The 57,430-nt window shown below is 60.0% G+C and carries 53 protein-coding genes (2 of these 53 only partly in view); 28 read left to right on the top strand and 25 right to left on the bottom strand.

The genetic code is table 11. The features are described 5' to 3' along the window. The 3 genes from AC1ROR_RS10120 to AC1ROR_RS10110 all read right to left on the bottom strand — a co-directional run. Positions 1–476, bottom strand: the 5' portion of a protein-coding gene (locus AC1ROR_RS10120; protein ID WP_498589329.1) for a 4-(cytidine 5'-diphospho)-2-C-methyl-D-erythritol kinase. 409 nt of this gene lie to the left of the window's left edge; only the first 476 of its 885 coding nucleotides appear in the window; the start codon lies at positions 474–476; its stop codon lies off the left edge, out of view. Positions 477–482: 6 nt separating this feature from the next. Continuing rightward, a complete protein-coding gene (locus AC1ROR_RS10115) occupies positions 483–2,330 on the bottom strand; it encodes a tetratricopeptide repeat protein (protein WP_498589591.1) in 1,848 nt (615 codons plus the stop codon). 193 nt (positions 2,331–2,523) lie between these two features. Then, positions 2,524–3,540: a polyprenyl synthetase family protein gene (locus tag AC1ROR_RS10110; RefSeq protein WP_035219036.1), complete on the bottom strand. Its 1,017-nt coding sequence runs from the start codon at positions 3,538–3,540 to the stop codon at positions 2,524–2,526. Between the two features lie 111 nt (positions 3,541–3,651). Here AC1ROR_RS10110 and AC1ROR_RS10105 point away from each other — a divergent pair, with 111 nt between their 5' ends. The 11 genes from AC1ROR_RS10105 (at position 3,652) to AC1ROR_RS10055 (ending at position 14,591) form a co-directional block, all read left to right on the top strand. Further along, positions 3,652–3,882 (top strand): putative signal transducing protein, encoded by a 231-nt coding sequence (locus AC1ROR_RS10105; protein ID WP_004432735.1) that lies wholly within the window; start codon positions 3,652–3,654, stop codon positions 3,880–3,882. A 6-nt stretch (positions 3,883–3,888) separates the two neighbouring features. Then, complete coding sequence (locus tag AC1ROR_RS10100) at positions 3,889–4,689, top strand: tRNA1(Val) (adenine(37)-N6)-methyltransferase (protein ID WP_498589328.1); 801 nt, start codon at positions 3,889–3,891, stop codon at positions 4,687–4,689. Between the two features lie 90 nt (positions 4,690–4,779). After that, positions 4,780–5,646 (top strand): S49 family peptidase, encoded by an 867-nt coding sequence (locus tag AC1ROR_RS10095; protein WP_498589327.1) that lies wholly within the window; start codon positions 4,780–4,782, stop codon positions 5,644–5,646. A 20-nt stretch (positions 5,647–5,666) separates the two neighbouring features. Next, positions 5,667–5,861: an NfeD family protein gene (locus tag AC1ROR_RS10090; RefSeq protein WP_020813606.1), complete on the top strand. Its 195-nt coding sequence runs from the start codon at positions 5,667–5,669 to the stop codon at positions 5,859–5,861. A gap of 100 nt (positions 5,862–5,961) precedes the next feature. After that, entirely contained in the window at positions 5,962–6,924 is a 963-nt protein-coding gene (locus tag AC1ROR_RS10085) for a glycine--tRNA ligase subunit alpha (protein WP_035218800.1), read from the top strand. 52 nt (positions 6,925–6,976) lie between these two features. After that, positions 6,977–7,417, top strand: a complete 441-nt coding sequence (locus AC1ROR_RS10080; RefSeq protein ID WP_142172985.1) for a hypothetical protein — start codon at positions 6,977–6,979, stop codon at positions 7,415–7,417. A 123-nt stretch (positions 7,418–7,540) separates the two neighbouring features. Continuing rightward, entirely contained in the window at positions 7,541–8,092 is a 552-nt protein-coding gene (locus tag AC1ROR_RS10075) for a LemA family protein (protein WP_082183756.1), read from the top strand. Positions 8,093–8,179: 87 nt separating this feature from the next. Continuing rightward, positions 8,180–9,457 carry a 3-phosphoshikimate 1-carboxyvinyltransferase gene (locus tag AC1ROR_RS10070; protein WP_080833544.1) on the top strand — a complete coding sequence of 426 codons (1,278 nt, stop codon included), beginning with the start codon at positions 8,180–8,182 and terminating at the stop codon, positions 9,455–9,457. Between the two features lie 216 nt (positions 9,458–9,673). After that, on the top strand, positions 9,674–11,614 hold the full coding sequence (locus tag AC1ROR_RS10065) for a DUF2207 domain-containing protein (protein ID WP_498589326.1): 1,941 nt from the start codon (positions 9,674–9,676) through the stop codon (positions 11,612–11,614). A 98-nt stretch (positions 11,615–11,712) separates the two neighbouring features. Next, positions 11,713–13,866, top strand: coding sequence for a glycine--tRNA ligase subunit beta (glyS, locus tag AC1ROR_RS10060; protein WP_498589325.1), 2,154 nt, complete (start codon positions 11,713–11,715; stop codon positions 13,864–13,866). 230 nt (positions 13,867–14,096) lie between these two features. Beyond that, positions 14,097–14,591: a 2-thiouracil desulfurase family protein gene (locus AC1ROR_RS10055; protein ID WP_498589324.1), complete on the top strand. Its 495-nt coding sequence runs from the start codon at positions 14,097–14,099 to the stop codon at positions 14,589–14,591. A 222-nt stretch (positions 14,592–14,813) separates the two neighbouring features. Here AC1ROR_RS10055 and AC1ROR_RS10050 read toward each other — a convergent pair whose 3' ends face one another. The 3 genes from AC1ROR_RS10050 to purD form a co-directional block, all read right to left on the bottom strand. Continuing rightward, entirely contained in the window at positions 14,814–16,637 is a 1,824-nt protein-coding gene (locus AC1ROR_RS10050; RefSeq protein ID WP_498589323.1) for a methyl-accepting chemotaxis protein, read from the bottom strand. Between the two features lie 329 nt (positions 16,638–16,966). After that, entirely contained in the window at positions 16,967–17,476 is a 510-nt protein-coding gene (locus AC1ROR_RS10045; RefSeq protein WP_498589322.1) for a plant virulence effector HPE1-like domain-containing protein, read from the bottom strand. A 157-nt stretch (positions 17,477–17,633) separates the two neighbouring features. Beyond that, entirely contained in the window at positions 17,634–18,905 is a 1,272-nt protein-coding gene (gene purD / locus AC1ROR_RS10040; RefSeq protein ID WP_498589321.1) for a phosphoribosylamine--glycine ligase, read from the bottom strand. A 213-nt stretch (positions 18,906–19,118) separates the two neighbouring features. On the opposite strand from purD, the gene AC1ROR_RS10035 reads away from it, so the two are divergent. From AC1ROR_RS10035 to ubiA, 4 genes are all read left to right on the top strand, one after another. Continuing rightward, positions 19,119–21,443, top strand: coding sequence for a Tex family protein (locus tag AC1ROR_RS10035; RefSeq protein WP_498589320.1), 2,325 nt, complete (start codon positions 19,119–19,121; stop codon positions 21,441–21,443). Positions 21,444–21,611: 168 nt separating this feature from the next. Continuing rightward, entirely contained in the window at positions 21,612–22,868 is a 1,257-nt protein-coding gene (locus tag AC1ROR_RS10030; RefSeq protein ID WP_080833556.1) for a cyclopropane fatty acid synthase, read from the top strand. A gap of 281 nt (positions 22,869–23,149) precedes the next feature. Continuing rightward, positions 23,150–23,950 carry a MipA/OmpV family protein gene (locus tag AC1ROR_RS10025; RefSeq protein WP_498589319.1) on the top strand — a complete coding sequence of 267 codons (801 nt, stop codon included), beginning with the start codon at positions 23,150–23,152 and terminating at the stop codon, positions 23,948–23,950. A 219-nt stretch (positions 23,951–24,169) separates the two neighbouring features. Next, the gene (gene ubiA, locus AC1ROR_RS10020; RefSeq protein ID WP_498589318.1) at positions 24,170–25,123 is read left to right on the top strand and encodes a 4-hydroxybenzoate octaprenyltransferase; all 954 of its coding nucleotides are present in this window, start codon (positions 24,170–24,172) and stop codon (positions 25,121–25,123) included. A 78-nt stretch (positions 25,124–25,201) separates the two neighbouring features. Here ubiA and AC1ROR_RS10015 read toward each other — a convergent pair whose 3' ends face one another. Beyond that, on the bottom strand, positions 25,202–25,768 hold the full coding sequence (locus AC1ROR_RS10015; RefSeq protein WP_035218780.1) for a DUF6101 family protein: 567 nt from the start codon (positions 25,766–25,768) through the stop codon (positions 25,202–25,204). Between the two features lie 366 nt (positions 25,769–26,134). Here AC1ROR_RS10015 and AC1ROR_RS10010 point away from each other — a divergent pair, with 366 nt between their 5' ends. Beyond that, positions 26,135–28,573 carry a DUF1217 domain-containing protein gene (locus tag AC1ROR_RS10010; protein WP_498589317.1) on the top strand — a complete coding sequence of 813 codons (2,439 nt, stop codon included), beginning with the start codon at positions 26,135–26,137 and terminating at the stop codon, positions 28,571–28,573. Between the two features lie 227 nt (positions 28,574–28,800). On the opposite strand, the gene AC1ROR_RS10005 is transcribed toward AC1ROR_RS10010, so the two are convergent. Beyond that, positions 28,801–29,751 carry a LysR substrate-binding domain-containing protein gene (locus AC1ROR_RS10005; protein ID WP_035218774.1) on the bottom strand — a complete coding sequence of 317 codons (951 nt, stop codon included), beginning with the start codon at positions 29,749–29,751 and terminating at the stop codon, positions 28,801–28,803. A gap of 205 nt (positions 29,752–29,956) precedes the next feature. Here AC1ROR_RS10005 and AC1ROR_RS10000 point away from each other — a divergent pair, with 205 nt between their 5' ends. Beyond that, positions 29,957–30,250: a YjiS-like domain-containing protein gene (locus AC1ROR_RS10000; RefSeq protein WP_498589316.1), complete on the top strand. Its 294-nt coding sequence runs from the start codon at positions 29,957–29,959 to the stop codon at positions 30,248–30,250. A 265-nt stretch (positions 30,251–30,515) separates the two neighbouring features. On the opposite strand, the gene AC1ROR_RS09995 is transcribed toward AC1ROR_RS10000, so the two are convergent. Next, complete coding sequence (locus tag AC1ROR_RS09995) at positions 30,516–31,097, bottom strand: transglutaminase-like cysteine peptidase (protein ID WP_051795899.1); 582 nt, start codon at positions 31,095–31,097, stop codon at positions 30,516–30,518. 750 nt (positions 31,098–31,847) lie between these two features. Between AC1ROR_RS09995 and AC1ROR_RS09990 the strand changes: the two genes are divergently transcribed. Beyond that, positions 31,848–32,423, top strand: coding sequence for a hypothetical protein (locus tag AC1ROR_RS09990; RefSeq protein ID WP_498589315.1), 576 nt, complete (start codon positions 31,848–31,850; stop codon positions 32,421–32,423). A gap of 304 nt (positions 32,424–32,727) precedes the next feature. Here AC1ROR_RS09990 and AC1ROR_RS09985 read toward each other — a convergent pair whose 3' ends face one another. The 7 genes from AC1ROR_RS09985 to AC1ROR_RS09955 form a co-directional block, all read right to left on the bottom strand. Next, positions 32,728–34,101, bottom strand: coding sequence for a glutamate--cysteine ligase (locus AC1ROR_RS09985; RefSeq protein ID WP_035218769.1), 1,374 nt, complete (start codon positions 34,099–34,101; stop codon positions 32,728–32,730). Positions 34,102–34,274: 173 nt separating this feature from the next. Then, positions 34,275–35,012: a 16S rRNA (uracil(1498)-N(3))-methyltransferase gene (locus AC1ROR_RS09980; protein ID WP_498589314.1), complete on the bottom strand. Its 738-nt coding sequence runs from the start codon at positions 35,010–35,012 to the stop codon at positions 34,275–34,277. Between the two features lie 20 nt (positions 35,013–35,032). After that, positions 35,033–36,541: an inorganic phosphate transporter gene (locus AC1ROR_RS09975; RefSeq protein WP_498589313.1), complete on the bottom strand. Its 1,509-nt coding sequence runs from the start codon at positions 36,539–36,541 to the stop codon at positions 35,033–35,035. Positions 36,542–36,702: 161 nt separating this feature from the next. Next, entirely contained in the window at positions 36,703–37,143 is a 441-nt protein-coding gene (locus AC1ROR_RS09970; RefSeq protein WP_035218764.1) for an NUDIX hydrolase, read from the bottom strand. A 262-nt stretch (positions 37,144–37,405) separates the two neighbouring features. Continuing rightward, positions 37,406–38,176 (bottom strand): HAD-IIB family hydrolase, encoded by a 771-nt coding sequence (locus tag AC1ROR_RS09965; RefSeq protein WP_035218762.1) that lies wholly within the window; start codon positions 38,174–38,176, stop codon positions 37,406–37,408. After that, a complete protein-coding gene (locus AC1ROR_RS09960; protein WP_498589312.1) occupies positions 38,173–39,519 on the bottom strand; it encodes a glycosyltransferase family 4 protein in 1,347 nt (448 codons plus the stop codon). The genes AC1ROR_RS09965 and AC1ROR_RS09960 overlap by 4 nt, the downstream gene beginning before the upstream one ends. 103 nt (positions 39,520–39,622) lie before the next feature. Continuing rightward, entirely contained in the window at positions 39,623–40,396 is a 774-nt protein-coding gene (locus tag AC1ROR_RS09955) for a FadR/GntR family transcriptional regulator (protein ID WP_498589311.1), read from the bottom strand. Between the two features lie 310 nt (positions 40,397–40,706). Here AC1ROR_RS09955 and AC1ROR_RS09950 point away from each other — a divergent pair, with 310 nt between their 5' ends. Then, positions 40,707–41,981: a DUF3422 family protein gene (locus AC1ROR_RS09950; RefSeq protein WP_498589310.1), complete on the top strand. Its 1,275-nt coding sequence runs from the start codon at positions 40,707–40,709 to the stop codon at positions 41,979–41,981. Between the two features lie 60 nt (positions 41,982–42,041). Here the strand turns inward: AC1ROR_RS09950 and AC1ROR_RS09945 are convergent, their stop codons facing one another. Continuing rightward, positions 42,042–42,941 (bottom strand): LysR family transcriptional regulator, encoded by a 900-nt coding sequence (locus AC1ROR_RS09945; protein ID WP_498589309.1) that lies wholly within the window; start codon positions 42,939–42,941, stop codon positions 42,042–42,044. A gap of 112 nt (positions 42,942–43,053) precedes the next feature. Between AC1ROR_RS09945 and AC1ROR_RS09940 the strand changes: the two genes are divergently transcribed. From AC1ROR_RS09940 to glcF, 3 genes are all read left to right on the top strand, one after another. After that, positions 43,054–44,487 carry an FAD-binding oxidoreductase gene (locus tag AC1ROR_RS09940; RefSeq protein ID WP_035218750.1) on the top strand — a complete coding sequence of 478 codons (1,434 nt, stop codon included), beginning with the start codon at positions 43,054–43,056 and terminating at the stop codon, positions 44,485–44,487. Positions 44,488–44,707: 220 nt separating this feature from the next. Beyond that, positions 44,708–45,910, top strand: coding sequence for an FAD-binding protein (locus AC1ROR_RS09935; protein WP_498589308.1), 1,203 nt, complete (start codon positions 44,708–44,710; stop codon positions 45,908–45,910). A gap of 3 nt (positions 45,911–45,913) precedes the next feature. Then, a complete protein-coding gene (glcF, locus tag AC1ROR_RS09930; RefSeq protein WP_498589307.1) occupies positions 45,914–47,215 on the top strand; it encodes a glycolate oxidase subunit GlcF in 1,302 nt (433 codons plus the stop codon). A 245-nt stretch (positions 47,216–47,460) separates the two neighbouring features. Here glcF and AC1ROR_RS09925 read toward each other — a convergent pair whose 3' ends face one another. After that, positions 47,461–48,120, bottom strand: a complete 660-nt coding sequence (locus tag AC1ROR_RS09925) for an outer membrane beta-barrel protein (protein ID WP_080833576.1) — start codon at positions 48,118–48,120, stop codon at positions 47,461–47,463. A 263-nt stretch (positions 48,121–48,383) separates the two neighbouring features. Next, on the bottom strand, positions 48,384–49,157 hold the full coding sequence (locus tag AC1ROR_RS09920; protein ID WP_498589306.1) for a L,D-transpeptidase: 774 nt from the start codon (positions 49,155–49,157) through the stop codon (positions 48,384–48,386). A 238-nt stretch (positions 49,158–49,395) separates the two neighbouring features. On the opposite strand from AC1ROR_RS09920, the gene AC1ROR_RS09915 reads away from it, so the two are divergent. Together AC1ROR_RS09915 and AC1ROR_RS09910 are read left to right on the top strand one after the other, a co-directional pair. Next, a complete protein-coding gene (locus AC1ROR_RS09915; RefSeq protein WP_035218739.1) occupies positions 49,396–50,025 on the top strand; it encodes a DNA-3-methyladenine glycosylase I in 630 nt (209 codons plus the stop codon). Then, complete coding sequence (locus tag AC1ROR_RS09910) at positions 50,022–50,465, top strand: hypothetical protein (RefSeq protein WP_080833580.1); 444 nt, start codon at positions 50,022–50,024, stop codon at positions 50,463–50,465. The genes AC1ROR_RS09915 and AC1ROR_RS09910 overlap by 4 nt, the downstream gene beginning before the upstream one ends. A gap of 12 nt (positions 50,466–50,477) precedes the next feature. Here AC1ROR_RS09910 and AC1ROR_RS09905 read toward each other — a convergent pair whose 3' ends face one another. Beyond that, a complete protein-coding gene (locus tag AC1ROR_RS09905) occupies positions 50,478–51,521 on the bottom strand; it encodes a YeiH family protein (RefSeq protein WP_498589305.1) in 1,044 nt (347 codons plus the stop codon). 81 nt (positions 51,522–51,602) lie between these two features. Here AC1ROR_RS09905 and AC1ROR_RS09900 point away from each other — a divergent pair, with 81 nt between their 5' ends. Next, on the top strand, positions 51,603–52,520 hold the full coding sequence (locus AC1ROR_RS09900) for a LysR substrate-binding domain-containing protein (RefSeq protein ID WP_498589304.1): 918 nt from the start codon (positions 51,603–51,605) through the stop codon (positions 52,518–52,520). A 231-nt stretch (positions 52,521–52,751) separates the two neighbouring features. On the opposite strand, the gene copM is transcribed toward AC1ROR_RS09900, so the two are convergent. From copM to relB, 5 genes are read right to left on the bottom strand one after another with little or no spacing between them, the layout of a single operon-like run. Beyond that, the gene (copM, locus tag AC1ROR_RS09895; RefSeq protein WP_080833584.1) at positions 52,752–53,126 is read right to left on the bottom strand and encodes a CopM family metallochaperone; all 375 of its coding nucleotides are present in this window, start codon (positions 53,124–53,126) and stop codon (positions 52,752–52,754) included. Positions 53,127–53,184: 58 nt separating this feature from the next. After that, positions 53,185–53,583 (bottom strand): hypothetical protein, encoded by a 399-nt coding sequence (locus tag AC1ROR_RS09890; RefSeq protein WP_498589303.1) that lies wholly within the window; start codon positions 53,581–53,583, stop codon positions 53,185–53,187. 41 nt (positions 53,584–53,624) lie between these two features. Continuing rightward, the gene (locus AC1ROR_RS09885; protein ID WP_498589302.1) at positions 53,625–54,389 is read right to left on the bottom strand and encodes a hypothetical protein; all 765 of its coding nucleotides are present in this window, start codon (positions 54,387–54,389) and stop codon (positions 53,625–53,627) included. 18 nt (positions 54,390–54,407) lie between these two features. Continuing rightward, on the bottom strand, positions 54,408–54,665 hold the full coding sequence (locus tag AC1ROR_RS09880; protein ID WP_498589301.1) for a type II toxin-antitoxin system RelE family toxin: 258 nt from the start codon (positions 54,663–54,665) through the stop codon (positions 54,408–54,410). Beyond that, positions 54,649–54,876: a type II toxin-antitoxin system RelB family antitoxin gene (gene relB / locus AC1ROR_RS09875; protein WP_498589300.1), complete on the bottom strand. Its 228-nt coding sequence runs from the start codon at positions 54,874–54,876 to the stop codon at positions 54,649–54,651. The genes AC1ROR_RS09880 and relB overlap by 17 nt, the downstream gene beginning before the upstream one ends. 156 nt (positions 54,877–55,032) lie before the next feature. Between relB and hisS the strand changes: the two genes are divergently transcribed. The 3 genes in view from hisS to AC1ROR_RS09860 are tightly spaced (at most 16 nt apart) and all read left to right on the top strand, a layout consistent with a single transcriptional unit that may run on beyond the window. Continuing rightward, positions 55,033–56,556 (top strand): histidine--tRNA ligase, encoded by a 1,524-nt coding sequence (hisS, locus tag AC1ROR_RS09870; RefSeq protein WP_035218712.1) that lies wholly within the window; start codon positions 55,033–55,035, stop codon positions 56,554–56,556. Positions 56,557–56,560: 4 nt separating this feature from the next. Further along, positions 56,561–56,929 carry a VOC family protein gene (locus AC1ROR_RS09865; RefSeq protein WP_080833593.1) on the top strand — a complete coding sequence of 123 codons (369 nt, stop codon included), beginning with the start codon at positions 56,561–56,563 and terminating at the stop codon, positions 56,927–56,929. Between the two features lie 16 nt (positions 56,930–56,945). After that, positions 56,946–57,430, top strand: partial view of an ATP phosphoribosyltransferase regulatory subunit gene (locus tag AC1ROR_RS09860; protein WP_498589299.1) — the 5' end (the start) only. 643 nt of this gene lie beyond the right edge of the window; only the first 485 of its 1,128 coding nucleotides appear in the window; it begins with the start codon at positions 56,946–56,948; the stop codon falls past the right edge of the window.

Raw genomic sequence — 57,430 nt, 5'->3', positions numbered from 1 at the left:
CTTTCAAGGCACATTGGCACATCCGCACCAAGTGTAAGCGCGAGGGAGGCGAGCCTTTGCGGATCGATGCCGGCATGCCAGTGCCGCAACAGCCCCCGCAGCGTCGCCGCTGCATCCGCCGAGCCGCCGCCGATACCGGAAGCCACCGGCAGGTTCTTTTCGAGATGAATGGCGACCGGGCGGGCCGGCTGGCCCCTTGACACGAGAGCGTCGCGCAGCAGGTCTCGGGCGCGGGTGACGAGATTGTCGCCACCATCGCCAGCGCGCAAAAGATCGCCGAAGGGACCGGAGATGGAGAAACTGTCGGCATCGGCGTCGCGAATGCGAATGACGTCGCCGGCTGCCGTAAATGTCACCAGCGTTTCGAGCAGATGGTAACCATCCGCCCGCTGGCCGGTCACATGCAGCGCCAGATTGATCTTGGCCGGGGCCGCCTCGATTGTCTCGATGGCCCCGGAAACATCATGCACGCGCATGCCGCGTCAGGATTTCTTGTCCGGAGTGGCGGCCGGTGCCGGAGCCGGAGGAGCAGGCGGGGGCGGCGCCACTTCCTTCTTGGCGGTGTTTTCGGCATCCTTTTCCAGGGGCGGCAGGCCGTTGGCGATCTTTTCGTTCACCTTGGCCTTGTCCACATCGTCGCTGTCGCTGATCAAGGCGCGATTCCACTGATAGACCGCCTCGATTTTGCGGCCGACGCGCCAGTAGGCATCACCGAGATGGTCGTTGATCGTCGGATCGCCGGCCTTGAGTTCGATGGCCCGCTCCAGCTCGGTCACGGCCTCATCGAAAGCACCGAGGCGATAATGCGCCCAGCCAAGCGAATCGACGATATAGCCGTCATTCGGGCGGAGCTCGACGGCGCGGCTGATCATCTTCATGCCGTCGTCGAGATTGATGCCCTTGTCCACCCAGGAATAACCGAGATAGTTCAGCACCTGCGGCTGCTCGGGGTTCAATTCCAATGCCCGCTTGAAATTCGGTTCGGCCTTGTCCCATTCCTTCAGCCGCTCATAGGCGATGCCGCGCTGGAAGAACACCGACCAGTCGGATTTCTGCGGCACGGCACCGATCACCTCGATGGCCTTGTCGTAGTTTTCGGCCATGGCGCGGTAATCCTTGGCGTCCGAAAGCACGCTGCCATAAGCGAGATAGGAACGGACGTCCTTCGGATCGGATTCAAGCAGGGACTGGAGATGCTTGCGCGCCTCGTCCACCTTGCCCGTCTGCGCAAGCGTCAGTCCGAGCTGCAGCTCGGAAATGCGATACATCGGCGAATCCTTCGGCACCTCGCGGTAGAAAGCGATGGCGCGGTCAGGCTGTTTCAGCGCTTCGGAGAGACCGCCGAGAAGGATGAGCGTATCCGGGCTCTTCGGATCGAGCGCGCGCGATGTCTGCAAATAAAGCGTGACGATTTCTTCCGCACCTTCGCGGTTCAAGGCACCGGCGATGGAGAACATGACGCTGGCCGCGCCCTCCACGGCATTGGTAATCTGCTGCTCCGGCTTGTCACCACTCTCGATGGCCTGGCGAAGCGCCTTCAGCGGCGCGTAATTCGGCGCGAAAGTATCGCCGACCGCAATCGCGTCCAGCGCCTTCTGCTTGTTGCCGGCGGAAGCTTCGAGCCGGGCAAGCGCCATCACGGCGCGCATATAGGTGTCGGAGGCGGTTGCCCCGCCTTCGCGATCCGTCACCGCCTCGTTGAGGCTCTTGCGGGCAGCTTCATTGTTGCCGGAAACAAGGGCGATGGCCGCCGCATTGTATTTCTGGAAAATCGAGATCCAGCCCGGGCCCTTCATGTTGTTGACCAGCGCCAGCGCTTCCTTCGGCTTGCCGGAGCCGGCACGCGCCCATGCGGTCAAAAGCGTATTGACCATGCGGTCGAGATCGTTGGGACCCGTGTATTTCAGGATCTTCTCGGCCTTGGCGAAGTCCTTGTCCTTGATGGCGTCGAGACCGCGCACGATGGTCGTCACGCGCTCGACGGAGGTGTCATCCTTCATCGAATCGGCGATCTTGGCGCCGGCCTCGAAATTGCCGCTCAGGAGTTCGGCGATCATCAGCCGCTGGCGGATTTCCGTATTGGCCGGATCGAATTCCAGCGCCTTCTTGTAAAGCGAAATCGCGGTCGGATAGTCCTGGTCGACATCGGCATTGCGCCCGGCGAGGAACGCGCCGGAGAAGGTGTTCACCTTGCCGGGATCGAACGTGACGGCCTTGTCTTCCGGTTTCGCCTTCGTTTCCGCAAAGCCGGGGCTGGCACCCGCGCCGATTGCGAGAGCGGCGGCAAGAGCCGCGCTGCAGAGAAGACGGAGTGCTGGTTTACGCCGCATGAGGGAACCTTTGCCTTTGTGCAGATGCACGGAAAAATCAGTTTCCATTGTTTGGTCACCATAGAATGGCTTTTTTGAAGCAACCCCGCAAGAAATTATGGCCCACGCCACAATCACGCCTTGCGGAGAAGCTGGCCCCCAGACATCAGGCGGGATGGTCTTGTCCATCCGCCGTTTGCCCGGGCCTTGGGCGTCAGTTCAGACGCTCGATGCAGAAGTCGATCACTTCCAGAAGCGCATTTTTCCATGGGCTCTGCGGCAGGGGTGCCAGCGCGTCGCGGGCGATGGTGCCGTAATGCGTGGCGCGGCCGATTGTATCGCCGAGGCCATTATATTTGGTGATCAGGCCCAGCGCCTTTTCAAGGTTCTCGTCGCTGCTTTCACCCTTCTCAATGGCGTTGCGCCAGAAGGCGCGCTCATCCTGGGTGCCGCGGCGATAGGACAGGATGACCGGCAGGGTGATCTTGCCCTCACGGAAATCATCACCGGTATTCTTGCCGAGATCGGCGGACTTGCCGCCGTAGTCCAGCACGTCGTCGACCAGCTGGAAGGCGAGGCCGAGATTCATGCCGTAGGATTTCAGCGCGCTGCGGGTCGCCTTGTCGGTCTTCGCAACGATCGGGCCGACTTCCGCCGCCGCTGCAAAAAGGGCGGCCGTCTTGGCGCGAATCACCTGCAGATAATCATCCTCGGTCGTTTCCATGTTCTTGGCGACCGAAAGCTGCAGCACCTCGCCCTCGGCGATGACCGAGGCGGCGGTGGACAGCACGTCGAGAGCATCGAGAGAGCCGACATCCACCATCATGCGGAAGGCCTGGCCGAGCAGGAAGTCACCGACGAGAACGCTCGCCTGGTTGCCCCAGATGGTGCGGGCGGTGGATTTGCCGCGGCGCAGATCGCTCTCATCCACCACGTCGTCATGCAGAAGCGTCGCCGTGTGCATGAATTCCACGCTGGTGGCGAGCTTGATGTGGTGGTCGCCCTCATAACCGAACATCGAGGCCGAAGCGAGCGTCAGCATCGGACGCAGGCGCTTGCCGCCTGACGAGATGAGATGGTTGGCCACCTCAGGTATCATCTGGACATCGGAACCCGCCTTGGAAAGGATAAGCTGGTTCACCCGTTCCATGTCGGGGCGGGTCAGGTCGACAAGCGGCTTGACGGATGCGAGTTTGTTTTTGCTTTCTTCAAGCGGTATGACGACGCCCAAGGGACAGGACTCCAGTTCGAATTTGAATTCGACAATAAAAACTGACGCCTTGCGCGGCAAGGGGCGAATTGCCGCTAGCCATTCAAAAAGATGGGAATTTAAGGTCTATCCATGCGTGAACTGATCCGTACCAACGATGCCGTGCTGCTGTCCTTCGCCGAAAGCCTGATGAAGGACGCCGGTATCCATTGCCTTGTCGCCGATCAGGCGATGAGCATTCTGGAAGGTTCGCTCGGTCTTCTGCCTCGCCGGTTTCTGGTTGAAGAGGATCGTGCCGATCAGGCCCGCCGCATCCTCATCGATGCCGGGCTGGGCGACGAGCTGCGCAACGAAGAGGCTTGAGCGGCAGTGGGCGGCGGCATTTCCGAAACGATCGACGCCTTTCACCGGGGCCGGTTTCACATCATCCAGCCCAAGGGCAGGGGCCATCGCGCCGGTATGGACGCCATGCTTCTCGCCTCGCTGGTGGCGGATGAGCGCGCCTGCCGGGTCGCCGATCTCGGTGCGGGCGCGGGTGCGGCGGGCTTTGCTGTTGCTGCCCGGCTCGAAAAGGCTGAAGTGACACTCTACGAGCGCTCGCCGGAAATGGCGGAATTTGCCCGCCGCAGTCTCGCATTGCCGGAAAATGCCGCCTTTTCCGCCCGCGTCAGCTTATGTCAGGCGGATGTGACCCTGCGTGCCAAGGCGCGCGTCGAAGCTGGGTTGCCGGACGCCTATTTCCACCACGTCATCATGAACCCGCCCTATAATGATGCGGGCGATCGCCGCACGCCGGATGCGTTGAAGGCTGAGGCTCACGCCATGACGGAGGGTCTGTTCGAGGACTGGATCAGGACGGCTGGTGCGATCATGGTTCCGGGCGGGCAGCTTTCCCTGATTTCAAGGCCGCAATCGGTGGCGGACATCATTGCCGCCTGCGGTGCCCGTTTCGGCGGCATGGAGATCACCCTCATCCATCCGCGCCCCGGCGAGGATGCGGTGCGTATGCTCGTCACCGCCATCAAGGGCTCGCGGGCGAGATTATCGTTCCGGGCGCCGCTCATCATGCATGAGACCGGCAGCCACGCCTTCACACCCCTCGTGGACGACCTGAACAATGGCCGCGCCGCCTATCGCCGTAATGTAAAGGCAATCAGGCCGGGCCTATAAAATCGCGGTTCCGCCGGGCCTAAACCATTGCGTTTTCCCGGGCGATACATACATGCCTGACGAACAGGCAATTGCTGCGAGGATTGAGTTGTGGGTTTTCTGAAGTATCTGGTACCGAAACGCTTTCGCAAAAAAGAACTCGTCATCCCGGTGGTGCGCATGCATGGCGCCATCATGGCGGGTGGTAACCAGTTTCGCCCCGCTCTCAATCTTGCCTCCTATGCGCCGCTGCTTGAAAAAGCCTTTGCCATCAAGGACGCGCCGGCCGTTGCCATTTCGCTCAACTCTCCCGGCGGCTCGCCGGTGCAGGCGCGGATGATCTATAATCGCATCCGTCAGCTTGCCGAGGAAAAGGAAAAGAATGTCCTGATCTTCGTGGAAGACGTGGCTGCCTCCGGCGGCTACATGATCGCGCTTGCCGGCGACGAGATCATCGCCGACCCCACCTCCATCGTCGGTTCTATCGGCGTCGTCTCAGGTGGCTTCGGGTTCCCGGAAATGCTGCGGAAGATCGGCGTGGAGCGCCGCGTTTATACGGCCGGCGAGAACAAGGCGATCCTCGATCCCTTTCAGCCGGAAAAGGAAGGCGACATCGAATATCTGAAGTCGCTCCAGGTCGAAATCCACAATGTTTTCATCGATATGGTCAAGATGCGTCGCGGCTCGAAACTGAAGGACGATGAGACGCTCTTCTCCGGCCTGTTCTGGACCGGCATGCGCGGTCTCGACCTCGGCCTGATCGACGGGCTGGGCGACATGAGGGAGATTTTGCGCCGCCGCTTCGGCGAAAAGGTCAAGCTTCAGCTCGTCAGCGGCGGACGCTCGCTGTTTGGCAAAAAAGTGCCAGGCGTAAATGCGGCGCTCGACCTCAACGCCGAAAGGCTGGCTGCAGGCGCCGTCTCGGGGCTTGCGGAGGTCGCCGAAGAAAAGGCATTGTGGTCGCGTTTCGGTCTATGATGTCGCAGGAATAGGGCCTTATGGCGCAGCTGATTACAATTCTTCTTCTGGTGGTGGGATCCGTCATCCTTTACCGCCGCTTTGTCCGCGATGCGGAAAAGCTTTCGGCGAAATCGAAACAGCGCGAAAAGGAACGCGAAACCGGCGCCATCGGCACCCTGATCAAGGATCCGGAAACCGGCGAATACCGGGTGAAGCGCGAGGATGAGACGTAAGGCTGCGTCTCCACGCATAAAACCTTGACCCCCACGCCATGCCGTGGCACGTGTCCGCATCCGAAGTAAGTCAATGCTTACTTGTCCTCCTAACGCCGCGATGACTGCAATGACCGATATTCCCGACCATATGAACCCGAAGCGTTCCTTTCAGGCGCTGATCCTGACGCTGCACAATTACTGGGCCGACAAGGGCTGCGCGGTGCTGCAGCCCTACGATATGGAAGTGGGCGCGGGCACGTTTCATCCGGCGACGACGCTGCGTGCGCTTGGACCGAAGCCGTGGAAGGCCGCTTATGTGCAGCCTTCTCGCCGCCCGTCCGATGGCCGTTACGGCGAAAACCCCAACCGCCTGCAGCATTATTACCAGTATCAGGTCATCCTGAAGCCCAACCCTTCCAACCTTCAAGAACTCTATCTCGGTTCGCTGAAGGCGATCGGCCTCGATCCGCTGCTGCACGACGTGCGCTTCGTCGAAGACGACTGGGAAAGCCCGACACTCGGCGCCTGGGGTCTCGGCTGGGAATGCTGGTGCGACGGCATGGAAGTGTCGCAGTTCACCTATTTCCAGCAGGTCTGCGGCATCGAATGCTCGCCGGTTGCGGGCGAGTTGACCTATGGTCTGGAGCGTCTCGCCATGTATGTTCAGGGCGTCGACAATGTCTACGACTTGAACTTCAACGGCCGCGAAGGCGAAGAGAAGATTTCCTATGGCGACGTCTTCCTGCAGGCCGAGCAGGAATATTCCCGCCATAATTTCGAATTTGCCGACACCGCCATGCTGCATCGCCATTTCATCGACGCCGAAAAGGAATGCCAGGCGCTTCTCGCCGCCGGTGCGCCCGGTGATAACGACAATCAGCGCCTGCACAAATGCGTGTTCCCGGCCTATGACCAGTGCATCAAGGCCAGCCACGTTTTCAACCTTCTGGATGCGCGCGGTGTGATATCGGTGACGGAACGCCAGAGCTACATCCTGCGCGTGCGCACGCTGGCGAAAGCCTGCGGCGAGGCCTTCCTGCTGACGGATGCGGGCGGGCTGAACTGGAACAGGGCCGCCTGATTTTTAGCGGTAAGCTCTTGTCCTGAATTTTTGATAATTTGAAGGGCCGTTCTTGACGGCCTTTTATTTTGTGTGGATTGGTACGCTGAATATAGTGATGGGTTTAACCGTGAATAATATTAGAAATTTCTGTTTTTTATTTGTGCTTACACTCGGATGCATTCTCGGCAATAGTGCGGCTGCGGAAACGACAGACTGGATGAGCGGCAAGGATGCCTTCGCCCGCGCCGACAAGCTGCGTTCCTTCGGAATGATCGTCACCCGCATGGATTGCAAGGATAGCGGCCAGCGAACGCTTGATGTGGGTAGCGCGCTTGTCCGCATGCACTATACGCGTAATACGCAAATGCTTGATTGGGAAATAGATGGCTGGAACCATCTGGGTGAAAACAAGAACTATTGGGCTGAACGCGGCTACAGACTTGCCTCGCATACTCTTTTCGTAAGGAAGACATCTGGCCTGAGATTATATTGCACCGTCTTTTATAAATAACGGGTGCTTGCTTCCCCTGCAGCGTGTCCGTTCCGGCAAAAACGGACAGAATGAGCGAAGCCCCATGACTTTGCGGTAATGAGCGGCTATCGTTGCGCGCAACGAAGCTGGGAATCGCAATTCATGTTCATCACGCTGGCAATCATCGCGGCAATCGCGCTTTATGTCGTCTTCATCTATAACGGCCTCGTCAAGGCGCGGCAGATGAAGGAAGAGGCGTGGTCGGGCATCGACGTGCAGCTGAAGCGCCGCGCCGATCTCATTCCCAACCTCATCGAGACCGTGAAGGGTTACGCGGCGCATGAAAAGAGCACCTTCGAGGAGGTGATCGCCATGCGTAACCGGGCGCAGGCCGTGCCGGCGGGCGATGTCGAAGGTCGCGCCCAGGCGGAAGGGCTGCTATCGCAGGCGCTCGGTAAACTCTTCGCGCTTGCCGAAGCCTATCCCGATCTCAAGGCCAATACGAACTTTCTGGAATTGCAGCGGTCGCTGGAAACCATCGAAGGCGAAATCCAGATGTCGCGCCGTTATTACAATGGCGCCGCCCGCGATCTCAACGTCAAGGTGGAAAGCTTCCCCTCCAATCTGGTCGCAGGCCAGTTCGGTTTTGCCAAGGCGCCCTATTTCGAGATCGAGAACCCGGCCGACCGCGCCGTGCCGACAGTGAAATTCTAAGCGCACTGTTCCGCCGGCGGCTTAAGACCTCCCGTTCAAATTCCGATAATCCGGCTCTTCGCCGCATTCTTTGACAAGACGACAATCATGATCGAACTGACCATCACCCCGCCCGACCACCCGCTTTCCGGCAAGGTCGAGCCGCCCGGCTCCAAATCCATCACCAACCGTGCGCTTCTCTTGGCTGGTCTTGCCAGGGGCAAAAGCCGGTTGACCGGCGCACTGAAAAGCGACGACACGCTTTATATGGCCGAAGCCCTGCGCGAGATGGGCGTCAAGGTAACCGAGCCTGATGCCACCACCTTCGTGGTGGAAGGCACAGGTGTATTGCAGCAGCCGGAAAAGCCGCTTTTCCTCGGCAATGCCGGCACCGCCACGCGCTTCCTCACCGCTGCTGCCGCACTTGTGGATGGCGCCGTCATCATCGATGGCGACGAGCACATGCGTAAACGCCCGATCATGCCGCTGGTGGAGGCCCTGCGCTCCCTCGGCGTCGAGGCGGAAGCGCCGACCGGCTGCCCACCCGTCACCGTCTGCGGCAAGGGCACAGGGTTCCCGAAGGGCAGCGTCACCATCGACGCCAATCTTTCCAGCCAATATGTGTCGGCGCTTCTGATGGCGGCCGCCTGCGGCGATAAGCCTGTCGATATCATCCTCAAGGGCGAGGAAATCGGCGCCAAGGGCTATATCGATCTCACCACCTCGGCCATGGAAGCTTTTGGAGCGAAGGTGGAGCGGGTGAGCAACGCCATCTGGCGCGTGCATCCGACGGGTTACACGGCGACCGATTTCCACATCGAGCCGGATGCCTCCGCCGCCACCTATCTCTGGGGTGCCGAGCTTCTGACCGGCGGCGCGATCGATATCGGCACGCCGGCCGATAAATTCACCCAGCCGGATGCCAAGGCCTATGAGGTCATGGCGAAGTTTCCGCATCTGCCCGCCGAAATCGACGGCTCGCAGATGCAGGACGCCATTCCGACCATCGCGGTTCTCGCCGCCTTCAACGAGACGCCGGTGCGTTTCGTCGGCATCGCCAATCTGCGCGTCAAGGAATGCGACCGTATCCGCGCCGTGTCGCTCGGCCTCAACGAAATCCGTAACGGTCTGGCGCATGAGGAGGGCGACGACCTGATCGTGCATTCCGACCCGGCTCTTGCGGGCCAGACGGTCAAGGCCTCCATCGATACTTTTGCCGACCACCGCATCGCCATGAGCTTTGCGCTGGCGGCGCTGAAGATCGGTGGAATCGCTATCCAGAACCCTGCCTGCGTGGGCAAGACCTACCCGGCTTACTGGAAAGAGCTCGCCTCGCTCGGCGTCGAGTACACGGAAAAGGAAAGCGCTGCCGAGCCGCAGCATTAGAAGAACGGTATTGGTTTTCCGTCATTCCGGCCTTGAGCCGGAATCCAGCGCGATCAAGTCCTTGATCGCGAAAGACTCTTCAAGCCGCGCAGACGCGCGGCTGCTGGATACCGGGTCATTCTCGGACTTGATCCGGGGACCGGTATGACGGAATGACCGTGCTGCGCATCATCACTTGAAACCGGAAACGCTCCATTCTCTTAAGGAGAACCGCCCGTGAAGACCATCGCCGCAAGACTTCTCGCGTTGTTCGTCTTCCTGGGCGCGGCCTTCCCGGCCTTCGCGGAGGAATTCATCCGCTCCTACCATTCCGTTGTCGAGGTGGCGGCGGATGGCAAGCTGACGGTGACCGAAACCATCACCGCCCGCGCCGAAGGGCAGAACATCAAACGCGGCATCTTCCGCGATTTCCCGCTTTATGCGCTGGATGCGAATAACCGTCGCACCAAGGTGGATTTCAACGTCGTTTCGGTGGAACGCGATGGCGCGCCGGAAAACTGGCGCACCGAGAATATCGATGGTGGCATCCGCATCTATACCGGCAGCGCCGACCGTTTTCTGCCGACCGGCGAGCATATCTTCCAGATCACCTACACCACCGCCCGGCAGATCCGCTATTTCAGCGATTATGACGAGCTGACCTGGAATGTCACCGGCAATGGCTGGCAATTCCCCATGGGCGAGATTTCCGCCACCATCACGCTGCCGCAGGGCGTCAGGGCCACCGACACCGCCGTCTTCACCGGTCCGCTTGGCGCGAAAGGCAAGGATGCGCGCATTCTGAACGAAGGCAACGAGGTGTTCTTCGCCTCCACCCGCCCCTTCACAATGGGCGAGGGCATGACGGTCGCCGTCAAGCTGCCCAAGGGCGCGATTGCCGCACCTGACACTTCGCAGGAAGCGGGCTGGTGGCTGCGGGATAATCTCGCCATTCTGCTTTCGGGCGGCGGGCTTTTTGTCGTGCTGCTTTATTATCTGCGGGCGTGGTTCGCGGTGGGCCGCGATCCGGCGAAGGGCGTGGTCGTGCCGCGCTGGGATGCACCCGAGGGGCTTTCGCCGGCTCTGGTCAACTACGTCGATAATAGGGGCTTTTCCGGTGCCGGCTGGACGGCGCTCTCCGCCTCGGCCCTTGATCTGGCGGTGAAGGGTTATGTCGTTCTGGAGGATTTGAAGAACGCCATCGTCATTCGCCGCACGGAAAAGGCGACCGCCGCCGATCTGCCGACCGGCCAGAAAACGCTGCTGTCCTCCATCGGCGGCCCTGGCGAGACGCTGACCATCGACAAGGCCCATGGTGCGGAGGTCGAAAAGGTCGGAACACAGTTTCGCGCAGCGATAGAGAAAGAACATCGCGGCAAATATTACCGCAGCAATGCCGGCTACATCGTTTTCGGTATCTTCCTCAGCATCGCCCTCATCGTCGCGACGTTGATCTTCGGCGATCTGGATGAAAGCGCCATTGCCGCCGTGCTGGTCTTCGGCTTTTTCGCCTTCTTCTTCAGCATCCTGTCGATCGGCATCGGCCGTCAGTTTTCGCGCGGCGCACCGCTGCGCAAGCGGATCGGCGGCATCGTCATGCTGGCCTTTGCCGGTTTCGTGGCCTTTTCCGCCATTGGCGGCATCGCCACGCAAATTCTGCTGGATGTGACGCATGATACCAAGTCGCTGGCGCTGGCCGCCATTGGTGGCATCGTGCTCACCAATGCGCTGTTCCTGTTCCTGATGGGCGCGCCGACGCCGCTTGGCCGCAAACTGATGGATGGCATTGAGGGCCTCAGAACCTATCTGACGCTGGCGGAAAAAGACCGGATGAACATGGCAGGCGCCCCCGCCATGTCGCCGCAGCATTTCGAGACATTGCTGCCCTATGCCGTGGCGCTCGGCGTCGAAAAACCGTGGAGCCGCACCTTCGAGACCTGGCTCGCGACAGCTGCCGCCGGTGCCGCCGTAGCAAGTTATGCGCCCGGTTGGTATTTGGGCAGCAATTACGGCAGCTTCGGCGACAGGATCGGCGGCTTTTCCACCTCCATGGCGAGCACCATCGCCTCCACCATCCCACAACCCGTCAGTTCGTCCAATTCCAGCTTTTCGGGCGGTGGCGGTGGCGGCGGTTTTTCGGGCTCCGGCGGTGGCGGCGGTGGTGGTGGCGGCTGGTAACGCCCGCCGGCGGTAATTTAACCGATAGCTGGTGACTTTTGCCGCTGGTCTTGCTAAGTCCGCGACACTCTTTTGCAACAGATTAAAGTCCTTATCCCATGCCCGATCTTCTGCTTGAACTTCGCTCCGAGGAAATCCCCGCCCGCATGCAGCGCAAGGCGGCGGGCGATCTGAAGAAACTCGTCACCGATGCCTTGGTGGAGAGAGGGCTGACCTATGAGGGCGCGCGCGAGTATTGGACGCCGCGCCGCCTGACACTGGATATTCGCGGCCTCAACGCCCGCTCCGCCGATGTGCGTGAGGAAAAGAAGGGCCCGCGCACCGACGCCAATGAAAAGGCCATCGAGGGCTTTCTGCGCGGCGCCGGCCTCAACGATATTTCGGAAGCGCAGGTCGTTTCCGATCCGAAGAAGGGCGATTTCTACATCGCCATCATCAACAAGCCCGGCCGTCCGGCGGAAGAGATTATCGCCGAGGTGATGCCCGGCATCATCCGTTCCTTCCCCTGGCCGAAATCCATGCGCTCCGGCCCGGCCTCCATGCCAAAGGGATCGAGCTATGCCGGCATCGAAGGCAAGGGCTCGGAAAGCCTGCGCTGGGTGCGGCCGCTGCAATCCATCGTCTGCCTGTTCGGCCCCGAACATGACGAGACGCAGGTCATTCCTTTCGTTATTGATGGCATCGTCGCCGGTAACGTCACCTATGGCCATCGTTTCCATGCGCCGGGCCCGATTACCGTACGCCGTTTCGAGGATTATGTCTCGAGCCTCGAAAAGGCGAAGGTCATTCTCGATGCCGAGCGCCGCAAGGATATCATCCTGCACGACGCCAAGGATCTGGCTTTCGCCAACGGTCTCGAACTGGTGGAAGATGAAGGCCTGCTGGAAGAAGTGTCTGGCCTCGTCGAATGGCCGCAAGTGCTGATGGGCACCTTCGAGGAAGATTACCTGCAAATCCCTGCGGAAATCATTCGCCTCACCATCAAGACCAACCAGAAGTGTTTCGTCACCCGCAGTCAGGGTGCGGAAGAAGGTCTTTCCAACCGTTTCATCCTGATCTCGAACATCGAGGCGAGCGATGGCGGCAAGGAAATCATCCATGGTAACGGCAAGGTCGTGCGCGCCCGTCTGTCGGATGCCCGCCATTTCTGGAACCGCGACCAGGGCGATCTGCCCGATCTCGAAACGCTGAAAGATTCGGCTGCGAAATTCGGCCTCGATCTCAACAAGCCTCTCGACCAGCGCATGGCGAAGCTCGATGCACTGAACGTCACCTTCCATGCCAAGCTCGGTACACAGGGTGAGCGCGTGGCGCGTATTCGCGAACTGGCGAAGGCGCTGGCCCCGGTTGTCGGCGCCGATGCCGATCTGGTGGACCGCGCCGTGGTGCTGGCCAAGGCCGATTTGCGCACCGAAGCCGTCGGTGAATTCCCTGAGCTTCAGGGCCTGATGGGCCGCAAATATGCGGCGCTGCAGGGCGAAAACGAAAGTGTCGCCGCCGCCATCGAAGACCACTACAAGCCGCAAGGCCCCTCGGATCGCCTGCCGGCCGACAAGGTGGCGATCACGGTCGCTCTGGCCGACAAGCTCGATACACTCGTTGGTTTCTGGGCCATCGATGAGAAGCCGACCGGTTCGAAGGACCCCTTCGCGCTGCGCCGTGCTGCGCTGGGCGTTGTGCGTATTCTGCTTGAGAAAAACGTGCGGCTTCCGCTGCTGAGCGTTGCGAAGGACCCGGATCTTCTCTCCTTCTTCCATGATCGTCTGAAAGTCTATCTGCGCGACCTCGGCGCGCGTTACGATCTGATTGACGCCGTCCTGACGCCGGAATCCGACGATCTCCTGATGATCGCCCGCCGTGTCGAGGCGCTCACCGCCTTCATCACCGGCGAAGATGGCCGCAACCTTCTGGCGGGCGCTAAGCGCGCCACCCAGCTTCTGGCTGCCGAGGAAAAGAAGGGCACCGTGGTGGCGAACAGCGTTTCGGAAGAGCTGTTGAAGCTCGATGCCGAAAAGGCGCTTTCTGCGGCGATCAAGACCGCCTCTGCCGATGCTGCGAAGGCTGTTGCGGGCGAGGATTTCCGCTCCGCCATGCAGGCGCTCTCCACACTTCGTGCTCCTGTCGATAAGTTCTTCGAGGATGTGCTCGTCAATGACGAGGATGCGGCCATCCGTGCCAACCGTCTGGCGCTGCTGAAGGCTATTCGCGAGGCGACCGGAACGGTTGCGGATTTCTCGAAGATTACGGGGTGATGGGTTTAGGGGTAGCCAGGTATGTCAGCGTGCTTGGTTCACCCCCCTCTGCCCTGCCGGGCATCTCCCCCTCAAGGGGGGAGATCGACCCGTGGCAACCTCTCGGCCACATTGAACGTTTCGGGAAGAGCGGGGAGCGTGCCTCTCGCCGATCTCCCCCCTTGAGGGGGAGATGCCCGGCAGGGCAGAGGGGGGGTAAGCCGCGACCTCGACCTTGCAGGATGACCCCATTGACCCATACCATCCCCAAAATCCTCATCAGCGCCTGCCTCCTCGGCCAGCCCGTCCGCTACGATGGCAAGGGCAAACCCCTGTCCCACCCGGCGATAGACCGCTGGCGAAGCGAGGGCAGGCTGGTGACTATCTGTCCGGAGATGGCGGGCGGCATGCCCGTGCCGCGCCCGCCGGCGGAAATCGAAAATGGTGTCTCCGGTCTCGATGTGCTGGAGGGCCGCGCCCGCGTGCTGGAGGTGAGCGGCGGCGATGTCACGGCGCATTTTATTGCCGGTGCGGAAAGGGCGCTGGCCTTCGCCAGGGCCAATGGCTGTACCTACGCGCTTCTGATCGACGGCAGCCCGTCCTGTGGGTCGGTTGCGATCTATGACGGTTCGTTTTCTGGCATCAAACATGCGGGCAACGGGGTTACGGCGGCGCTGCTCGAAAAAGCCGGCATTGCCGTATTTTCACCTGCCGATATCGATCGTCTCGATGCGCTGACCCGCTGAAATGAGGCGCTGCAAATACGGCATCGCCTGCTTCCCGAGGTGGTAGATACTCCCTGCCGTCATCCTCGCCCTTGAGGCGAGGATCCACAATGCAATCTGGCCATGGGTCCTCGGGTCGAGCCCGACGACGCCGAAGAATATGTAGGGAACGTTTTGGAGAGCACATAAAAATGCCGGGTCCGTGCCCGGCATTTTGTTTCAATCGCATGAGACCGTTCGTGGTCACCCCGCCATGCGCATCTGCTCCGCCATGCCGTGAAGCTGGTGGCCGGAGGAGACGCGGAAGCCGCGGATGAGGTTCAGCAGCTCTTCGGTGTCGACGGCGAGCGCTTCCGCCGAAGCTGTGGTTTCTTCCGCCATCGCCGCATTGTGCTGGGTGGCGACATCGAGCTGGTTGAGCGACGAGGAGATCGAGCGCAATGTCGTATCCTGTTCGGCCGCCGAATGGGCGATCTTGCTGACGATTTCGTTTGCCGATTTGATCTGATCCGAAATCCGTTTCAGTGCATCGCCGGCCTCACCGACAAGCCGCACGCCGTTTTCCACCTGGGCGGAAGAGCGGGCGATCTGGTCCTTGATCTCCTTGGCGGCGGCGGCGGATTTCTGTGCCAGTTCGCGCACTTCCTGCGCCACAACGGCAAAGCCCTTGCCGGCCTCACCGGCGCGCGCCGCTTCCACACCGGCATTCAGCGCCAGAAGGTTGGTCTGGAAAGCGATGTCGTCGATCACGCCGATGATGTTGGAAATCTGGTCGGAAGACTGTTCGATACCGCTCATCGCGGTGATCGCTTCTTCCACCACCCGGTCGCTGCGCATGGCTTCGGAGCTGACGGTGGTGACGCGCTTGGCGGCATCGGCTGCACCCTCTGCTGTCTGGCGCACCGCAACGGTCAATTCATCCAGAGCGGCCGAAGTTTCCTCGAGGTTTGCAGCCTGCCGTTCGGTGCGCTGCGAAAGCTCGTTGGAGGCCTTGCGGATTTCTTCCTTGGAGCCGCCAATATCGATGCTCTTGGAATTCACCTTGGCCATGGCGGCGTCGAGATGGGTCAGGGCCTCGTTGAAATTGTCGCGCAGCGCCGCATAACGATTGCCGAGATCGCCGCAGCGCACGGTCAGATCGCCGCCGGCGAGCTTCTCCAGCGCCTCGCCGATGGTGGTGACGACACGCGCCTGCAAGGCGGCCTCGTCGCGTTGCATGTCGAGATTGTTCTGCCGCTCGGTGTCGAGCTGGTTCTGCTGTTCTTCCTGCCGGCGCTGCATGGCGTGGCGCTCGCGCACCTTGTCCTGGAGCGAGGCAGTGGCCTTCGCCATCATGCCCACTTCGTTCGTCAGGCCAGTATGGGGAATGGCGAGCGAGACGTTTTCATTGGCCACTTCGCCGAGCGCACGGTGAATATCACCAAGCGGCTTCGAAATGCCACGGATGACGTAAAAGGCGGCGGTCAGTGCGAGCACGAAGATGGCTGCACCGATGGACAGCGCCTTCATCACCTCGCCGCGCACCTGCGCGTTGAGATCGTCGATATAAACGCCGGTCACGACCACCACCTGCCATGGTTCGAAGGCAAGCGCGTAGGAGCTTTTGGCGTAGTCATTGCCTTCCATGCCGGGCTTCGGACCATAAAAATCCGTCTGGCCGCCGCCATTGCGGCCAAGCCGCACCAGCTCGTCACGATAGGCGAAACCCTTGCTGTCCGGCTTGCCCTTGAAGCTTTCGCCGACGCGCTTGGCATCGGGATGGAACTTCATCGTCACATCGTAATCGTAACCGAACAGATAGCCATCAGGCGTGAACCGCATGGCGCTTACCGTGGCGTAGGCCTGTTTCATGGCCTCGTCCCGCGAAAGCGTTCCAGCCTTTTCCCTGTCGTGGAAGGATTGCAGGATGGAAATGGCCGACTGCACCTGCGTCCGCAACATGCCGTAGCGTTCCTCATAGATCGCGTCGGTGGCGGATTTCAGCTGGTAGAAGGTCGCAACGGAGAAGGCGGCCATCAGGGCCACGACGAGAACGATCAGCTGACGGGAAATGGAAAGGTTCTTCATGGGCGCTCACAAGCGTTTTGCATCGCGCACCTCAAAAAAGCTGCGCGCTGCCGAAGTTTCGGAAATGGGAATCGCGCCTGATGCGCGGTGAACAGCCTGAAAAGCGAGCCTCCGCCCCAGGCATGATGTCGTGCTGCATTGCACTATGAAAATACTTAGCGGCCAAAAATTTGAATAAATATTTAATTAGAAAGAGCTTTATCAGCCCGATTGGCAGAATAAGGGCGGAGAATTCCGATATTCACCGCATGGTTGCTGTGAATTGTGGCGAATGCAGCGATGGCGCGATTATTTGACGTTTGTCATGAAAATACGCTTTGCGTTCTCGGTCAGTTGCCACGCAATTGGAAATCCGGGAATGTCGGCGCAGCCGTAGCCGAAGCGCTTGCGAGTGCTCCCGCATTCTCCGCGGAAATCTCCTTCACCGCCGATGTCGTCGTCGTTGCGTCGATGGCGGGGGGAGTTGACGCTGTTTCGTCGGGCTGCGCCACAGGTTCAGCATCGTCATAAGTCGCGATTGCATTCGGGGTCTCGCCGGGCATCCATGCCGGATTGGTGCTGACGAAAGTAACGGGTGCGCCGCCCAGCCAGGCTTCGGTACGCACCAGCGAGCGTTTGCCATCGATTTCGCGCATTTCCATATGCTGTGTGCCGGGCTCGATGGAGGGAATGGCGTAACCCTGCGTCACGGTTTTGCCCTTCAGGGGCTGGCAACCACCGCAATCCAGGCGCACGAAGCTGCCATTGGTGATATGCGTGCCATTGATATATTCGACGGAAGACGCCATCGCCGACCCGCCGGTCAGCGCCACAATCGCTGTGAGAAGAAGACGACGCATCGAAAAACTCCCGAAATAACGGCGTGGTCTCTTTTTCGAGACACAATGCGCCATTCAATGTTCGGGCAAGTATTATCGATGTTTCGTTTCCATCGGGTCAGCAAACTTGGTAAAAATTGAACGAAATATTCGCTCCCAACCCCGTTTGCTTTAAGGATCAGGCCTTTTCGCGGGCGACGGCCTGCCAGCCGATGTCGCGGCGGCAGAAGCCGTTTTCCCATTCCACCTTGTCCGCCAGCGCATAGGCGCGGGCCTGCGCTTCCGTCACGGTCTTTCCAAGGGCGGTGACGTTCAGCACGCGTCCGCCCGTGGCCACCAGCCCGCCGTCCTTCAGCGCGGTTCCGGCATGGAACACCTTGGCCTCTTCGCTGGCCTCGGGAATATGGGCGATCGGCGTGTTCTTGTCGTAAGCGCCGGGATAACCCTTCGAGGCGAGAACGACGGTCAGCGCCGCATCGTCGCGCCATTCCGCCTTAACCTTGTCCAGCGTGCCGGTGGCGGTGGCGTAGAGGATCGGCAGCAGATCGCTTTTCAGGCGCATCATCAGCACCTGGCATTCGGGATCGCCGAAACGGACATTGTATTCGATGAGTTCCGGGCCCTTGGCGGTGATCATCAATCCCGCAAAAAAGACGCCGGAGAAGGGATTGCCATCCTTGGCCATGCCCGAGATCGTCGGCTCGATGATCTCCTTCATGGTGCGCTCCACCATGGCCGATGTCATCACAGGGGCGGGGGAATAGGCGCCCATGCCGCCGGTATTCGGGCCGGTATCGCCATCGCCGACGCGCTTGTGATCCTGCGCGGTGGCGAGCGCCAGTGCGGTCTTTCCATCTGAAAGGCAGAAGAAGCTCGCTTCCTCGCCATCGAGGAAGGCCTCCACCACCACTTCGGCGCCGGCCGCGCCGAAAGCGCCGTCGAAACAGTCGTCGATGGCGGCAAGCGCTTCGGCTTCCGTCATCGCAACGGTCACGCCCTTGCCGGCGGCAAGCCCGTCTGCCTTGATGACGATGGGCGCGCCCTGTTGACGAACATAGTCCTTGGCCGGTTCGGCGGATTTGAAACGCTGGTAAGCGCCGGTGGGAATATCGTAGCGCGCGCAAAGATCTTTGGTGAAACCCTTGGAACCCTCAAGCTGGGCGGCTGCCTTCGAGGGGCCGAAAGTGGCGATGCCGGCGGCGCGCAGATCATCCGCCAGACCCGCAACCAGCGGCGCTTCCGGGCCGACGACAACGAAGTCGATTGCCTTTTCTTTCGTAAAGGCGATGACGGCCGCGTGGTCTTCCACATCAAGCGCCACCAGCGTCGCATGGTCGGCAATGCCGGGATTGCCGGGGGCGGCATAAAGCTCATCGAGCAGGGGAGACTGGGCGATTTTCCACGCGAGCGCATGTTCGCGTCCGCCGGAACCGATCAACAGAACTTTCATGGTCAATACCCCTGCAAATTCGCCAGTAACCTTGTGTCAGGGGCGTTAAGGGCAGGGGGGCGAAAGGTCAAGGAGAAAGCGCCGCAAATGCCCGTCTTTCCCTTGAACGACGCCTTTCCTGTGGAATCGTTGCCGCCTCTTGTTGTCACGCCACAATCAGACATTATGTTCGCCGCTCCAGACGTGACATCAGAGAACCTCCAAGAGTCCCCTATGACCGCAGACAATGCCCGCCTCGCCTCGCTCATCGCTTCCGAAATCAACGCCCGCGCCGATCAGGTGAAGGCGGCGGTAGCCTTGCTGGATGAGGGCGCGACCGTTCCCTTCATCGCCCGTTACCGCAAGGAAGTGACCGGAGGGCTGGATGACACGCAGCTTCGAACGCTCGCGGAACGCCTCGTTTATCTGCGGGAACTTAATGCGCGCCGCGGCTCCATCGTGGAGTCCATCACCGGCCAGGGCAAGATGACCGATGCGCTGATGTTAAAGATCATGCAGGCGGGCACCAAGGCGGAGCTGGAAGATCTCTATCTGCCCTATAAGCCAAAGCGCCGCACCCGCGCGGAAATCGCCCGCGAACGCGGCCTCGGCCCGCTTGCCGAAGCCATCTGGGAAAACCGCGCCGCCGATCCGGCAAAGCTTGCGGAAGCTTATGTTCAGGGCGAGGTGGCCGATGTGAAGGCGGCACTCGAGGGCGCGCGCGACATCGTGGCGGAAACCATGACCGAAAATGCCGATCTGCTCGGCCGCCTGCGCGATTACATGCGCCAGAACGCCACCTTCCGCGCCAAGGTGGTGGATGGCAAGCAGGCGGCGGGCGAGAAATTCTCCGACTATTTCGATCATTTCGAGCGCTGGGCGACGGTGCCGGGCCACCGGGCGCTGGCCATGCTGCGTGGCTGGAACGAAGAAATTCTGACATTGACCATAGACGTCGATGCGGATGATCCTTCGCCGGTCAAGCCGGCACAGCGCACCATCGCCGCCGCCTTCGATATCCGCAATGCCGGCCCCGCCGATCAATGGCTGATGGAAGTGGCAGGCTGGACCTGGCGGGTGAAGCTTTCCATGTCGCTCTCGCTCGATCTGATGCGCGAATTGCGCGAGCGCGCCGAAGAAGAGGCGATCCATGTTTTCGCCCGCAATCTCAAGGATCTGCTGCTGGCAGCCCCCGCCGGTTCCCGCGCCACCATGGGTCTCGATCCGGGCATCCGCACCGGCGTCAAGGTGGCTATCGTGGATGGCACCGGCAAACTGCTGGACACCACAACGGTTTATCCCTTCCCGCCGAAGAACGACGTGCGCGGCACGCAGGCGGAACTCGCCCTGCTTATCCGCAAACACAATGTCGAGCTGATCGCCATCGGCAATGGCACTGGCAGCCGCGAAACGGAAAAGCTGGTCGCCGATCTTCTGGCGCAGATGCCGGCTTCGGCTTCGGGCGCAAAGCCCACCAAGGTCATCGTCTCGGAGGCGGGCGCTTCGGTCTATTCCGCTTCGGAACGGGCGGCGGCGGAATTCCCCAATCTCGATGTTTCGCTCCGGGGCGCGGTCTCCATCGCCCGCCGCCTTCAGGATCCGCTGGCTGAACTGGTGAAGATCGAGCCGAAATCCATCGGTGTCGGCCAGTACCAGCACGATGTCGATCAGGGCCGCCTCAGCCGTTCGCTCGATGCTGTCGTGGAAGATGCGGTGAACGCCGTCGGCGTCGATCTCAACACCGCCTCTTCGCCGCTTCTGGCCCGGGTGTCCGGCCTTGGCAGCTCGATTGCCGATGCCATCGTCGCCCATCGCGACCAGACCGGCCCCTTCGCCAGCCGCAGGGAACTTCTGAAGGTGCCGCGCCTGGGCCAGCGCACCTTTGAACAATGCGCCGGCTTCCTGCGCATCCCGAACGGCAAGGAGCCGCTGGATGCTTCCTCGGTGCACCCGGAAGCCTATGGCGTGGCGAAAAAGATCGTTGCCGCCTGCGGCCGCGATCTGCGCTCGCTGATGGGCGACAGCGCCGCGTTGAAGGCGCTCGATCCGAAGAAGTTCATCGACGAGCAATTCGGCCTGCCGACGGTAAAAGACATCATCGCCGAACTGGAAAAGCCCGGCCGCGACCCGCGCCCGAGCTTCAAGACCGCGACCTTTGCCGAGGGCGTGGACGAGATCACCGATCTGAAACCGGGCATGCTGCTGGAAGGCACCGTCACCAATGTCGCCGCCTTCGGCGCTTTCGTGGATATTGGCGTGCATCAGGATGGCCTCGTGCATGTCTCGCAGCTGGCGGACCGTTTCGTGAAGGACCCGCATGAGGTCGTGAAGGCGGGCGATGTCGTCAAGGTGCGAGTCGTGGAAGTGGATGTGAAGCGCAAGCGCATTGGCCTCACCATGCGCAAGGATGGCGGCGAGGCAGCGCCGCAGCCGATGCGCGAGAAGGGCAATGCCAGCGCCATGCGGCACGCCACATCCAAACCGAAAGAGCGCAACGAAGGGTCGCAAACCGGTGGTGCGCTTGCCGCCGCTCTGGCTGAAGCCATGAAACGACGCTGACCTCCGGTTGAAATGATTTTTTACCAAAAAGCCCCGCCGCACACCCCGGCGGGGCTTTTTGCTTGATGAAATCGTTCAATTTTTTTGAAATAAGACTATCTTGCAACTTGTGCTGAAAGGAATACGGTCAGCAAAATTGATAAGTGAGACTTAGCAATTGGGGGTGCCATGGCGTCGTCTCTGCATGTTCTTCTCGAAAAGATAATCAAGACCGGTGATCTTGTCGTCAACAGCCCGGGCGGAAGCCGTACATTTGGCGACGGTACGGGAAAAAGGGTGGTTCTGAATTTCACCGACGAGGCCGCCATGCAGGAGATCGCCGCCGATCCTGCACTGAAGCTAGCCGAGATTTATATGGAGGGCCGTATGAAGGTCGCCGAGGGCGACATCTACGACTTTCTCGCGCTCGTCAAAGGCAATACGCTGAGCGAGGCGCTGTCTTTCGGTATGATCTGGCGCGGCATGGCGCGCATCATCGCCGCCCGCATCAAGATGCATCTGCCGGTCAATCACAACAAGAGCAACGTCGCCCATCACTATGATTTGAGTGCCAAGCTGTTCGATCTCTTCCTCGATGAGGACTGGCAATATTCCTGTGCCTATTTCAATCCGCCTGGCATCAGCCTCTATGAAGCGCAGGTCGCCAAGAAACGGCACATCGCCGCCAAGCTGATGACCGAGCCGGGCCAGAGCGTGCTGGAAATCGGCTCCGGCTGGGGTGGCATGGCGATGTATATTGCCGAAAGCGCCGGTGCTGACGTAACCGGCATCACGCTCAGCGAAGAACAGCTGCGTGTCTCGCGCGACCGGGCGGCAAAACGTGGCATTGCCGGCAACGTCCGCTTCGAATTGCAGGATTATCGTTACCTGCCGGCCTCGAAGAAATATGACCGCATCGTCTCCGTTGGCATGTTCGAACATGTGGGGCCGACCCATTATCGCGATTATTTCGACAAGGTGGCGGAGGTGCTGGACGACAGGGGCGTGATGGTGCTGCATTCCATCGGTCAGCCCTATCCGGCGCTGGCGACCAATCCCTTCATCGAAAAATATATTTTCCCCGGCGGTTATATACCCTCGCTTGCCGAGGTTCTGCCGGCCATCGAAAAATCGCGGCTGCTGGTGAAGGATATCGAAATCCTGCCCATGCATTACGCCCATACGCTTCGCCACTGGCGGGAGCGTTTCGTGGCGCGCAAGGCCGAAGCGGTGGCGCTTTATGACGAGCGTTTCTTCCGCATGTGGGAGTTCTATCTGGCGGGGTCGGAAATGGCCTTTACCCACGAAAACTTCCATATTTTCCAGATCCAGCTCGCCAAGGACCGGGATTCCGTGCCGCATAGTCGCGACTACATCGCGCAGAACGAGGCGAAATTGCTGGAATTCGAGAAGACGCGCGCGCCGCTGGAGAAGGTGACGTTCTGACGAGGGCGTGGGTAACGGGCAACCGAATTGTGGAGATTGTTGACAAACATCTCCGCAATCTCGGCGTCATCCTCGGGCTTGTCCCGAGGATCTATCCACGTTGCTTAAAGTCCGTCGGTTGCAGATGCTCGGGACAGGCCCGAGCATGACGGCGGTGAGGTTTGAGGCCTTGTCGCCACTCCGGAGGAGGCGCGTTTCTTCCCGCGCTGGTTAATGGAATGGAAAGACAATCCCTCTAATTCTACGGGCACCTGTCTGTATTGCGTTTCTGGGGTTCTTTCATGTTCAAGCCATCAGCGGCAGCCGCCGCCTGTGTCCTGTCGCTTTTTACCGTCGGCAATGCCCATGCCGAAGGCTGGTTTTCCGGTGACTGGTATCTGAAGCTCGGCGGCGCGGGTTTCACCGCGCCGAAGTACCAGGGCGACAACAAGAATGAATTCGGCTTTTCACCCATCATCTCTCTCGGACGTCAGGGGCAGGGCGCGCGTTTCACCTCCCGCAACGACAGCGCCTCTATCTCGCTTCTGGATAATGGTCCGATCAGCATGGGTCTCGCCGGCAAGCTCGTATCCCCACGAGATGAGGGTGACTCGTCCGACCTGAAGGGCATGACCCGCATCAAGCGCGGCGGCGAGCTTGGCGGTTTCGCCGAGGCCTATCCGACCGACTGGCTGCGCGTACGCGGTGAAGTTCGTCAGGGCATCCGCAGCCATAGCGGCGTGGTCGGCGATGTTGCCGTCGATGCCTTCACCGATATCGCCCCCGGCATCCAGATTTCCGCCGGTCCGCGCGCCACATGGGTGAGCAGCAAATATAATGAGCGTTATTACGGTGTAAGTGCTGCGCAGACGGCTGCCGGCGCACCCTCTCCCTATAGCCCCGGTGGCGGCCTGCATTCCGCCGGTATCGGTGCGGCCATTACCTGGAAAGTCACCGAAAACGCCGAGGTTGGTTCCTTCGCCGAATATCGCCGTCTCACCGGTGATGCCGCCGACAGCTCGCTGGTGCGCGAGCGTGGTTCGAAGAACCAGTTCATCATCGGTGTTCAGGCAAGCTACAAATTCAATTTCTCGCTGCCCTGAGATAGATGAACTCGCTGTTTGGAGATTGAAAACCCGCAGCAAAATGCTGCGGGTTTTTTCTATCCAAATATTCGGCGTCATCCTCGGGTCAAGCCCGAGGATGACAGTGGAGAGGTAGGGTGCTTTGCCGGTCGCCCGATGACAAATCGCCAAAAACCGCGCATCTTTGCGCTTTGAAAGCCGTTCCGATTTTCCCGCCGATGCTGTAGAACCATGCCTATGGTTCACCACAGCGATTTGTCAGACCGCGTTTCGGACGCGCCATCCAACAACTGGGTCTATCGGATTTTGCCGAGGCCCCTTTGGCCCTATGCGCAGCTGGCGCGGTGGGATCGTCCCATCGGCTGGCAATTGCTGATGTGGCCATGCTTCTGGTCCGCAGCCCTTGCGGCCAATGCCGCTGTGCAAAGCGGCGGCTTTTCCTGGGTCACGCTCATCTGGCACCTGGCGCTGTTTTTCATCGGATCGGTGGCGATGCGCGGCGCAGGCTGCACCTATAATGATCTCGCTGACCATAAGATCGACATGGCCGTGGCGCGTACCCGCTCCCGGCCGCTGCCGTCCGGCCGCGTGACCCGGTTGCAGGCCAAGGTCTTCATCGTGCTGCAGGCGCTTGCCGGTCTGGTTGTGCTTCTGCAGTTCAACGGTTTCGCGATTGCGACAGGCATATTCTCGCTGATCTTCGTGGCGATTTATCCTTTCGCCAAGCGCTTCACCAACTGGCCGCAATTTTTCCTCGGCCTCGCCTTTTCCTGGGGCGCGCTGATGGGCTGGGCCGGGCAGTTCGGTTCGATCGCCTGGCCGGCTGTCCTGCTTTATGTCGGCTCCATCGCCTGGACGATCGGTTATGACACAATCTACGCCCATCAGGATAAGGAAGACGACACGGCGGTAGGCATCGGCTCGACCGCCCTGCTGTTTGGCGAGAACACACATCGCTGGCTGGTTTTTCTTTATGGCACAGCCCTTGTCATGATCGCCCTGTCCTTCTGGGGGGCGGGTGTTAACGTGATCGCCTATAGCGGCCTTGCTGCTGCCGCGATCATGCTGTTCCGGCAGGTATGGGTGCTCAATATCGATGACGTGGCGCAATGCCTCGTGCTGTTCAAATCCAACAATCGTGTCGGCGTGCTGATTTTCGCAGGCCTCGTTCTGCCGCTTCTGTTCGTGTAAGGCCAGGTAAACGCAGGATACAAGAAAGCCCGGCCGCGTGGTGCGCGCCGGGCTTTTATTTGTTTTTGTTGAATATTATCAGCTGCGGGCGATGATTTCCTTGCCCTCGATCTTCATGCTCATGCCGAGAGAACCGGTGGAGCGGCGAACGAGGAAGCGCGGGCGGCGATCCGCGAAATAGGAATGGCGGCGGCGCGGACGGGTATTCTGGGTGCGCACCTTGCCGAGATGTTCTTCCAGCGGACGGGCGACGCCATCGGCTTCCACCATCAGCATGGGAATGCGGTAGGCTTCGGACCAGCTGCGCCAGTCGGCGGCGATATCGCAGAGATCATGGGCGACCAGAAGCGGAACGCACAGATCCGGATCGTCATGGTGCAGTTCCAGCGTCACCGTTACCTGTCCGTCACCATGGTCGATGGCGCGGGCGGCAACGCCCTTGAAGGCGCGGGCGGGCAAAGCGAAGGACAAAGGCAGGCCGGAAGAGGAAAGAACCTTTCTCAGAACGGCGCCCCGTTCATCGAGCGTGACGGCAACGTCGGTTGCGCCATTGCCTCTGCCATAGGTGACCTGTTGCGGAAAACGTGCCGGGTCGAGTCTGAGTGTGGCGACGGCCCAGTCGGGCTTCAGAACGGTCTTGGTCATGTTTATTCTACCCTTGTTTTACCTGAGAGCCGGTTTCCGGTCTTCTCATCGGGACTTTTCGTCCTCTGATGTCAGGGAGAATATCCGCCGTATCTTCGAGACAGCTTAAAAATCGCGGTTAAGAAAACTTTGCATTCCCAAATGGTTAGCAAAACCCACTGTGGCATGGTTTCGCTTAGGTAAAGCAGATTGGGACAATGCGATTTTTATCGCAGCCGAAATTGTGCTCTTTCAAGCTCCGGGCAAGGCGCTTCATGCATAGTCACGCCAAGGCTTGCCGTGCCTCCGTATGGAGGTGCGACGCATGGATTTAAACCGGAGCTTTCGGCGTCCCAGGGGATGCGCGGTGCTCCAGGGGGCATTCGGATGGTATCGACTTATCTCAGCTACGACCTCATCAACCGCGATATGAAGGCAAGCATTTCGCGCGTGTCGCAGCAGGGGCTCATCGAGCGGCAGACGAAATATTACAAGGAGAACATCGGCGATGTGAAAAGCGTCGACGAGTTCCTCGATAACTACCAGCTCTATTCCTACGCCATGGATGCTTTCGGTCTCGGCGAGATGACCTATGCCAAGGCATTCATGAAAAAGGTGCTGGAAAGCGACCTGAACGACCAGAACAGCTTCGCCAACAAGCTGACCGATGAGCGGTACCGGGAGTTCGCCGCAGCCTTCAACTTCACGGCATCGACAAAGGCCGTCCAGACGGAAGCCCAGCTCGACAAGATGATCGGGCTCTACGGCACGTCCATATCAGACCTGGACAACAGCCTTTCGGAAGAAACACGTTATTACAAGGCGATCATCGGCACGGTTACCAATGTGGACCAGCTGCTCCGCAACGACAGGACCCGCGCCTACATCTTCGAGGTCTTCGACATTGATGAGAAGACCTATTCCTACGCCCATATCAGGGGTTTGATGACGAGCGACGTCTCCGATCCCGATAGCTACATCAACCAGCAATACGGCGCTGCCTATAATGATGCCGTCGAAAAGCTGGCGATGAAGGGCAATATCGAGATGCACGCCCAGGTCACCACCCGGATTACCGCAATCGACACCGCGCTCGCCGGAACCGGTTTGAGTGATGAAGAGCGCACGAAACTCGAGGCGGAAAAGGTGACGCGGCAGGATCAGCTGACGCAGCTCGAAGCCGTGCTGCCGCCAAAAAGCGAGTGGGATGCAAAGCTTGCCGCCATCAAGGCGGAGCAGACGACGCTGACGAATACCGTCACGCGATACAATAACATGTCGTACATTGCCGCCGCCTTCGAATTCAAGAACGATGGTACCGTCGCAGCCGGTGGGGCGCAGAAGGCCGACAATATCAAGATCATGACGGACGCCTATATCAGCAGCGCGCCGCGCGTGACGCCGACCGTCGCCACCCTGAACAGGGACTATTTCGAATCCAAGATCGGCTCGATCAAGACCGTAACTGAACTGACGTCCGATACGCGGCTTCTCAATTACCTCAAGGTCGCCTTCGACCTGAATGATGTGACGGTTGTAAAGGCGACGATCGAGAACATCCTGAAAAGCGATCTGAACGATCCGAACAATTACATCGCTACCTTCGGCAAGAACGACAAGCGTTATCTCGCCATGCGAAATGCGTTCAATTTTCAGGCGGATGGAACGCTTGCCGCCGGCACGACACCCCAGACAACGACACAGACGGCAGCCACCACCAGCGGCTATATGATCCACTACAACGACAAGGATGATGCCGCCGACGAAAAGGCGATTCAGCTGTTCAAGAGCGACATCAAAAGTGTCACCTCCGTGAAGGATTTCCTCGAGAGCAGCGCCGTCTATAATTATGCGCTGAAGGCGGTTGGCCTCGATCCGGCCAAGGTGAACGCCGCGGATATTCGCAAGGTCCTCACCAGCGACCTTCAGGACAAGAAAAGCTACGTCTATACGCTGAAAGACGAGCGATACGTCAAGCTGGCGGAGCTGTTCAACTTCTCGTCCGACGGCGCCGTGGGCTCTCCGGTTCTTGCGCAGTCGGAAATCGAGATGCAGACCATGTCGGCCGACTACATCAAGAAAAAATCGGCTTTCGGCACGGAAAAGGACAAGGAAGCGGCCAAGAAGGAAGCGGAATACTTCACGGACGAGATGCAGAAGATCAAGACGCTCAAGGAGTTCCTGGCCAATGATCGCCTGACGAAATTCGCGATGGAATCACTCGGTATCGATCCCGAGAGCGTGACGAAAGAACAGCTGGAAAAGATTTTCAGTTCCAAACTCGACGACAGCGGAAGCTACCTCAACAAGGAGATGGACCCGGTCTTCCGCCGCCTCGTCACCGCGTTCAACTTTGATACGGACGGCAATATCCTGCGCGAGGACCGGAGTTTGATCCAGACGCGGCGCGGTCTTTACGAGACGCTCGACAACTATCTGACGCAGACACTGGAGACGCAGGCAGGCGAAGAAAATGCCGGCGTGCGACTGGCGCTTTATTTCCAGCGCATGGCGGCGGGAACGACATCCTATTATTCAATTCTCGCCGACACCGCGATCCAGAGTTTCATCAACACCACCTTCAGCATTCCCAGTGAACTCGGAAATGCCGAAGTCGATACCCAAGTGTCGATGATGAAGAAATACTTCAACATCGAGGATTTCCAGGATCCGGAAAAGGTCAAGAAGCTGATTGCCCGTTTCACCATCATGTATGACAGCGCCCAGAACACGACCGATCCGATCATGATGCTGTTCAATGGCAGCGGCTCGGTCGGTATCAGCGGCGATACGCTGCTGGCAGTGGCGACTTTGCGGGCGCGATAGGCGGAAGCGCGCGCACAGGCGACAAGAAGAGCGGGTTTGAGCGGCTCAGGCTGATGGTAAATCTTGCCGCATGCACGACGTCATCCTCGGGCCTGTCCCGAGGGATCCAGTCACCTGTCATAAACAGATAGGTTGCAGATGCTCGGGACGAGCCCGAGCCTGACGGAGGAGAGGTTTTCCGGCCTCGTCATTTTCCCGCCGGTCGTGACTTGTCTACGGTCATCCGCTTACCAGCCCGGCAGCATGTGCCCGGCGCGCAGGCGCGGCATCTTCGGGTAGGTCTTCACATCATTGTCCAGCTCGTCGGTGACGCTCATTGGCGAAATATTGTCGAGGCAGGCGGTGATGTGGTCGGTGATGGCGTTCACCAGCGAAGGGGAGAGGCCCGGCCGTTTCATCAGGCCGATCTGTACCGGCGGCAAGGGCGGGAAGCCATCTGCAGCCGTCAGAACCTTCATGCCGGTGCGCAGCGCCGATTCCGGCAGCACCGAGACCGCCATGCCCGCCAGCACGGCGGCGGCGACCACGGTGGAAGACCAGCTTGTGAAGAGAACCTGATAATCCCGCCCGTCCGCATCGAGCGCCGAGCAGGCAAGCTGACGCCAGTGACAATCGCGTCGCCCGACGGCCAGCGGCACGGGTGCGTCGTCCTTCAGGGGGTGGTTGGCGGAGGCGACCCAGCAGAGCGGCTCGGTGCGCACGACATCCGAGGACCGGGCGCGGGGATTATGGGTGACAAGCGCAATATCCAGCTCGCCGCGTGCCATTTTCTCGGCAAGGCTCACCGAAGGTTCGCAAACGATATAAAGTTCGACATTCGGATGGGTCTTGGCGAAGCGCCCGATGATTTCGGGCATGTAGCGGTCGGCATAGTCATCGGGCGTGCCGATGCGCAACGTACCTTCAAGCCTGTTGTCGTCGAAGGCCGCGATTGCCTCGTTGTTGAGGCGGATGATGCGCCGGGCGTAGTTCATCAGTTTTTCGCCTTCCGCCGTCAGGCGGTTGCCGCGCCCGTCCTTGGCGAAAAGCTGTTTGCCGATGCGCTCTTCAAGCCGTCGCATCTGCATGGATACGGCGGATTGCGTCTTGAAAACGCGGTCTGCGGCCTTGGTGAAGCTGCCCGTATCGACGATCGCGATGAAGGTATGCAGCTGGTCTATGTCGAGAGGTGCGGACATGGATGGTCATCCATCAGAATGATTGATGTCTCACATTAGAAACATTCGTTGGACTGATCAATAGTCTTGCGACATTTTGGCATCCAACAAATCAATCTCAAACCCCGGGGCGGACATAGCGTCAGGCCCCTAACCCAAGGCAGCTTCTAGCGCGTGGTGCGCCGGGGGCGGTGCCGCATCGTGCCGTTACGGAAGGATAAGTGTCATGCGCACGGCAGAACGTAGAATGGAACTGGAACTTGCAACGGGCAGCCAGGGCGACACCCTGCGCCGCATCATCATTACCGTTGCTTCCACCGTGAAAACGTTTGTCCAGCGCATCTACAACCGTATCGTGGCCAATAATCTCATGGAACTCGATGACCGCCTGCTCGCCGATGTCGGGCTCGCACGATCGGATGTGATGAACGCGCTCGATACCGGTTTGCTCGAGGATCCGACCACCCATCTGACCCGCGCTGCGCGGCTGCGTGCCGTCAGGCGCTTCGAAACGCTCTAGGCTTTGCCTGCGCAATTCCGGACGCAAAACCGCCAGGATGTTTTGCCGGAATGTTTCTGAGCTGAAAGGTTTTCCCCGCAGGGTGATTTGCCAATAGCCCTGCCTTTGCCCGGTGTACGGCCCCTCGGCCGCACCGGGCTTTTTTATGGCCCCTTATTGCCTGCGCTTCCAAAACTGCCGCCGGTTTCGGACGGGATATGCATGGAAACAGGAATCGCCAAATGAGTCCGACTGAACGCGGCCTGCCTTGGATGACCGCCGAGGCTTACATTTCCCGGAACTGTCCGGCGCGAGGACCGGCCAGGACGACTTCCCAGGCGGATTTGTTGGTGTATTTCTGACGCGCAAGAAAAGTATAGCCGGTGCGGTCCCAAGGCTTGATCGAACCGCTCAGATTGTCGAGTACATACTCCCCGTCCGACAGGCGAACCAGCAGCACGGCATGATTGTTGCCGCTGCGATCCAGCACAACGGAAATGGACATTTTGTTGGAGGGGAAACCGGCGTCCAGCAATGCCTTGGTTTTCGCGATGGCATAGTCCTCGCAGTCGCCGCGACCGTCCTTCGGCAATGCCCAGTAATTGCTGCGGCCGTAAACAACGGTGTCTTCCACCGGTCTGATGGCGCTGTTGACCTTGCGATTGACCTCAGAAAGCAGGCCACGCGTCTGGTCGTCACCCATTTTCACGCCGGCTTTGGAGGAACACAGCCAGCTGTAGCGCTGACAGGCGGAGGAAAAACCCACCGGCGCGTTGATGGAGCGGGTGGCCGAGAGCTCGCTGGCGGAAACTTGCGCGCCAAGCGTCATCGCGCCCAGCAGAGCGAATGCAAGAACATAAATCCTCATGATTATATCAGTTCCCTCAAGGTAACCTGGTGATCTGGGGAACTGGCCTTCATGCCGCCCGATCTCACGCATGAATAAAGTTAAACATTAACGGAAGATCATCCCGATTTCCCGTCACGCCCGAACTAAAAAACACATCCAAAACGCGTCAAAGTGCACCTCATTGCATGATTAGCCCAAAATTTCAAAAAAAAATTAACATAGCCTTTTGGGATGTGCGCCAAATCGGGACAGCACATGGCGCAGCAAAATATTTCAGGGCAGTTGGAGACGGGCTAGGGCGATCTGAATAACGATAGGTGTTCAGTGCGTGATTTTTCATTTCAATAGTACATTTGGTGAATTTTATGTCTTATGTAGCTTATAATAATTAATTACAAAGTATTAAAGCAAATTTATCGCAATATACGAGCGCATTGAGAATGTAGTTGTATTAATATATATTTGTCAATCCAGTTATAACTGCCGATAAGGGAGGAAAACCCATGCGCAGTAAGGTGACAACTGTGTTCTCTTGTATTGCAATCTTGCTGTCCAGTACGACACTGGGAACCGCGCAGACGCGTTTGCAGCGATGCGAATTCGTAAGGCCCGGTACTTTGGAGGCTGCACTTTGCAGAGCGACAGCCTCCATTCCCGGCGTTAACGAAAACGATCACGGTGACAACAATTTTGCAGGAACGAGCAATCCGAGCAGCGGACCCAGCAATCCTGGCGGTAGCAGCGGACCGAGTAATCCCGGCGGCGGCGGTGGCAGTGACCCCGGCGGTGGCGGCGGTGACCACGGTGGCGGCGGTGACCACGGTGGCGGCGGTGACCACGGTGGCGGTGGTGACCATGGCGGCGGCGGTCATCACGGTGGTGGCGGCGACCATGGCGGTGGCGGTCACCACGGCGGTGGCGGCGACCATGGCGGCGGAGGTGACCACGGTGGCGGCGGTGACCATGGCAGCGGAGGTGACCACGGCGGTGGCGGCGACCATGGCGGTGGTGGTGACCACGGCGGCGGCGGTGACCATGGCGGTGGCGGCGACCACGGTGGTGGCGGCGGCCATGGCGGCGGCGGTGACCATGGCGGTGGCGGCGACCATGGCGGTGGCGGCGACCACGGCGGTGGTGGTGACCACGGCGGCGGAGGTGACCATGGCCGTGGCGGCGATCATGACGGCGGTGGCGACCATGGCCGTGGAGGCGACCATGACGGCGGTGGCGACCATGGCCGCGGTGGCGATCACGATGGCGGCGGCGATCACGGCCGCGGCGGTGACCATGGTGGCCATAACAATCACGAAGGTGGTAACGACAATTAACCGAGCCGATTGCTGAGGCCCTGTCAAAAACTGGCGATCGGAAGGTCGCCAGTTTCGATGTTTTTGCGGCTGGTAGTTTCCCTCAAAGGTGCAGGGAACGAAATTCAATCAACCGTGTGATCGTAAATTGCATTCAAACCATCGACCGAGGGAGGACACCCCCTCGATCCCGAGGTGCAAACGCAGACATCTCATTGAATTTAGCCTGCAGCCTCAAGGGCTTGCGGCGTGTTCAGCCGAGATGACAAGCACGGGATCGAGGTCGCGGCGACGTGTCATATCGCAGCGTTTGCAAGCCGATCGGCATGATTGGCTCGTGCCTAGTACTGATATTCCTCGAAGACCGGCAGGACCGATCCGCCCCAGCGGCCGTTATAGAGCGCGAGCAGATCGTCGGCGAGCGTGGTCTTCTTGGCCAGCACCTCGTCCAGCGAGGACAGGAACACGGTCTCGTCCTGGCCGTCGCCGTTGAGCCGCTTGCGGTTTTTGAGACCGGTGCGGGAAATATCGAGCACCTCGCGGGCGATGCCGAGCAGCGGCTTGCCGGCAATCTCAGCTGAAAGCCCCTTGGCCGGTACGGCGTTGCGAAGCGCGATCACCTCATCGAAACTCCAGCCGGACGTCAGCGCATCGGCGGCGTCAAGCGCTTCCCGGTCATAAAGAAGACCGACCCAGAAGGCGGGCAGGGCGCAGATGCGCCGCCACGGGCCGCCATCCGCACCGCGCATTTCGAGGAAGCGCTTCAGGCGCACATCCGGGAACAGTGTGGAGAGATGGTTCGTCCAGTCTCCCATGGTCGGCTGCCAATCGGCGATTTCGCCCTTCAATGCCCCGTTCATGAACTGACGGAAGGTGACATGGGTGCAATCGTGATATTTGCCGTCGCGCACGATGAAATACATCGGCACGTCCAGCGCCCATTCCACATAATCCTTGAAACCGAAATCCTGGTCGAAGGTGAAAGGCAGCACACCGGAGCGGCGGTTGTCGGTGTCGCGCCAGATATCGCCACGCCAGGAAAGAAGGCCGTTCGGCTTGCCCTCGGTGAAAGGTGAAGAGGCAAACAGCGCGGTTGCCAGTGACTGCAGCTTCATGGAAACGCGCATCTTCTGGCGCATATCCGCTTCCGAGGAGAAATCGAGGTTCACCTGAATGGTGCAGGTGCGGTACATCATGTCGAGACCCTTGGTCCCGACTTTCGGCATATAACGTGTCATGATCGCATAGCGCGATTTCGGCATCTGCGGCGTTTCGTCGTAACTCCAGAGCGGGCTGCCGCCGATGCCGAGAAAACGGATGCCCATCGGCTCCGCCACTTCGCGCAGGGTCGCCAGATGCTGGTTGGATTCCTTGCAGGTCTGGTGCAGGTTTTCGAGCGGCGCGCCTGATAGCTCGAACTGGCCGCCGGGTTCGATGGAGATGGCCCCCATGCCGTGCTGTTCGCCAAGCCCGATGATGTTGTCGCCGTCCATGATCGGCTCCCAGCCGAGCTTTTCCTGCATTCCTTTCAGAAGGGCTGAAATGCTGGCCTCGCCGAAATAGGGAACCGGCTTGTTGCCTTCGCGGAAAAAGGCGAATTTTTCGTGTTCCGTGCCGATACGGAAATCGGCTTCAGCTTTGTTACCGCCCGCCAGATAATCTGTAAGCTCCGTGACGGAGGAGAGGGGGGTCTGGTCGGTCGTGTCGCGTGCCATGGCTTACCTTGTTATGACGTCTCTGTTGCGGCGAGGCATATGATTGGCAGATAGAGCCGGATCGCATCCGGAGGCAAATGAATTTCTTTTAAAGATGCATGAAGCGCAATATCCCAAAGCAGGCCGCGCGAAACTGTGCGGCGTTTTTGCGATGACGACATGCGCCAGAGAGGTCAGTTCCAGTCGCCGATCGCCGCCTGAATGACAGCCAGTGCCGCAACAGCGGCCGTATCGGCCCTGAGGATGCGTGGCCCGAGCGGAATAGGGGTCACGAAGGCAAGGCTTCGCAAAAGCTCCCTTTCCTCCTCGGAAAAGCCGCCTTCCGGGCCAACCAGCAGCGCAAGCCTGTGTTCCGTTATGGATTGCAGGACAGGCAGCGGATTTTGCCCCGCATCGCCTTCGTCGCAATAGATGATGCGCCGGTCGCGGGGCCAGGTTTCCAGCATGTCTCTCAGCTTCACCGGCTCGGCCACCTCAGGCAGGGACAGAATGCCGCATTGCTCGGCGGCCTCGATGGCGTTGGCGCGCAGCTTTTCGGTATTATGGATCTTGCCCTGAACATGCTGCGTCATGACAGGCTGCAAAAGACCGGCGCCCATCTCGACTGCTTTCTGCACCAGATAATCCATGCGCCCGACTTTCAGCGGCGCAAACAGATAGTGAAGATCCGGTGCCGGTGGCTGTGGGCGCGTCTGCTCCAGGGGGATGAGCGCGATCTTCTTGCGGCTCGGAAAGGAGAGTCTGGCTTTCCATTCGCCATCGCGCCCGTTGAACAGCAGGATTTCCGTGCCATCTGTCATACGCAGCACATTGGCCAGATAGTTGAACTGTTCGGTGGTCGCTTCCTGCGCCACCCCCGCATCAAGCGGGGTTTCGACGAACAGGCGTTGCATCCGGAAATTTGCGCGCATGGGACTTTTCGGTTTCAGCGTCAGAGAAAAAGGAAGGACATAAGCCAATAGAGCAACGCCGCAAGCGTTGCGCTGGAGGGAACGGTGACCAGCCAGGCGGCGATGATCGTCATGAAATGGGAGCGACGGACAAGATAACGGCGGCGCACCTCGGCGGGATTATCCGCATATCTGTTGGTCCGGCGGATTGCACCTGTTCCGGCCTGAACGAGTTCCTGCCGCCGCCGTGATGACTGCGTGTACCATTCACGGAAGAAGCCGACGCCGAACACCGCGCCGATTGCCGTGTGCGTGGTGCTGACCGGCAGGCCGAAGCGTGAGGCGACAAGAACGGTGAGCGCCGTGGCCACGGAAACACAGAAGGCGCGCATCGGGTTGAGCTTGGTGATCTGCTCACCCACGAGGCGGATGAGGCGCGGGCCATAAAGCAGAATACCGCAGGAAAGCCCGAATGCACCGACCAGCATGACCCAAAGCGGCGCACGGGCGGAGGTCTGCACCGCCTCGTCATGCAATGCCCGCACGATGGCCACCACCGGGCCGATCGCGTTCGACACGTCATTGGCCCCATGGGCGAAGGACATCAATCCGGCGGCGAGAACCAGAGGCCACTGGAACAATATGCGAAGCGACTGGTTGCGGTTCTCCAGCCCGACGGATTGTTTGCGGATGATCGGCACGCAGAGTCGCCAGGCGACAAGGCCAGTCACAAGCCCGATGCCGCTCGCATGGCCAAGCGAGAGATGGACGATCTGCCTCAGCCCGACCCAGATGAGATAGGCGGTGAAAACCCCGGCCATCAAGCCGATGAGGACAGGCACCCACAGTCGCGCGGCGTCGATCTTGTCATCGCGGTAGATGATGAATTCCTTGATGAAAGCAAGGATGACGATGGCGATGGCGGCGCTGATGAAGGGCGCCAGAACCCATGCAAAAGCGATGCTGCCAAGCGATAACCAGTCGACTGCCCCGATGCCATAGGCGGCCATGCCCGCCCCGGCGACGCCGCCGACCACCGTGTGGGTCGTGGAAATCGGCGCTTTCGTCCATGTCGAGATATTGACGAGAAGGCCGGCGGCGAGAAGCGCCGACAACATCGCCCAGGAAAACACGGTCCTGTCCGGAATGGTATTTATGTTGATGATGCCGCTGGAAATGGTCTCGACGACGTTGCCGCCGGTAATCAGCGCGCCCGCGATCTCGCAGATGGCGGCAATGATGAGGGCAGCCGCAAGCGGCAAGGCCTTGGCGCCGACCGCCGGGCCGACATTGTTCGTCACGTCATTCGCGCCGATATTGATCGCCATATAGGCGCCGATGGCAACGGCCGCGATGATGATGACCGAGCCCGCAGTGCCGGTCACGAAGACGCCGGCGAATATGGCCGCGAGAACCACGAACATGAAACCCGCGCCAAGGCCGGCAAGCTGCTGCGTGACGTGCATCGTCGCCTCCTCGACACGGGTGATCTTTTCGAGATCCTTGTCGAGCGTCGGCTTCATGTTCGGTGGTGGTGGCTTTATTGCCATTCAGACCTCGTTTGCCAGCATTCCTTTTCGTCCGGCAGTGTCGCGGGCTGAAGGCAATTTACAGAAAGACTGTTACATCTCGCACATCTTTCCAAAATGAAAGACGGTAAAAGCCATGTTGGAAAAACAAACTGCACATTGCCACTATTCGGGCGGGCAGGCTATTTCGAAAGCGCCATTCGCTTGTCGAAAGTGAGCATCAGGGCTTTCAGTTCCGGCTCGTTGACCCGTTTGGCCGCCTCGCGGGGCGTGACCCATTCCAGCCGTCTGGAGTCCTTTTCGGGAAAGCTGTCCTGCAGTTCCGATACTTCGAGCAGATGCACCTGAACCCTGCACAGCACGTTGATGCCGCTGTTCAGCTTTTTCTCATATTCATAAAAACCGAAAGGGGCCTTCTCCACCGTACCTTTGACGCCGGCTTCCTCATAGGCTTCCTGTTCTGCCACCGCATGGGCCTTCTTGCCACCCATCGGCCAGCCTTTCGGAATGACCCATCGTCCCGTATCCCGGCTGGTCAGCAGCAGAACTTCAGGTTCCTGATGCTTTTCGGCCAATCGATAGCACAGCGCCGCATATTGCTGTCGCGGCGGTCTGCGCAACATCAAGCCCACATCTGTCGCCAATCGATTCAAAATCTTCAATCCGGATAGGTCCTTCTTTGCCTGCTAATGATAATTGCTAATATAGATATCCCGTAAGTTCCGCCAATCCCTCATCACCCATAACCCACTACTGTCTTCACGCTGATGAAGATTAAGAGGCGAAGATGGAGGCGAGCGAAACCGTGCCCGGAATTCCCGGTCAAACAGCCGATTGCGGAAAGCCGTATCTGTCTGCTTTCAGGTCTTTCGGAACGCAAACCGCTCAGGGATTACGGTCGGAATTGCGCTGGCCCGCATCCAGTCCCCAATGCCGGAGACCGTCTATCACACCATCCGCTTCCGTCGCGCCCGAGAGGAAAAACTGGCTCTTGCTATTTGCCAGGGAAACGAGTTCCGGCAAGGCATTGCCAACGATCACGCCGCGAACGCCATTCAATTCGAACATTGCCCGATCATTGCCAGTATCGCCCGCAACGACTGATTCGTCGAGGCCGATGCGCAGTTGTCCACATAACCATGCCAATGCCGCGCCCTTGTCGGCGGCCTTCGGCAATATGTCGAGGTCGCGATTGCTCGAATAAACGATGCGGGCCTCGATCTCGGCCGCCAGCAGAGCGTTTTCAATATCGGCAAGCGCCTTTTCATCCGCATCCTGCAGGAACCAGCTGGATTTAAGGCCATGCTGATAGCGCTCTTCCTGCATCGTTACGCCGGCCAGGCCGGTCATGACACCGGCAATCTTCAGCGGGTCGAAACCCGTGCCGAGCGAATGCCTGTAGGCGTCTTCCAGCTCAACATGCTCTTTCGCATGCAGCATGGTGCCGACGCCGCCGATGATGTAATCGGGCCGGGGCAGCGGCACCTCTTCCATGAGCGCCAGCTGGTCATCGACCAGCCTGCCGCTGTTAAAGACCAGAACCGGGCGGCGATCATCCGGCAGCGATTGCCAGAAATCGCGGAACCGGCGCGTGGCGTCATTATTGCCGACGACGGTTCCGTCGAGATCGGTGGAAAAAAGACGAAGCGGTTTCAATCGCCGTCGTTCCATGGTTCGGCCCAGTCCGCTTCTTCCAGAACCGGCATCATGGTGCGTCCTTCCACAAGAGCCAGCAATTGCTGCGCTATGCCGGTCCAGGTGAACAGGCTGCGCGCTTTGTGTGCGCCCATTCGGGAAAGTCGCCCGTAAAGCCGCTCATGCTTGAACGGTTTCATCATGGTGATGCCAAGGTCTTCCTTGTCAAAAGGATCGGCAAACAGCGCGTGGCGGCCATAGCTGATGGCCCTGAACAATCCGCCATGGGTAGTGACGACGGTGGGTGTGCCACTCGCCATCGCCTCGATGGCGGTCATGCCGAAGGGTTCATAACGGCTTGAAAGCACGAAGAGATCGGCGGCGCGATAAATATCCGGCAAATCCTCATCGGTAACATAACCGGAAAACGCAACCTTCTCTTCGAGACCGAGCGCTTTCACCCGTTCCTTCAACTGATTGAGGATCGTGGTTTCCTGCTCGTCCATGTTTTCGCCGCCGACGGCCAGATGCAGCCGGGCTTCCGGCTCGCGCTGCGCCAGCACCGAAAAGCCGTCGATCAGCAGGTCGTAACCCTTGTTCGTGGCGAGACGCCCGAGCGCCAGCACCGTCTTGCCCTCGAAGCCGAAACGCTGCCGGATCATCTGCCGCGTCGCATCCGAAACGGGGAAGAAGCGGTTGTCGTCATAACCCGGCGGGATCATATGGATGTGCTTGCGCTTTAGGCCATAATCCTCAATCAGGACGTCAAGCTGCACCGGCGTCGTGGCGATCACCATGTCGCAGCTGCGGTAGATGATCAGCTCATGCTGGATACGTTCCCTGAAATTGAATTCCAGCTCGAACGTATCGGCTTTTTCGGGATAGTCGGTCTCCATCTGGCGCTTCTTCCAGAGGCCGAGCGAATGCGGCGTATGCATATGCGGGATTTTCAGAGCCTCGGACAGCCGCTGCCCGGCAACGCCCGCATCCCAATAGTGGCTGTTGATGAAGGAATAATTCAGGTCGTTTTTCTTGATGAAACGCAGCGCATTTTCGCACCATTCCATCAGGTGGCGGTGCAGATATTCCTTGGGAATGAAATCGCTTCCGCCACAGGGAATGCGTACCACGCGGACACGCTCGTCAACCTCGTCGAATTCCGGCTGGTCTTCGAAACGGCGGGTATAAAGATCGACAGTATAACCGAGCTGGCCGAGTTTGCGTGCAAGCTCAAGCACATACACCACCTGTCCCCCGGTGTCGGCTGCGCCCAGGGGCGGGTGCGCGGCGACATAGCCATGCGTCGATATGAGAGCTATCCGCGGATAGCGTTCAGTTTCGCTCGTGGTTGTCATGGGTCCCATCTTGGTAAATTTTTCCAATTAACCCGGTAAAAAGACCAAACAGCACAAAAGGTTCCATCAAAACCTGAATAAAAGAGATTGCGTATTTCGCCTGCCGGCGTTTTCAGCTGCTGCGCTGCTGCTGCCGCAGACGCGAAATCCGGTCCCATTCCCGCGCCTGATGCGCCTTGGATGTCGTCTCCACGATGAAGTCTATATGGGCCTCCGCCGCCGCCCTTGCCGCTGCCGGATCGCCGGCGGCAATGGCATCATGAATGGCTATATGCTGTTTCAGCACCTCGTCATGGGCGCCGGTAACGGTGAAGATGAGATGGCGATTGTAGAAGATATCATCGCTCAAAAGCCGGTAGCAGGACCGCAACGTGTGCATCAGCACGATATTATGCGCCGCCTCGCCAATGGCGTTGTGAAATTCCACATCGCCCGAAAGCTCCTCTTCGAAACGGCCCGCCTCATGCGCTTCGCGCATTTTCTCCACGATGGCGGCGAGGTTGCGCCTGTCCGGCTCCGTTGCCCGCTGTGCGGCAAGTTCGGCTGTCATGCCTTCGATATAACGGCGATATTCGAGGAAATCCCGCGTCGCCCGGCTATGACGGGTGATGAGTGCGCTCAGGGGATCGGAAAAGACCGGGCCGACAATATCGGCAACATAGGTGCCGCCACCGTGTCGGCTCACGAGAAGGCCGCGGGTTTCGAGTTCTTTCAGCGCCTCCCGCAGGATCGGCCGCGAGACATCCAGCCTCTGCGCCAGCTCCCGCTCACCGGGCAGCCGGTCGCCATCGCGCAATATGCCGTCGAGGATCAGCTCCTCGAAACGTAAGATCACCTCCTGCGATGTGCGGCTGTGCTCTATCCGCGCAAATAGCGTTTCGTCCATCGCAGCATTCTCCGGCGAAATTCGCCCCTGGGGTGTGCCTGTCTGTGCAATCCGGCACAAATTATCAGCGAAGCGTCGCACTGGTCAATTATTCTGTCCAGTTTGGTGGCCTGTTCATGCTGGATTGCCTGCGTCAACACGGCATCTGCCCTTTTAAACTGGCTTTTGTTAAAGCAGCACCCGGACAGGGTGATGATGGCGGGTTTTCTTCGCCAGTTGCATCAAAACAATTACATCGGCTTCGATTGCGGTGTCGCCATCGCTATTGATGCTTTAGAAAACCGGCGGAAACAGGCGGGGACGGTATCGCATGGCCAAGGGTAGATTTGCTTTCGCAAGCGCGCCGGAAAGGTCGCTGGCGCTCGGGGAGGTGCATGCGCGCCCGACGGTGCTTCTCGCCCCGTCGCGCATCATCGTCCAGCTTGCCTTCATGATGGATGGCGGCTCGGCCGTGCACCACTCGGTCATCGCGGAAATGTCGCGCAGCCGGGGCGTTGCGCCGCCGGAACGCGATGCCCGCCACCACGCCATGCCCTGGGGGCAGGGCACGCTGCGCTGGGAACGGCACACGGAATTCTCGACCTGGTTCTGGGATGGCCCCGCGCCGGAAAAATTCGGCGGCGAGATTGCCGGCGATCCCTTCGGCGACGGCTTTTCGCCGCCCGGTTCCCTGATATCGGGCATTCGACTGGAAATCCGCGAAGATAGCGCGCTCGCTGCCCAGGCCGGAACGATGTTTGAACCGACCAGCCTCTGTCACAGCGACGTGCGCGACGGTCAGGCGACGATCCTCACCGATTTCCGTCAGGATCGCGACGGGCTGACGCAGATATTGGTGATCGACCGGGGTTTGAGCGATTACAGCCGCGGTGCGCTGGTGCAGCGGCTGCTGGATATCGAGACCTATCGCACGCTTGCCATGCTCGGCCTGCCGATGGCGCAGACACTCTCGCCGGAAATCCGCCGCATCGAGGATGGTTTGACGGGCATCACCCAGCGCATGAAGAATGGCGCGCGTGACGAGGCTGATGCGCTGCTGGCCGAAATGACCCGGCTTGCGGCGGAACTGGAGGCCAATGCCGCGCTCAGCCTCTATCGTTTCGGCGCCAGCCGCGCCTATGACGGCATCGTGCGCGAGCGCATCCGCGCCTTGGCGGAAACGCCGGTGCTGGGGCACGAAACCATGGGCAGCTTTCTGGAAAGGCGTCTTGCGCCGGCCATGCGCACCTGCCAGTCCGTGGAGGAGCGGCAGGCCAACCTGTCGCGCAAGCTCTATCGCGCAACGGCGCTCGTCCGAAGCTGGATCGACGTGGAGCTGGAGCGGCAGAACACGGTGTTGCTCAACACCATGAACAAGCGCGCGGCCATGCAGCTTCGCCTGCAGCAGACGGTGGAAGGCCTCTCGGTCGCCGCCATCTCCTATTATGTCGTTGGCCTCATCGGTTATCTCACCAAGGCGATCAGCCATGACGTGCTGCCGGTCGATCCCGCCGTAGTCACCGGCATCTCGGTTCCCTTCGCCGTACTCGGTGTCTGGTGGGTGGTGCGCCGCATCCGTCGCTCCCATGCCGAGGGCGGGCACTGACGGATAACCCAGTCTCCCTCATTCCTGTGACGGCACAGGGATGAGGAAGTGGACCCTTTTTCAACCCTGCTCCCAATAGGGCGAAGGCCCATAAAGCCCGGCCAGATAATCGATGAACAGTCGCACCTTCGCAGGCAGGAACTGCCGGCTCGGATAAACCGCCGAGAGCGTCACGTTGCGTGATCCCTCATAGGCGGGCAGAACCTGCACCAGTTTGCCGGCGCGCAATTCATGGCCGATATCCCAGGTGGAACGGAGCGCAATACCAAGCCCCGATATCACTGCTTCGCGGATCACCTCGCTGGAATTGGTGACCAGCATGCCTTCCGGGCGGATGCTGAGCGCGCCGCCCGGTCCTTCCAACCGCCACACATCGTTATTATGGGCCGGCAGGCAGCGGTGTTTCTTCAAGTCCTCGATTGTCGTAGGCATGCCGTGGGTTGCGACGTATTCCGCCGAAGCACACAGCACGCGGCGCACCGGCGCCAGCCGGCGGGCCACAAGGCTGGAGGAATTGAGGTCTGCGATGCGGATCGCCAGATCGTAACCGCCTTCGATGATGTCGATGAACTCGTCGCTGAGCACCAGATTGACCGAAAGGTCCGGATGCCGCTCCATGAAATCCTTTAGATGCGGTGCGATATGCATGCGCCCGAAGGAGGTGGGGGCGGAAACCTTCAGCGTGCCGTTGACGGTATTGGCGCGGCCGGAGACGAAATCCTCCGCCTCTTCCAGCCCTTCCAGCACGGCAAGCACCCGCTCATAAAAGCCCTGCCCCGCTTCGGTCAGCGAAATCTGCCGCGTGGTGCGCTGAAAAAGCCGCGCGCCGAGCTTTTCTTCCAGCCGCTTGATGCGCTTGGAAATGACGGCGGGTGAATAACCCAGCTCCTTGGCGGCCAGCGACATGCTGCCGGAGGCGGCAACGCTCGCGAAGACTTCCAGATCGCCCAGATTCGTCACAGTTAACCCCTGATTATTTCCGTAATGGAAAAAATCCATAACATTTGATTGCGCTCTTTCAAAGTGGTAAAGAAAGAATACCAGTTGAGGAAATGTAGATGGAGGAGGGGCGGTGACGCAGCCGATCAAGTTTCTGGAGCCACGCGCAAACGTCGTCGCAAGCCGTGACCGCATCATATCCGACCTGAAGGATATTCTGGCCGCAGACTGTCTTGTCCACGAGCCGCGCGAACTCGTGCCTTTCGAGACGGATGCCTTCGTTTCCTATCGCCGCCTGCCGCTGGCCGTGGCATTGCCGAAGACCACCGAAGAGGTCGCGGCGGTGATGAAATATTGCCACCGTTACGGTATTCCTGTCGTGCCGCGCGGCGCCGGCACCTCGCTGTCCGGCGGCGCGATCCCGCAGGAGGATGCGGTGGTGATCGGCCTCTCGAAGATGGCCTCGATCCTCGAACTGGATTTTTACAATCGCACGGCGCGGGTGCAGGCGGGCGTCACCAATCTTTCCATTTCCGATGCGGCCGGCGCGGAAGGTTTCTTTTATGCACCCGATCCCAGCTCGCAGCTTGCCTGTACCATCGGCGGCAATATCGGCATGAATTCCGGCGGCGCTCATTGCCTGAAATACGGCGTCACCACCAATAATCTGCTCGGCGTGAAAATGGTGCTGGTGGATGGCACGGTGCTGGAACTGGGCGGTAAATATCTCGACGCCGCCGGCTACGATCTGCTCGCCCTCGTCTGCGGTTCGGAAGGCCAGCTTGGCATTGTCACGGAAGCGACAGTGCGGCTGATCGCCAAGCCGGAGGGCGCGCGCCCGGTGCTGTTCGGTTTTGAAACCTCTGAGGAGGCGGGCTCCTGTGTGGCCGATATCATCGGTGCGGGTATCATCCCGGTCGCCATCGAATTCATGGACAAGCCGGCGATCGAGATTTGCGAGGCCTTCGCCAAGGCGGGATATCCGCTGGATGTCGGCGCATTGCTGATCGTCGAGGTCGAAGGCTCCGAAGCGGAAATGGACGCCATGCTGGCCGATATCGTCACCATTGCCAGAAAACATGGTGTGAAGACCGTGAAGGAATGCCAGTCGGCCATGGAGGCCGCGGCGATCTGGAAAGGCCGCAAATCCGCCTTCGGCGCAACGGGCCGCATCGCGGATTATATCTGCATGGATGGTACGGTGCCGCTTTCGCAGCTTTCTTACGTGCTGAAAAAGACAAGCGAGATCACCGACCGCCTCGGCCTGCGCGTCGCCAATGTCTTCCATGCGGGGGATGGCAACATGCACCCGCTCATCCTGTTCAACGCCAATGACCCTGATGATGCGGCCCGGGCCGAAGAGGCAGGCAATGAGATATTGAAGCTCTGCGTCGATGCCGGCGGCTGTCTCACCGGCGAGCACGGTGTGGGCATCGAAAAGCGGGATTTGATGCGCCACCAATATGGCGAGGCCGATCTTGCCCAGCAGATGGCGGTGCGCGCGGCATTTGACGAGGGGTGGTTGATGAACCCTTCCAAGGTGTTTCCGCTGGAGGGGAGGGGATGATGGGTGTGAATTCTGTGCTCTCTGTGGGTGTGGTTTACCCCCCTCTGCCCTGCCGGGCATCTCCCCCTCAAGGGGGGAGATCGACAAGCGGCGACCTCCCGCTCAATTTTCGAACGGTGCAATTGAAACGATGTGCCAGCCTCTTGCCGATCTCCCCCCTTGAGGGGGAGATGCCCGGCAGGGCAGAGGGGGGTATCCCTTGCTCAAAGGCGGCCACCCCATGCTGACCCCATACTCAGAAGCCCAGGCCGCCGATATCATCCGCGACCACGCAACTCGAAAAAACCCGCTGAAAATCATCGGCGGCAACACCCGTTCCGGTTTTGGCAACGCCGTCGCGGCAAATGATGCGCTCTCCTCCCGTGCCATGAACGGTATAGTCTCCTACGTCCCCGCCGAAATGGTCATGACCGTGAAGGCCGGCACGCCGCTCGCCACGATCGAAGCCGCTCTTGCCGAAAACCGGCAGATGATGGCGTTCGAGCCGATGGATCATCGCCCGATCATGGGAACGATGGGTGAGCCGACCATTGGCGGCGTCTTTGCCGCCAATGTCTCCGGTCCGCGCCGTTATGTGGCAGGTGCGGCCCGCGACAGCCTGCTCGGCGTCCGTTTCGTTAATGGCGGCGGTGAAATCATCAGGGCGGGTGGCCGGGTGATGAAGAATGTCACGGGCCTGGATCTTTCAAAGCTTCTGGCCGGTTCGCATGGCACGCTCGGATTTCTGACGGAAGTCACCTTCCGTGTGCTGCCGAAACCGCCTTCGGAGAAAACGGTTGTCGTATCCGGCCTGGACGACGAAGCGGCGACGCGGATCATGGCCGCAGCCATGGCGATGAGCGTCGAGGTTTCCGGGGCGGCCCATCTGCCGGAAAGCGTGCGCTCCCGTTTCATCGATGGCGTCCTGCCGGAAGGTCCGGCGACAATCCTGCGGCTGGAGGGACTTGGGGCGTCAGTGGAAGCGCGCGCCGCCAAACTCCTCTCCGTCATGGATCGGGTCGGGCCATGGGCGCTGCTGGAAGGCGAGGAAAGCGGTGTTTTGTGGCGGCAGGTGCGGGATGTTGCCCCCTATGCCGGGGAAAACGCCAAGCCGCTCTGGCAAGTCTCGGTCGCGCCGGCGGAAGGCCACAGGCTGGTCGCGGCGCTGCGCATGGAAGCGGGCATCGATGCCTTTTACGACTGGCAGGGCGGCCTTGTCTGGATGCAGATGGAAGCTGATCCCGAGGCGGATCTGCTGCGCGGCGCGATCCGGGCGCTGGGCGGCGGCCACGCAACGCTGGTGAGGGCAAGTGACGCGGTGCGCGCCACCGTGGCCGCATTCGAACCGCGCCCGGCGGCGGAAGCCATTCTGTCCGCGCGTATCAGGGAAAAGCTCGATCCGGCGGGCATCTTCAATCCCGGCAAAATGGGAAGGGCCGTCTGAGCCATGCAAACATCCTTCACGCCCGAGCAGCTGGCCGATCCGCATGTGGCGGAATCCGAAAAGATCCTGCGCAAATGTGTACATTGCGGCTTCTGCACGGCCACCTGTCCCACCTATGTCACGCTCGGCAATGAGCTGGACAGTCCGCGCGGCCGCATCTACCTCATCAAGGATATGCTGGAAAACAGCCGCCCGGCTGACCGCGAAGTCGTTACCCATATCGATCGCTGCCTGTCTTGCCTTGCCTGCACTACCACCTGTCCCTCCGGCGTGGATTACATGCATCTGGTCGATCATGCCCGCGCCCATATCGAACAGACCTATAAACGCCCTTTCATGGACCGGCTGACCCGCAATCTTCTGGCTGCGGTTTTGCCCTATCCCGGTCGCTTCCGGCTCGCCCTGCATCTGGCAAGGCTGGCACGGCCCTTCGCCGGGCTGCTCGCGAAGTTTCCCTCGATGAAGCCGCTGCAATCCATGCTTGCTCTCGCTCCCGCCTCCATCCCCGCCATCTCCGCTTCCACCCGTCCGGGTAAGCGGCCGGCGGAGGGAGAAAAGCGCGGTCGCGTCGCCATCCTTACCGGTTGCGCCCAGCCGGTGCTCGACCCCGGCATCAACGAGGCGACGCTGCGGCTGCTTTCGCGGCTTGGGGTCGAGGTCGTGGTTCCGAAGGGGGAAGGATGCTGCGGTTCGCTGGTGCATCACATGGGGCGGGAGGAAGAGGCGCTGGCCGCCGCCCGCCGTAATGTCGATGTCTGGACGCGCGAGATGGAGAATGGCGGGCTCGATGCCGTCATCATCACCGCGTCGGGCTGCGGCACCACGATCAAGGATTACGGCCATATGCTGCGGCTTGATCCGGCCTATGCGGAAAAAGCCGCGCGAGTCTCCGCGCTTGCAAAAGACATCACTGAATATCTTGCCACCCTCGATCTGCCGCAACGGCAAAGCCAGGGCCTGACGGTCGCCTACCATTCCGCCTGCTCCATGCAGCATGGCCAGAAGATCACGCTCGCACCGAAACAATTGCTGAAAGCGGCGGGGTTTACCTTGCGTGATCCGGCGGAAGGGCATCTCTGTTGCGGGTCGGCCGGAACCTATAACATCATGCAGCCGGAGATTTCCGGAAAGCTGAAGGCACGCAAGGTCAGGAATATCGAGGCCACCCGCGCGGACGTCATCGCCACGGGCAATATCGGTTGCATCACACAGATTGCGACAGGCACGGACATGCCGATCCTGCACACGGTGGAGCTTCTGGACTGGGCCTATGGCGGGCCGAAACCGGCGAGGCTTTCGGTTTAGAACGTGGTGCGCCGACAAGGCAGTGATCCGGCGTCATGACGCAACGGTTGGAGCCAGTGCGCCTTTCTGAGGCTTCTCCTCATCCCTGTGCTTGTCACAGGGATCCAGCCAGCCCAAGTCCTTGGGCTGAGAGGAATCTTTCCCCGCGCAGACGCGCGTCGGCTGGATTCCTGTGACAAGCACAGGAATGAGGTTGGGGGGGGCACCCAGCACCTGCCGGAAAGCCCCCGCTTGCCACGCCAATACTAGAACTTATAGGCCACGCCAAAATTCACCGCATTGGTGATGACATCGGTCTTCAGCGAGGCGCCATTGTCGATATCCACATCGATAAAGGAGTAGGTGCCCTTATATTCCACGAAGGTCGACCAGTTGTCGGTGATGCGGTAGCTGACGCCGGCCTGTGCCTGCAGGGTTGCGCCGCCGAACTGGTACTCGAAGGTGCGGCCGGAACCGCGTGTGACCTCCACATGCGGCACGTTGATGCCGACGCCCGCGCCGACATAGGGTGTCAGTGGCAGCTTCTCCAGCGGAAAGCGGTAGAGCGCGTTCAGCGTCAGAAGGTTCAGGCCGTCGGTAAACTCGAAATGCGACCAGCCGGAGCGGGCAAGCGTCTGGTCGTCGGCATAGACCTTGTCATGGGTGAAATCGAGCGAGATACCGAAATTGTTGAGCCGGCCCTCATCGAACCAGTAGGTGCCGCGCACGCCCCAATAGGGCGGGCTGGAAAACGACTTGCCTTCCCAGCCGGCCCGGAAGTCCGGTCCGTCCGACACTTTAACATCGCTGTGCGGCGCGCTTTGCCAGCCGCCATAACCGGAAATTTCAAATTCCCCCGCCATTGCGGCAGAGAAGGAAACGCCGCTGAACAACAGGGCGCAAACAAATAAAGTATGGCGCGGCATGAAGAGAATCCAGATTGATATCAGGAATGCACCAAACCGTTTTTTGGTAACATTAAAATGACAGAAACGAAAAACGGGCGGTCAGCAGACCACCCGTTTTAAGGCCGTTCCATCATCCCCCTGAGAGAGGTTCGGCGCCTGGCGTCCCCCGCCAAGTCTCGATCAATTGGATTTGGCGCGATTGTACCGCCGCAAGACGGCAATACAAGCGGATACGCCGCCATATTGCCCATGGATGTCCGGAATGGGAAAACCCGTTGCCGTCATATCACAATGACGGTGGTTCCGACGTTGACGCGCTCATAAAGATCGGTGACATCCTCGTTGCGCATGCGGATGCAGCCGGATGAATTGTTGCTGCCGATCGTCCATGGCTGGTTGGTGCCATGGATTCGGTAAAGGGTGGAACCGAGATACATGGCGCGCGCGCCCATCGGATTTGCCGGGCCGCCTTCCATGAAGGCCGGCAGGTAATGTCCCTTCGCCGCCTCGCGGGTAATCATCTCCTTCGGTGGGGTCCAGCTCGGCCATTCCGCCTTGCGGGTCACCTTGTGCGTTCCGGCCCATTCAAAACCGGGCTTGCCGACGCCCACGCCATAACGGCGCGCCTTGCCATCGGCCAGGACAAGATAAAGGAACCGGTTCGGCGTATCGATGACGATGGTGCCGGGTTTTTCATTGGTCTGGTAGCTCACGATCTGCGGCAGGAATTGCGGCGCGATCTGCGTGCGCACCGGCGCATTCGGGCGCACGGCGGCATTCTGCACCCTCGCAGGGCGCTGTGATGTGACGCCGGAACTGGGGCGCTGCGGCATGGCGACCTGGCGCTGCTGGAAGAGCGGCTGGCCTGCGGCAGGCGCGCGCGGATAAACCACGGGGCGCACATTGCCGCGTCCAAGCTGGGTGACCCAGGGGGCGGAAAGGTCGGGGCTGACGACGACGGGCGGGCGCTCGCGATAACGCTCATTGGCCATGGCGGCCGGGGCGGCGAAGGTGGAAACGAGGCTCAGCGCCAGAAAAACGGACTTCATCGTCATCGGGTGGACTCTCTCTGCGGGATGTCGCAACAATCAAAATCGCGGGTATCATTCGCCCGCATTGCCGGACACGTTCGCACCTTGACGCAAGTGAATCGTAAATGGCTGTTCATTAAAAAGCGCTTCATTAGCGCAACCTGTATTTAGGGTTAGCGCCTGGTTTTGAAACGTGGTGAATGAGTGGTAAGTGCGCGTGTCCCGCCGGTGATTTGCGGGAGTGGAAAAGGGTTGTTGCGGAATGAACGAGGCGGGACTTGAAACCGGCGCTGATGGCCGCGTGCGGTGTTTCTGGCAGCAGGGGCTGGAAGATTACAGCCGCTACCATGACGAGGAATGGGGTTATCCCGTCACCGATGACCGCCGCCTGTTTGAGAAGATCTGTCTGGAAGGGTTTCAGTCCGGGCTGTCCTGGCTGACGGTTCTGCGCAAGCGTGAGGCTTTCCGCGTCGCCTTCGCCAATTTCGAGTTCGAAAAAGTGGCCGAGTTCGGTGAGGCCGACATAGAGCGCTGCCTTGCCGACAAGGGCATCATCCGCCATCGCGGCAAGATTGTTTCAACCATCAATAACGCCCGCCGGGCCCTGGAATTGCGGGACGAATTCGGTTCGCTCGCCCGTTATTTCTGGAGTTTCGAACCTGCCGCCGCAGAAAGGCCGCAAAGGCTGGACTATGCGACGTTAAGGGCCAACCCAACCAGCGCCGCATCCATTCGCCTTTCCAAGGATCTGAAGAAGCGGGGCTGGAGTTTCGTCGGCCCGACGACAGTCTATGCATTCATGCAGGCCATGGGTATGGTCAACGATCATATCGAAGGTTGTCATTGCCGCGAGCCGATCGAGCTCATGCGGCGGGAGTTTGTACGTCCATGAAGGTAACCTCCCTTCTTCTGGCTCTCACCATGGCCATGGCCGCCGTGCCGCATCAATCCTTCGCTGAAAGCCGCAATGTCGATGGCATCTGGCTGGATGATGGCGAAAGGCTGAAGGAAGTCGCCTTGCCGCCGACCGGTCCACTGAAGCTCGATGGCTGGACGCGGCGCGGCCGCGGCGATGTTTACCGTTTGAAAGTCAAGGCCGGGCAGACGGTGAAGGTCGAGCTTGCCTCCTCCAGTGAATTCGTCCTGATGGCAATCTTCGATTTCTCGACGCCCGATGAGGATGCGATCTTCTTCAGCGATTCCCAGGGTAAAACTGCGACACTGACGCCGAAGGCGGATACGGAATGGCTGATCCGGCCGACCCTTATCCTGGGATTGCCCCGCCGTGGTCTCGGCGCCCACTATACGCTGACGGTCAGCACCGAAAAATAACGGCAGTCCCGCTCAGCCCGCTTGCGTCAGGACGATCAGGCCGAAACTCAAAACACCAAGCAGCACGAGCGAAAGGCTGGCGGCGACGATGACCTTGCCGCCGGCATGGCGAAGGCTGCGAATATCGACCGAAAGGCCCAGCGCCGCCATCGACATGATGGTGAGGATGTTGGAGAGCGAGGCGACAGGGCCGATCAGAGCCTCGGGAATGAGGCCGAAGGACCGCGCCATGATCATCAGCACGAAGGCGATGATGAACCACGGAACCATCTGCTGCAATCGCAGCCGTTCCGTGCCGGACTGGCCATGGATGACGGAAAGGGCGGCGATGACCGGTCCCAGCATCAGCACGCGGATGAGCTTGACGATGGTGCCGGTCTGCACGGCGACTGCGCCGAGCGGGGCGGTTGCGGCCAGAACCTGCGGCACCGCATAGACCGTCAGGCCGGCAAAGATGCCATATTGGGTGGCATCAAGACCCAGAAGCTGCGGCAGGAATGGCATCAGCAGCACGGCGACGACGCCGAGAACCGCGGTAAAGGCAATCGAGGCGGCGACATCTTCAGGCTTCGCGCCGATGGCGGGCGCGGCGGCGGCAATGGCGGAGTTGCCGCAGATGGAATTGCCACAGGCGATCAGCGTCGCAAGCTTGGGCGGCAGGCCAAGCATCCGCCCGGCGGCATAGCTGACGATCAGCGACAGCGCGACGATCAGTGCAATGCCGCCAATCAGCAAACCGCCGGCACCTTTGAGGATGGAAAGGCTCAAGGACGCGCCGAGAAGCGCCACCGCGATTTCGAGCAGGGTCTTGGCACTGAATTTGATGCCGGCCGAAGCGACCGCGGGCAGCGACACCAGCGAACGCAGCAGCGTGCCGATCAGAATGGCGAGCACGAGATCACCGAGCCATGCGTGGCCTGCAAGCCGCACCTGAAAGCGCTCTACCAGAATGGCGGCGCAGCTGACCGCCGCGCAGAGGAGAATGCCCGGCAGGAGCGGGGTGAGCCAGCGAAGCGAGAACTGAAAGGGATGAGCGAGGGTGCGATGTTGTGCCATGGCCAGACAATGCCGCAGCGGCCTGTTTTATTCTATCAAATAATATGGCATATATTATTCGATAAAATCGAATGAAAAGCCATGACCTTCGAACAGCTCCGCATTTTCATCGCCGTCGCCGAACGCGAGCACCTCACAAGGGCCGCCGAAGCCATCGGTCTGACCGCCTCCGCCGTCAGTTCCGCCATCAAGAATCTCGAGGCCTTTTACAACGTCGAGCTTTTTCACCGGGTCGGCCGCAACATCGAGCTGACCGAAAGCGGCCGGGTGTTTCTGGGTGAAGCGAAGGCGACATTGTCGCGTGTGCGCAATGCGGAATTGATCCTCTCCGAAATGGGCGGGCTGACGCGCGGCGAAATCACCGTATGCGCCAGCCAGACCATTGCAAGCTACTGGCTGCCGCCGATCCTGATGCAGTTCAAGAAGCTCTATCCGGGCGTCACGCTGAAACTCGATATCGGCAATACGAAAACGGTGACGCAGGCCGTGCTTGACGGTCTGGCCGAGGTCGGTTTCATCGAAGGCAGGATCGATGAGCCGGCTTTGATGGTGCAGCCCGTCGTGTCCGACAAGCTGCTGGTGGTCACCGGTTCGGCGCATCCTTTCGCGGATGGCCGTTATCTCACCGCGCTCGATATGCTCTACGGCACCTCATGGGTCCTGCGCGAACAGGGCTCCGGCACCCGCTCCGCCTTCGAGGCGGCGGTGCGGCAGATGGGCGTGGACCCCGGCGAGCTTTCGGTCATGCTCGAACTGCCGTCCAACGAGGCGGTGGTGATGGCGGCACGCTCCGGCGGTGCGGCCACGACAGTTTCCGCTTCCGTCGCCTCGCTGTTTCTGCGGCAGGGGCTGCTGGTCCGAGCCGGCATCGATCTGCCTGCCCGAAACTTCGCTTTGCTGCGCCATAAGGAGCGCCATACCAGCCGGGCGGCCATGGAATTGGAGCGCCTCAGCCGTGCGGCCTCGGAGGATTACAAGGCCGGACTTGCGGGCTTGTAGCAGAGTGGCGAGTGGCACAGGCGGCGTTCGCGCGGCTGCCGTTGGCATGGGAAGGCCGCCGCTTGTTTCTTCTCCCCGAGGGGGAGAAGTCCGCAGCAGCGGGATGAGGGGGCGACGGTAGAGATAGACCGAGAGCTTGCCCCCTCATCCTACCCTTCGGGCCACCTTCTCCCCGGCGGGGAGAAGAAAAGGGGAGCGCCGCGACCGGCGTTCCCCATTCGTCAGCATCAATTACTTGCCCTTCGACTTCAGCCAGGCCTTCATCATGGCGATCTCGCCTTCCTGCGCCTTGATGACCTCTTCGGCCAGCTTGCGGATTTCCGGGTCCTTGCCGTATTCGAGCTGGACCTTGGCCATATCGATTGCGCCCTGATGGTGCGGGATCATGCCGCGCACGAAATCGACATCCGCATCGCCGCTATAATCGATGGCCATATCGCCATGCATCTTCTTGCTGGCTTCCATGAACGCCTTGGTGGACGCGCTGTCGCTCATGGTGCCTTTTGACATGTCATGTCCGGCATGGCCGCCCGCTTCCTGTGCGAAAAGCGGAATGGTGAAGACGGCTGCGAAAGCGGCGGCGAGCGTGATGGTCTTGATAGACATGGATTATCCTTCCTGTGTCTGACGGATTTTTCGAAGATGGGTCTGAAAAAATCTGGGGTCAGGCGCGGGGAGGCGGCAACGGTGGCGCGAAAGCCTTACCGTCAAAGACGATGCCGCGCTGCGGCTTCGGATAGGCGAATATCATCCGGCCGCTATCGGCGAAGATCGTTCGCGGAACCACGATCAGGCAGGCGGCGCAGGAACCGGGATGTGCGGCATCGTCACCATGCGGGCAGCAACCGCCCGCTCCCGTTCCATGAGCTCCGTTCTCCGCATGTGCCCGAGACCCTTGGTCCCGATCCGCGACTCGATGCGAATGGGCATCGTCATGTTTGATCGGCACCTGTGAGGACGCTGCGATGCCCGTGGCCATTGGCATGCTCATCGCCATCTGCGCCGGCATTGCGCCGTATAGCAGGCAGGCAAGAAACATCAATGTACGGACCACCTGAGACATGGCATGAATTTACCGCTGGAATTATGGAATAAGCATGGCCATCAGGTCAGTTCACGCGCGATGACGTGATGCACGATGCGATAATCCCTGCTTTCCTCGCCAAACGGGGCAAGCGGCCATTCCCATGCGGCGGCGGGGGCAGGAAGCTCGATGCCATGCAGCAGGTCTTCATGCTGGTGCAGGTTGCCGTCTTTGCCGATGACGTTGAAGGACGTGTCCGTTATCAGGCAGGCTTTGCAGGGCAGGCCGGCCAGCGCTTCCAGATGGGTGTGAATGAGCTTCGGCAGAAGATCGTCCGGGGCATTTGCGATCTTCTCCCGCTCCAGCCGGTGGCGTGCGCCGGTGCCGATCTGTGACAGGAGATTGGCCGATACCACGAGATCGAGATAGGGCACCCGCCGCAGGAAATCGAGCGGTTCGGCCGGCCGACCGGCAAGAACATCGTCAAAGCCGGAAAGATCGCGGTTGGCGATGCGGACATTCTTTTTGGCATTGAGGCGCAGCTTCGCCTGAACGCTGGCGAGATGCACCAGATCGACCAGCACGACGGTATCGAACATCGCCACCAGCGCATCATTGGGCACATCGCGCAACAGGCCAGACCCCAGCACGACGGCCGTTCGCCGCTGCTTCAGCTTTCTGGCCGATTGCAGCACGAATTGCCGGCTGTTTTTTTCATGCTCCGCCCAGGCTTTGGCGCAGCGGTTGGCGCGCGCCCAGAGGTTCACGGAATAGCGGATATGCGGCCGGAATTCTTTCGGCGTGACCGCGCGTGTGGCGGCATATTGCAGGGCTTCGAGGATCATGAATGCCTAACGGTAGATTTAACGGCGATGGCCGATTTCGACCACCAGCACGACGAGCTTGTGATCCTGTATATCGCAGATGATGCGGTAATCGCCCACCCGGTAGCGCCAGAAATTTCCGAGCTCGGAGCCTTGCAGGGCGGCGCCGGTCTGGCGTGGATCATCCAGTGCCGCCAATCGTTCGTGCAGAAAACTCCGGATTCGCTGGCGCGTTTCCGGATTTATCTTGCGCATCTCTTTCTGGACAAGCGCGTGATATTCAATTGTCCAGATCACGCCAGAACTCCTCGGCGCTTACGACCTTCGATTCTCCACGCTGAATGCGCCGCATCGCTTCCTCGGCGAGATGGAGATCTTCCATATCCTCGATATGTTTCTCGATCGCCTCGCGGATGTAATAGGCGGATGTGCGGCCGGTGCGCTCGGACAGCGCCTTCAGCCGCTCATAGGTCTCATCAGGCAGCCGGATGGCCGTCTGTTTGCTCATGGGTCGCGTCCTTCCCGATCCGAATTGGGATACATGCATCCCATATAGCCCGCTTGGCTGCGTGAGCCAGTAAAACCGGAGCCTTTGCGGCTTGCCGCACCGGGCTTCATCCTCTAATACACCGGCTTGATTTCAGGAAAATATCGGATCGGCCCCATGAGCGAAAAAGCAAAAAAGCCTCAGAAACTGAAAGCCCGCCTGCCGCGCGGCTTCGTGGATCGTTCGGTTGCCGATATTCATGCCACCAATGAGATGATCGAGAAGATCCGCAGGGTCTATGAGCTTTACGGCTTCGATCCGGTCGAAACCCCGCTGTTCGAATATACCGATGCGCTCGGCAAGTTCCTGCCCGATAGCGACCGTCCGAACGAAGGCGTGTTTTCGCTGCAGGACGATGACGACCAATGGATGAGCCTGCGCTACGATCTGACCGCGCCGCTCGCCCGCCATGTCGCGGAAAATTTCAACGAAATCCAGCTGCCATACCGCACCTATCGCGCCGGTTATGTCTTCCGCAATGAAAAGCCCGGACCCGGCCGCTTCCGGCAGTTCATGCAGTTCGATGCCGATACGGTGGGCGCCGCCGGCGTGCAGGCCGATGCGGAAATGTGCATGATGATGGCCGATACGCTGGAAGCCCTCGGAATTCAGCGCGGCGACTATGTCATCCGCGTCAACAACCGCAAGGTGCTCGATGGCGTCATGGAAGCCATCGGCCTCGGCGGGGAAGACAATGCCGGTCGTCGCCTCAACGTTCTGCGCGCCATCGACAAGCTCGACAAGTTCGGTCCCGAAGGTGTGAAGCTGCTGCTCGGCCCCGGCCGCAAGGATGAATCCGGCGATTTCACCAAGGGCGCTGGTCTTGGCGAGGAACAGATCGAAAAGGTGCTGTTTTTCGTCGGTATCAAGGATTATGCGGCAAGCGCCGATGATCTGGCGAAACTGGTCGCGGGCACCTCGAAAGGCGAGGAAGGCGTTGAGGAGCTGAACATCATCGGCGCTCTGGTCACCAGTGCCGGTTACGATGCAACGCGCATCAAGATCGACCCCTCGGTCGTTCGCGGCCTCGAATATTATACCGGCCCTGTCTATGAGGCCGAGCTGAGTTTCGACGTCACCAATGAAAAGGGTGAAAAGGTCGTATTCGGCTCTGTCGGCGGCGGCGGGCGTTATGACGGCCTCGTTTCGCGCTTCATGGGCCAGCCGGTTCCGGCGACGGGTTTCTCCATCGGCGTTTCGCGCCTGATGACGGCGCTGAAGAACCTCGGCAAGCTCGGTCAGGTCAAGCCGCTTGCACCGGTTCTGATCACTGTCATGGACGGTGATGTGCAAAGCATGGGCCGTTACCAGACATTCACGCAGGCGCTGCGCGCCGAGGGCATCCGCGCGGAAATGTACCAGGGCAACTGGAAGAAATTCGGCAACCAGCTGAAATATGCCGACCGTCTCGGTTCCCCCATCGCCATCATTCAGGGCGGTGATGAGCGTGCCGAAGGTGTGGTGCAGATCAAGGATCTGATCGAAGGCAAGCGTCTCTCCGGCGAGATCGAGGACAATGCCAGCTGGCGCGAGGCGCGTGTGGCGCAGGTCACCGTACTGGAGGCGGATCTGGTGGCGAAGGTCCGCGAGATTCTGGAGCATCAGGCAGAGGACGTTCGCCGCGCCGCCGAAGGGCGTTAAGGCCATGGCGATCCTCGCGCTCGACCATGTTCAACTGGCGATGCCGGCGGGCCGTGAGGATGAGGCGCGCTCTTTCTATGGCGGCCTGCTCGGCTTTGCGGAGCAGGTCAAACCCGCCAATCTGGCCGGACGCGGCGGGTGCTGGTTCAGCCGGGGTTCGATAAAACTGCATCTCGGCGTCGAGCAGGATTTCCGCCCGGCGAAGAAAGCCCATCCGGCCTTTCTGGTCGATGATATGGCAACCTTGCGAAAAACACTTGAAACAGCAGGCTGCCATGTGGTTGAGGATGAGCCGCTTGAAGGGTATCACCGGTTTTATGTCCATGATCCCTTCGGAAACCGCATCGAAATGATGCAGCCGCTCGAACCGTGACGAAAAGTACCGTTCCATGCCCCTGATCGACATGCCGGAATTTTCCGGAGAGCTACTGGAAGAATTCGCCGCGCGCCGCACGAGCCGCGTGAACACGCCCGTCATCCAGCCCGCCGAACCCTTTCTGGATATGGCCGGCGAGGATTTGCGCCGCCGTATCTTCATGACGGAAAGCGAAACGGGCGAGAGCCTGTGTCTGCGCCCCGAATTTACCATCCCGGTCTGCCTGCGCCATATCGAAACGGCGACCGGAACGCCGAAGCGTTATTCCTATCTCGGCGAAGTCTTCCGCCAGCGCCGCGAAGGTGCCAACGAGTTTTACCAGGCCGGTATCGAAGATCTCGGCGATACCGATATCGCCGCCGCCGATGCCCGTGCCGTCATTGACGCCACCGGCATTCTGCAGCGCCTGCTGCCGGGCCGCTCGCTTGCCGTCACGCTGGGCGATCAGCAGGTGTTCGAGGCGGTGGTTGCCGCCCTTGGCCTACCGCTCGGCTGGCA

The sequence above is a fragment of the Agrobacterium sp. GW821-FHT14E08 genome (assembly GCF_058803865.1).
Note: the sequence above shows the minus strand (reverse complement) of the source record. Positions and strands in the feature narration are given on the sequence as shown.

Coding starts and splice junctions, on each gene's coding strand:
- AC1ROR_RS09905 (WP_498589305.1), bottom strand. CDS start 51,521: ATGGCACAACATCGCACCCTCGCTCATCCCTTTCAGTTCTCGCTTCGC.
- glyS (WP_498589325.1), top strand. CDS start 11,713: ATGCCCGATCTTCTGCTTGAACTTCGCTCCGAGGAAATCCCCGCCCGC.
- AC1ROR_RS10090 (WP_020813606.1), top strand. CDS start 5,667: ATGGCGCAGCTGATTACAATTCTTCTTCTGGTGGTGGGATCCGTCATC.
- AC1ROR_RS09955 (WP_498589311.1), bottom strand. CDS start 40,396: ATGGACGAAACGCTATTTGCGCGGATAGAGCACAGCCGCACATCGCAG.
- AC1ROR_RS09865 (WP_080833593.1), top strand. CDS start 56,561: ATGGCGATCCTCGCGCTCGACCATGTTCAACTGGCGATGCCGGCGGGC.
- AC1ROR_RS09920 (WP_498589306.1), bottom strand. CDS start 49,157: ATGACGATGAAGTCCGTTTTTCTGGCGCTGAGCCTCGTTTCCACCTTC.
- AC1ROR_RS09980 (WP_498589314.1), bottom strand. CDS start 35,012: ATGCGCGCAAATTTCCGGATGCAACGCCTGTTCGTCGAAACCCCGCTT.
- AC1ROR_RS09925 (WP_080833576.1), bottom strand. CDS start 48,120: ATGCCGCGCCATACTTTATTTGTTTGCGCCCTGTTGTTCAGCGGCGTT.
- AC1ROR_RS09970 (WP_035218764.1), bottom strand. CDS start 37,143: ATGTTGCGCAGACCGCCGCGACAGCAATATGCGGCGCTGTGCTATCGA.
- AC1ROR_RS10050 (WP_498589323.1), bottom strand. CDS start 16,637: ATGAAGAACCTTTCCATTTCCCGTCAGCTGATCGTTCTCGTCGTGGCC.
- AC1ROR_RS10030 (WP_080833556.1), top strand. CDS start 21,612: ATGGCGTCGTCTCTGCATGTTCTTCTCGAAAAGATAATCAAGACCGGT.
- AC1ROR_RS10005 (WP_035218774.1), bottom strand. CDS start 29,751: ATGTCCGCACCTCTCGACATAGACCAGCTGCATACCTTCATCGCGATC.
- AC1ROR_RS09890 (WP_498589303.1), bottom strand. CDS start 53,583: ATGTCTCAGGTGGTCCGTACATTGATGTTTCTTGCCTGCCTGCTATAC.
- AC1ROR_RS10115 (WP_498589591.1), bottom strand. CDS start 2,330: ATGCGGCGTAAACCAGCACTCCGTCTTCTCTGCAGCGCGGCTCTTGCC.
- AC1ROR_RS10070 (WP_080833544.1), top strand. CDS start 8,180: ATGATCGAACTGACCATCACCCCGCCCGACCACCCGCTTTCCGGCAAG.
- purD (WP_498589321.1), bottom strand. CDS start 18,905: ATGAAAGTTCTGTTGATCGGTTCCGGCGGACGCGAACATGCGCTCGCG.
- AC1ROR_RS10015 (WP_035218780.1), bottom strand. CDS start 25,768: ATGACCAAGACCGTTCTGAAGCCCGACTGGGCCGTCGCCACACTCAGA.
- AC1ROR_RS09960 (WP_498589312.1), bottom strand. CDS start 39,519: ATGGGACCCATGACAACCACGAGCGAAACTGAACGCTATCCGCGGATA.
- AC1ROR_RS09975 (WP_498589313.1), bottom strand. CDS start 36,541: ATGGCAATAAAGCCACCACCACCGAACATGAAGCCGACGCTCGACAAG.
- AC1ROR_RS09885 (WP_498589302.1), bottom strand. CDS start 54,389: ATGATCCTCGAAGCCCTGCAATATGCCGCCACACGCGCGGTCACGCCG.
- AC1ROR_RS09900 (WP_498589304.1), top strand. CDS start 51,603: ATGACCTTCGAACAGCTCCGCATTTTCATCGCCGTCGCCGAACGCGAG.
- copM (WP_080833584.1), bottom strand. CDS start 53,126: ATGTCTATCAAGACCATCACGCTCGCCGCCGCTTTCGCAGCCGTCTTC.
- AC1ROR_RS09910 (WP_080833580.1), top strand. CDS start 50,022: ATGAAGGTAACCTCCCTTCTTCTGGCTCTCACCATGGCCATGGCCGCC.
- AC1ROR_RS09935 (WP_498589308.1), top strand. CDS start 44,708: ATGCTGACCCCATACTCAGAAGCCCAGGCCGCCGATATCATCCGCGAC.
- AC1ROR_RS09985 (WP_035218769.1), bottom strand. CDS start 34,101: ATGGCACGCGACACGACCGACCAGACCCCCCTCTCCTCCGTCACGGAG.
- ubiA (WP_498589318.1), top strand. CDS start 24,170: ATGGTTCACCACAGCGATTTGTCAGACCGCGTTTCGGACGCGCCATCC.
- relB (WP_498589300.1), bottom strand. CDS start 54,876: ATGAGCAAACAGACGGCCATCCGGCTGCCTGATGAGACCTATGAGCGG.
- AC1ROR_RS10025 (WP_498589319.1), top strand. CDS start 23,150: ATGTTCAAGCCATCAGCGGCAGCCGCCGCCTGTGTCCTGTCGCTTTTT.
- AC1ROR_RS10105 (WP_004432735.1), top strand. CDS start 3,652: ATGCGTGAACTGATCCGTACCAACGATGCCGTGCTGCTGTCCTTCGCC.
- AC1ROR_RS10075 (WP_082183756.1), top strand. CDS start 7,541: ATGTTCATCACGCTGGCAATCATCGCGGCAATCGCGCTTTATGTCGTC.
- AC1ROR_RS10000 (WP_498589316.1), top strand. CDS start 29,957: ATGCGCACGGCAGAACGTAGAATGGAACTGGAACTTGCAACGGGCAGC.
- glcF (WP_498589307.1), top strand. CDS start 45,914: ATGCAAACATCCTTCACGCCCGAGCAGCTGGCCGATCCGCATGTGGCG.
- AC1ROR_RS10035 (WP_498589320.1), top strand. CDS start 19,119: ATGACCGCAGACAATGCCCGCCTCGCCTCGCTCATCGCTTCCGAAATC.
- AC1ROR_RS10010 (WP_498589317.1), top strand. CDS start 26,135: ATGGTATCGACTTATCTCAGCTACGACCTCATCAACCGCGATATGAAG.
- AC1ROR_RS09995 (WP_051795899.1), bottom strand. CDS start 31,097: ATGAGGATTTATGTTCTTGCATTCGCTCTGCTGGGCGCGATGACGCTT.
- AC1ROR_RS09915 (WP_035218739.1), top strand. CDS start 49,396: ATGAACGAGGCGGGACTTGAAACCGGCGCTGATGGCCGCGTGCGGTGT.
- AC1ROR_RS09950 (WP_498589310.1), top strand. CDS start 40,707: ATGGCCAAGGGTAGATTTGCTTTCGCAAGCGCGCCGGAAAGGTCGCTG.
- AC1ROR_RS10085 (WP_035218800.1), top strand. CDS start 5,962: ATGACTGCAATGACCGATATTCCCGACCATATGAACCCGAAGCGTTCC.
- AC1ROR_RS10045 (WP_498589322.1), bottom strand. CDS start 17,476: ATGCGTCGTCTTCTTCTCACAGCGATTGTGGCGCTGACCGGCGGGTCG.
- hisS (WP_035218712.1), top strand. CDS start 55,033: ATGAGCGAAAAAGCAAAAAAGCCTCAGAAACTGAAAGCCCGCCTGCCG.